Origin of the sequence: Aminobacter sp. J44 (assembly GCF_007829415.1) — a bacterium.
GTDB lineage: Bacteria > Pseudomonadota > Alphaproteobacteria > Rhizobiales > Rhizobiaceae > Aerobium.
In genome coordinates, this window is sequence record NZ_VLJG01000004.1 from 57,672 (window position 1) to 114,564 (window position 56,893).

At 63.8% G+C, this 56,893-nt stretch carries 53 protein-coding genes (2 of these 53 only partly in view); 35 read left to right on the top strand and 18 right to left on the bottom strand.

Going from position 1 to position 56,893, the window contains the following annotated elements; all coding sequences use genetic code 11:
- On the top strand, window positions 1-1,166 hold the 3' portion of the coding sequence (locus L610_RS02345) for a catalase (RefSeq protein WP_144702138.1). The gene continues 346 nt to the left of window position 1, outside the view; 1,166 of the gene's 1,512 nt are visible here — the last part of the coding sequence; its start codon lies beyond the left edge, outside the window; the stop codon is at window positions 1,164-1,166.
- A gap of 65 nt (window positions 1,167-1,231) precedes the next feature.
- Here L610_RS02345 and fghA read toward each other — a convergent pair whose 3' ends face one another.
- The 5 genes from fghA to iolG all read right to left on the bottom strand — a co-directional run bounded on the left by fghA (window position 1,232) and on the right by iolG (window position 6,044).
- Window positions 1,232-2,068, bottom strand: coding sequence for an S-formylglutathione hydrolase (fghA, locus tag L610_RS02350; RefSeq protein WP_144702141.1), 837 nt, complete (start codon window positions 2,066-2,068; stop codon window positions 1,232-1,234).
- 7 nt (window positions 2,069-2,075) lie between these two features.
- Window positions 2,076-2,543, bottom strand: a complete 468-nt coding sequence (locus L610_RS02355) for a YaiI/YqxD family protein (protein ID WP_144702144.1) — start codon at window positions 2,541-2,543, stop codon at window positions 2,076-2,078.
- Window positions 2,544-2,551: 8 nt separating this feature from the next.
- On the bottom strand, window positions 2,552-3,679 hold the full coding sequence (locus L610_RS02360; RefSeq protein WP_144702147.1) for an S-(hydroxymethyl)glutathione dehydrogenase/class III alcohol dehydrogenase: 1,128 nt from the start codon (window positions 3,677-3,679) through the stop codon (window positions 2,552-2,554).
- A gap of 245 nt (window positions 3,680-3,924) precedes the next feature.
- Window positions 3,925-5,037, bottom strand: coding sequence for a Gfo/Idh/MocA family protein (locus L610_RS02365; RefSeq protein WP_144702150.1), 1,113 nt, complete (start codon window positions 5,035-5,037; stop codon window positions 3,925-3,927).
- Between the two features lie 2 nt (window positions 5,038-5,039).
- Window positions 5,040-6,044, bottom strand: a complete 1,005-nt coding sequence (iolG, locus tag L610_RS02370; protein WP_144702153.1) for an inositol 2-dehydrogenase — start codon at window positions 6,042-6,044, stop codon at window positions 5,040-5,042.
- Window positions 6,045-6,163: 119 nt separating this feature from the next.
- Here iolG and L610_RS02375 point away from each other — a divergent pair, with 119 nt between their 5' ends.
- From L610_RS02375 to L610_RS02465, 19 genes are all read left to right on the top strand, one after another.
- On the top strand, window positions 6,164-6,988 hold the full coding sequence (locus L610_RS02375; RefSeq protein WP_144702156.1) for a MurR/RpiR family transcriptional regulator: 825 nt from the start codon (window positions 6,164-6,166) through the stop codon (window positions 6,986-6,988).
- A 125-nt stretch (window positions 6,989-7,113) separates the two neighbouring features.
- A complete protein-coding gene (locus tag L610_RS02380; protein ID WP_024848860.1) occupies window positions 7,114-8,055 on the top strand; it encodes a sugar ABC transporter substrate-binding protein in 942 nt (313 codons plus the stop codon).
- Between the two features lie 198 nt (window positions 8,056-8,253).
- Window positions 8,254-9,327 carry an ABC transporter permease gene (locus L610_RS02385; RefSeq protein ID WP_186441289.1) on the top strand — a complete coding sequence of 358 codons (1,074 nt, stop codon included), beginning with the start codon at window positions 8,254-8,256 and terminating at the stop codon, window positions 9,325-9,327.
- Window position 9,328: 1 nt separating this feature from the next.
- Complete coding sequence (locus L610_RS02390; protein WP_024848858.1) at window positions 9,329-10,108, top strand: ATP-binding cassette domain-containing protein; 780 nt, start codon at window positions 9,329-9,331, stop codon at window positions 10,106-10,108.
- Complete coding sequence (gene iolC / locus L610_RS02395; protein WP_024848857.1) at window positions 10,105-12,024, top strand: 5-dehydro-2-deoxygluconokinase; 1,920 nt, start codon at window positions 10,105-10,107, stop codon at window positions 12,022-12,024. The genes L610_RS02390 and iolC overlap by 4 nt, the downstream gene beginning before the upstream one ends.
- Entirely contained in the window at window positions 12,021-13,847 is a 1,827-nt protein-coding gene (gene iolD, locus L610_RS02400) for a 3D-(3,5/4)-trihydroxycyclohexane-1,2-dione acylhydrolase (decyclizing) (protein ID WP_144702161.1), read from the top strand. Before iolC ends, iolD begins: the two co-directional genes overlap by 4 nt.
- A gap of 19 nt (window positions 13,848-13,866) precedes the next feature.
- Window positions 13,867-14,766 carry a myo-inosose-2 dehydratase gene (gene iolE, locus L610_RS02405; RefSeq protein ID WP_144702164.1) on the top strand — a complete coding sequence of 300 codons (900 nt, stop codon included), beginning with the start codon at window positions 13,867-13,869 and terminating at the stop codon, window positions 14,764-14,766.
- 15 nt (window positions 14,767-14,781) lie between these two features.
- Window positions 14,782-14,991: a hypothetical protein gene (locus L610_RS02410; RefSeq protein ID WP_024848854.1), complete on the top strand. Its 210-nt coding sequence runs from the start codon at window positions 14,782-14,784 to the stop codon at window positions 14,989-14,991.
- Complete coding sequence (gene iolB / locus L610_RS02415; protein WP_024848853.1) at window positions 14,984-15,781, top strand: 5-deoxy-glucuronate isomerase; 798 nt, start codon at window positions 14,984-14,986, stop codon at window positions 15,779-15,781. The genes L610_RS02410 and iolB overlap by 8 nt, the downstream gene beginning before the upstream one ends.
- A gap of 285 nt (window positions 15,782-16,066) precedes the next feature.
- Complete coding sequence (locus tag L610_RS02420) at window positions 16,067-16,933, top strand: urease accessory protein UreD (RefSeq protein WP_144702167.1); 867 nt, start codon at window positions 16,067-16,069, stop codon at window positions 16,931-16,933.
- A 7-nt stretch (window positions 16,934-16,940) separates the two neighbouring features.
- Window positions 16,941-17,243, top strand: coding sequence for an urease subunit gamma (locus L610_RS02425; RefSeq protein WP_144702170.1), 303 nt, complete (start codon window positions 16,941-16,943; stop codon window positions 17,241-17,243).
- A gap of 27 nt (window positions 17,244-17,270) precedes the next feature.
- The gene (locus L610_RS02430) at window positions 17,271-17,858 is read left to right on the top strand and encodes a HupE/UreJ family protein (RefSeq protein WP_144702173.1); all 588 of its coding nucleotides are present in this window, start codon (window positions 17,271-17,273) and stop codon (window positions 17,856-17,858) included.
- Between the two features lie 2 nt (window positions 17,859-17,860).
- Entirely contained in the window at window positions 17,861-18,166 is a 306-nt protein-coding gene (locus L610_RS02435; protein WP_144702176.1) for an urease subunit beta, read from the top strand.
- Window positions 18,166-19,878: an urease subunit alpha gene (gene ureC, locus L610_RS02440; protein WP_144702179.1), complete on the top strand. Its 1,713-nt coding sequence runs from the start codon at window positions 18,166-18,168 to the stop codon at window positions 19,876-19,878. The genes L610_RS02435 and ureC overlap by 1 nt, the downstream gene beginning before the upstream one ends.
- Window positions 19,879-19,889: 11 nt before the next feature.
- The gene (locus L610_RS02445; RefSeq protein ID WP_144702182.1) at window positions 19,890-20,432 is read left to right on the top strand and encodes an urease accessory protein UreE; all 543 of its coding nucleotides are present in this window, start codon (window positions 19,890-19,892) and stop codon (window positions 20,430-20,432) included.
- A complete protein-coding gene (locus tag L610_RS02450; RefSeq protein WP_210245989.1) occupies window positions 20,425-21,087 on the top strand; it encodes an urease accessory protein UreF in 663 nt (220 codons plus the stop codon). Before L610_RS02445 ends, L610_RS02450 begins: the two co-directional genes overlap by 8 nt.
- Window positions 21,084-21,716 carry an urease accessory protein UreG gene (gene ureG, locus L610_RS02455; protein WP_144702185.1) on the top strand — a complete coding sequence of 211 codons (633 nt, stop codon included), beginning with the start codon at window positions 21,084-21,086 and terminating at the stop codon, window positions 21,714-21,716. The genes L610_RS02450 and ureG overlap by 4 nt, the downstream gene beginning before the upstream one ends.
- Window positions 21,717-21,847: 131 nt before the next feature.
- On the top strand, window positions 21,848-23,020 hold the full coding sequence (locus L610_RS02460) for a DJ-1/PfpI family protein (protein WP_144702188.1): 1,173 nt from the start codon (window positions 21,848-21,850) through the stop codon (window positions 23,018-23,020).
- Window positions 23,021-23,044: 24 nt separating this feature from the next.
- The gene (locus tag L610_RS02465; protein WP_144702191.1) at window positions 23,045-24,016 is read left to right on the top strand and encodes a GlxA family transcriptional regulator; all 972 of its coding nucleotides are present in this window, start codon (window positions 23,045-23,047) and stop codon (window positions 24,014-24,016) included.
- On the opposite strand, the gene L610_RS02470 is transcribed toward L610_RS02465, so the two are convergent.
- The 4 genes from L610_RS02470 to L610_RS02485 all read right to left on the bottom strand — a co-directional run bounded on the left by L610_RS02470 (window position 24,013) and on the right by L610_RS02485 (window position 29,398).
- Window positions 24,013-24,573 carry a dihydrofolate reductase family protein gene (locus L610_RS02470; RefSeq protein ID WP_144702194.1) on the bottom strand — a complete coding sequence of 187 codons (561 nt, stop codon included), beginning with the start codon at window positions 24,571-24,573 and terminating at the stop codon, window positions 24,013-24,015. The genes L610_RS02465 and L610_RS02470 overlap by 4 nt on opposite strands.
- Before the next feature lie 119 nt (window positions 24,574-24,692).
- Window positions 24,693-25,919: an ethanolamine utilization protein EutH gene (eutH, locus tag L610_RS02475; protein WP_144702197.1), complete on the bottom strand. Its 1,227-nt coding sequence runs from the start codon at window positions 25,917-25,919 to the stop codon at window positions 24,693-24,695.
- Between the two features lie 108 nt (window positions 25,920-26,027).
- Complete coding sequence (locus tag L610_RS02480; RefSeq protein WP_144702200.1) at window positions 26,028-28,487, bottom strand: FAD-dependent oxidoreductase; 2,460 nt, start codon at window positions 28,485-28,487, stop codon at window positions 26,028-26,030.
- Window positions 28,484-29,398 carry a choline/ethanolamine kinase family protein gene (locus L610_RS02485; RefSeq protein ID WP_144702203.1) on the bottom strand — a complete coding sequence of 305 codons (915 nt, stop codon included), beginning with the start codon at window positions 29,396-29,398 and terminating at the stop codon, window positions 28,484-28,486. The genes L610_RS02480 and L610_RS02485 overlap by 4 nt, the downstream gene beginning before the upstream one ends.
- 145 nt (window positions 29,399-29,543) lie before the next feature.
- On the opposite strand from L610_RS02485, the gene L610_RS02490 reads away from it, so the two are divergent.
- Window positions 29,544-30,314, top strand: a complete 771-nt coding sequence (locus L610_RS02490) for a DeoR/GlpR family DNA-binding transcription regulator (RefSeq protein ID WP_024849057.1) — start codon at window positions 29,544-29,546, stop codon at window positions 30,312-30,314.
- Window positions 30,315-30,338: 24 nt separating this feature from the next.
- On the opposite strand, the gene L610_RS02495 is transcribed toward L610_RS02490, so the two are convergent.
- Together L610_RS02495 and L610_RS02500 are read right to left on the bottom strand one after the other, a co-directional pair.
- Window positions 30,339-31,307 carry a UDP-glucuronic acid decarboxylase family protein gene (locus L610_RS02495; RefSeq protein WP_024849058.1) on the bottom strand — a complete coding sequence of 323 codons (969 nt, stop codon included), beginning with the start codon at window positions 31,305-31,307 and terminating at the stop codon, window positions 30,339-30,341.
- Window positions 31,304-32,701 carry an NAD(P)/FAD-dependent oxidoreductase gene (locus tag L610_RS02500; protein ID WP_024849059.1) on the bottom strand — a complete coding sequence of 466 codons (1,398 nt, stop codon included), beginning with the start codon at window positions 32,699-32,701 and terminating at the stop codon, window positions 31,304-31,306. The genes L610_RS02495 and L610_RS02500 overlap by 4 nt, the downstream gene beginning before the upstream one ends.
- 252 nt (window positions 32,702-32,953) lie before the next feature.
- Between L610_RS02500 and L610_RS02505 the strand changes: the two genes are divergently transcribed.
- The 4 genes from L610_RS02505 to L610_RS02520 all read left to right on the top strand — a co-directional run bounded on the left by L610_RS02505 (window position 32,954) and on the right by L610_RS02520 (window position 38,193).
- Window positions 32,954-33,982: an ABC transporter substrate-binding protein gene (locus tag L610_RS02505; RefSeq protein WP_144702206.1), complete on the top strand. Its 1,029-nt coding sequence runs from the start codon at window positions 32,954-32,956 to the stop codon at window positions 33,980-33,982.
- Between the two features lie 79 nt (window positions 33,983-34,061).
- Window positions 34,062-36,293 (top strand): iron ABC transporter permease, encoded by a 2,232-nt coding sequence (locus L610_RS02510; RefSeq protein WP_144702209.1) that lies wholly within the window; start codon window positions 34,062-34,064, stop codon window positions 36,291-36,293.
- On the top strand, window positions 36,290-37,348 hold the full coding sequence (locus L610_RS02515; RefSeq protein ID WP_144702212.1) for an ABC transporter ATP-binding protein: 1,059 nt from the start codon (window positions 36,290-36,292) through the stop codon (window positions 37,346-37,348). Before L610_RS02510 ends, L610_RS02515 begins: the two co-directional genes overlap by 4 nt.
- Before the next feature lie 44 nt (window positions 37,349-37,392).
- Window positions 37,393-38,193 carry an inositol monophosphatase family protein gene (locus L610_RS02520; RefSeq protein WP_144702215.1) on the top strand — a complete coding sequence of 267 codons (801 nt, stop codon included), beginning with the start codon at window positions 37,393-37,395 and terminating at the stop codon, window positions 38,191-38,193.
- A 124-nt stretch (window positions 38,194-38,317) separates the two neighbouring features.
- Here L610_RS02520 and L610_RS02525 read toward each other — a convergent pair whose 3' ends face one another.
- A complete protein-coding gene (locus L610_RS02525; protein WP_024849064.1) occupies window positions 38,318-39,349 on the bottom strand; it encodes a histone deacetylase family protein in 1,032 nt (343 codons plus the stop codon).
- A 262-nt stretch (window positions 39,350-39,611) separates the two neighbouring features.
- On the opposite strand from L610_RS02525, the gene L610_RS02530 reads away from it, so the two are divergent.
- The 5 genes from L610_RS02530 to L610_RS02550 all read left to right on the top strand — a co-directional run bounded on the left by L610_RS02530 (window position 39,612) and on the right by L610_RS02550 (window position 44,343).
- Window positions 39,612-40,712, top strand: a complete 1,101-nt coding sequence (locus tag L610_RS02530) for an ABC transporter ATP-binding protein (RefSeq protein ID WP_144702218.1) — start codon at window positions 39,612-39,614, stop codon at window positions 40,710-40,712.
- Between the two features lie 3 nt (window positions 40,713-40,715).
- Window positions 40,716-41,639 (top strand): ABC transporter permease, encoded by a 924-nt coding sequence (locus L610_RS02535; RefSeq protein ID WP_144702221.1) that lies wholly within the window; start codon window positions 40,716-40,718, stop codon window positions 41,637-41,639.
- On the top strand, window positions 41,632-42,441 hold the full coding sequence (locus L610_RS02540) for an ABC transporter permease (protein WP_144702224.1): 810 nt from the start codon (window positions 41,632-41,634) through the stop codon (window positions 42,439-42,441). The genes L610_RS02535 and L610_RS02540 overlap by 8 nt, the downstream gene beginning before the upstream one ends.
- Window positions 42,442-42,470: 29 nt before the next feature.
- Entirely contained in the window at window positions 42,471-43,505 is a 1,035-nt protein-coding gene (locus L610_RS02545) for an extracellular solute-binding protein (RefSeq protein ID WP_024849068.1), read from the top strand.
- Window positions 43,506-43,794: 289 nt separating this feature from the next.
- The gene (locus L610_RS02550; protein ID WP_051473290.1) at window positions 43,795-44,343 is read left to right on the top strand and encodes an HdeD family acid-resistance protein; all 549 of its coding nucleotides are present in this window, start codon (window positions 43,795-43,797) and stop codon (window positions 44,341-44,343) included.
- A 165-nt stretch (window positions 44,344-44,508) separates the two neighbouring features.
- On the opposite strand, the gene L610_RS02555 is transcribed toward L610_RS02550, so the two are convergent.
- Window positions 44,509-45,423, bottom strand: coding sequence for a peroxidase family protein (locus L610_RS02555; RefSeq protein WP_144702227.1), 915 nt, complete (start codon window positions 45,421-45,423; stop codon window positions 44,509-44,511).
- Between the two features lie 278 nt (window positions 45,424-45,701).
- Here L610_RS02555 and L610_RS02560 point away from each other — a divergent pair, with 278 nt between their 5' ends.
- The 3 genes from L610_RS02560 (at window position 45,702) to L610_RS02575 (ending at window position 49,066) form a co-directional block, all read left to right on the top strand.
- Window positions 45,702-47,108, top strand: coding sequence for a sensor histidine kinase (locus L610_RS02560; RefSeq protein ID WP_144702230.1), 1,407 nt, complete (start codon window positions 45,702-45,704; stop codon window positions 47,106-47,108).
- Window positions 47,105-47,797, top strand: coding sequence for a response regulator transcription factor (locus tag L610_RS02565; protein WP_024849088.1), 693 nt, complete (start codon window positions 47,105-47,107; stop codon window positions 47,795-47,797). The genes L610_RS02560 and L610_RS02565 overlap by 4 nt, the downstream gene beginning before the upstream one ends.
- Window positions 47,798-48,307: 510 nt before the next feature.
- The gene (locus L610_RS02575) at window positions 48,308-49,066 is read left to right on the top strand and encodes an SDR family NAD(P)-dependent oxidoreductase (protein ID WP_144702233.1); all 759 of its coding nucleotides are present in this window, start codon (window positions 48,308-48,310) and stop codon (window positions 49,064-49,066) included.
- A 182-nt stretch (window positions 49,067-49,248) separates the two neighbouring features.
- Here the strand turns inward: L610_RS02575 and dctP are convergent, their stop codons facing one another.
- The 4 genes from dctP to L610_RS02595 all read right to left on the bottom strand — a co-directional run bounded on the left by dctP (window position 49,249) and on the right by L610_RS02595 (window position 53,158).
- On the bottom strand, window positions 49,249-50,328 hold the full coding sequence (dctP, locus tag L610_RS02580) for a TRAP transporter substrate-binding protein DctP (RefSeq protein WP_144702236.1): 1,080 nt from the start codon (window positions 50,326-50,328) through the stop codon (window positions 49,249-49,251).
- A gap of 26 nt (window positions 50,329-50,354) precedes the next feature.
- Window positions 50,355-51,686 (bottom strand): TRAP transporter large permease subunit, encoded by a 1,332-nt coding sequence (locus L610_RS02585; protein WP_144702239.1) that lies wholly within the window; start codon window positions 51,684-51,686, stop codon window positions 50,355-50,357.
- Window positions 51,683-52,162: a TRAP transporter small permease subunit gene (locus L610_RS02590; protein WP_246658897.1), complete on the bottom strand. Its 480-nt coding sequence runs from the start codon at window positions 52,160-52,162 to the stop codon at window positions 51,683-51,685. The genes L610_RS02585 and L610_RS02590 overlap by 4 nt, the downstream gene beginning before the upstream one ends.
- A 72-nt stretch (window positions 52,163-52,234) precedes the next feature.
- A complete protein-coding gene (locus tag L610_RS02595) occupies window positions 52,235-53,158 on the bottom strand; it encodes a DeoR/GlpR family DNA-binding transcription regulator (protein ID WP_246658898.1) in 924 nt (307 codons plus the stop codon).
- 6 nt (window positions 53,159-53,164) lie between these two features.
- On the opposite strand from L610_RS02595, the gene L610_RS02600 reads away from it, so the two are divergent.
- Both L610_RS02600 and L610_RS02605 read left to right on the top strand, forming a co-directional pair.
- Window positions 53,165-54,559, top strand: coding sequence for an NAD(P)/FAD-dependent oxidoreductase (locus tag L610_RS02600; RefSeq protein WP_246658899.1), 1,395 nt, complete (start codon window positions 53,165-53,167; stop codon window positions 54,557-54,559).
- Window positions 54,556-55,764 carry an NAD(P)/FAD-dependent oxidoreductase gene (locus L610_RS02605; RefSeq protein WP_186441287.1) on the top strand — a complete coding sequence of 403 codons (1,209 nt, stop codon included), beginning with the start codon at window positions 54,556-54,558 and terminating at the stop codon, window positions 55,762-55,764. The genes L610_RS02600 and L610_RS02605 overlap by 4 nt, the downstream gene beginning before the upstream one ends.
- 114 nt (window positions 55,765-55,878) lie before the next feature.
- On the opposite strand, the gene L610_RS02610 is transcribed toward L610_RS02605, so the two are convergent.
- Window positions 55,879-56,893, bottom strand: the 3' portion of a protein-coding gene (locus L610_RS02610) for an acyltransferase (protein WP_144702242.1). 107 nt of this gene lie beyond the right edge of the window; 1,015 of the gene's 1,122 nt are visible here — the last part of the coding sequence; the start codon falls outside the window, past its right edge — the gene reads right to left on this strand; its stop codon occupies window positions 55,879-55,881.

The window sequence follows — 56,893 nt, forward strand, 5'->3', positions numbered from 1 at the left end:
TGAAGTTTTACACCAGCGAAGGCAACTACGACCTCGTCGGCAACAACACGCCGATCTTCTTCGTGCGCGACCCGATGAAGTTCCCGCACTTCATCCGTAGCCAGAAGCGGCTGCCGGACTCAGGGCTCCGCGACAACAACATGCAGTGGGATTTCTGGACCAACAATCCGGAGAGCGCGCACCAGGTGACCTACCTCATGGGCGTGCGTGGCCTGCCACGCACCTGGCGGCAGATGAACGGCTATGGCTCCCACACCTACATGTGGGTCAATGCTGGCGGTGAGCGCTTCTTCGTGAAGTATCACTTCCACACCGACCAGGGCATGGCGTTCTTCTCAAACGCGGAAGCCGCACAGATGGCCGGCGAAGACGCGGACTATCACCGCCGCGATCTATTCGAGGCGATCCAGCGCGGGGAGCATCCGAGCTGGACGCTCTCGGTGCAGGTGATGCCGTACGACGACGCGAAGACCTACCGCTTCAACCCGTTCGACCTCACTAAGGTCTGGCCGCACCGCGACTACCCGCTGATCCGGGTCGGCACCATGCGGCTCAACCGCAATCCCGAGAACTTCTTCGCTCAGATTGAGCAGGCTGCGTTTTCGCCGGGCAACACCGTTCCCGGCATCGGCCTGTCGCCGGACAAGATGCTGCTTGGCCGCGCCTTTGCCTACAACGATGCCCAGCGCAACCGCATCGGCACCAACTTCCATCAGCTGCCGGTGAACCAGCCGAAAGTGCCGGTGAACACCTACATGTTCGACGGCCAGATGGCCTATCACCACAGCGGCAGCGCGCCGGTCTACGCGACCAACAGCTATGGCCGCCCGTGGGCCGACCAGACCGGGCGGATGGAAGACGCCTGGGAGACCGACGGCGAGCTGGTGCGCAGCGCCTACACGCTGCGCGCGGACGATGACGACTTCAGCCAGCCGGGCGCGCTTGTGCGCGAGGTCATGGACGATGCGGAGCGGGCAGCGCTCGTTGACACCGTCGCGGGCAGCCTGCTCGGCGGGGTTCGTGAGCCGGTGCTGAGCCGGGCGTTCCAATACTGGAAGAGCATCGATCCGGACGTCGGCTCCCGCATCGAACAGAAGGTGCGGCATGGATCCGCGCCGAAGCCCGCGGAAGGCATGGGCGAGGCCGGCAAGTCGGCCGCCGAATAGCCTGAAACAGAACGGCCGGGCGCATCAGCTGCCCGGCCTTTTTTTTCATGGTCGGCAACCTGCCTTCAGCCCAGCCGCTCGGCGTGCCAGCGCAGATGATCGTCCATGAAGGTGGAGATAAAGTAGTAGGAGTGGTCATAGCCGTCCTGCATGCGCAGGGTGAGGCGAATGTCCGTTCCCTTCATCGCATCTTCGAGGAGCCACGGCCGCAGGCCTTCATTGAGGAAGCCGTCGGCGGTGCCCTGATCGACCAAAAATTCCGGGAAGCGCTTACCGTCCTTGATGAGCGCCACGGTGTCGTACTCGCGCCAGGCGGTCTGATCCCTGCCGAGATATTTTTCCAGCGCCGGCTTCGACCAGCCTGCGGTCGACGGTTCGACGATAGGCGCGAAGGCCGAGCAGGACTTGAAACGGTCCGGATGCTTCAGCGCGATAGTCAGCGCGCCATGGCCGCCCATCGAGTGGCCAAAGATCCCCTGGCGGCTCATGTCGGCCGGGAATTCCTCCGCGATCAGTGCCGGCAGTTCCTTCGTGACGTAAGAATACATCCGGTAGTGCCGGGAGTAGGGGGCCTGCGTGGCATCGACGTAGAAACCGGCGCCCTTGCCGAACTGCCAGTTGTCCGGCTCGTCAGCGACGTCATCGCCGCGCGGGCTGGTATCGGGGCAGACGATGATCAGACCGAGCTCGGCTGCCATGCGCCGGTATTCGCCCTTTTCCATGACGTTGGCGTGGGTGCAGGTGAGGCCCGACAGGTACCAAAGCACCGGAACCTTGTTGCCGTCCTTTGCCTGCGGCGGCACGAAGACCGCGAAGGTCATGTCGCAGGCGCAAACCTCGGAGGTATGCGTGTAGACGCCCTGGACGCCGCCGAAGGATTTCGCGGTGGAAACGGTTTTCATGGCTACCTCAACTATTGTCTGTCTGTGCCGAGCGCAGCGCCCGGCGCACGGCCTGGTCCAACGCGGACAAGAATGCCGAGCGGTCGCGGGCGGAAAAGCCCGGATTGAAGCCCTTGATCTCGCCGGTTTCGCGAAGATGCTGCTTCAGATCCCGCATGGCGACCGCCATGCCAATCGTCTCTGGCGTGAAGGCGCGGCCCGTCGGCCCCAGCACATGCACGCCCTTCTCGACAAGGCGCTTGGCGAGCGGAACGTCAGCGGTGACCGCAATGTCGTTCGCCACAGCGTGCTCAACGATCCAGTCGTCCGCAGCATCGGCGCCGGCGGGCACCACGACATGCCGCACCAGCGGATCGCGCGACGGCCTCAGGCCGCCATTCGACACGAAAGTGATCACCAGTTCATGACGGGCGGCGACCTTCGCCGCCTCGTCCTTCACCGGACACGCATCCGCATCGACATAGATCGCGGGCATTGATCCGGTCAGTAGACCACCACCGAGCGGATGCTCTCGCCCGAATGCATCAGCTCGAAGCCCTTGTTGATGTCCTCGAGCTTCAGCAAGTGCGTGATCATCGGGTCGATCTGGATCTTGCCCTCCATGTACCAGTCGACGATCTTCGGCACGTCGGTACGGCCGCGAGCGCCACCGAACGCCGTGCCCTTCCAGGTGCGGCCAGTGACCAGCTGGAACGGACGGGTCGAGATCTCCTGGCCGGCGCCGGCAACGCCGATGATGATCGACTGGCCCCAGCCGCGATGCGCGCATTCGAGCGCCTGACGCATGACCTTCACATTGCCGGTGCAGTCGAAGGTGTAGTCCGCGCCGCCGATCTGGTCCGCGCCGCGCTTCGTCATGTTGACGATGTGCTGGACGACGTCGCCGTCGATCTCGGTCGGGTTGACGAAATGGGTCATGCCGAAGCGCTCGCCCCATTCCTTCTTCGAGTTGTTGATGTCGACGCCGATGATCATGTCGGCACCGGCAAGCTTGAGGCCCTGGATCACGTTGAGGCCGATTCCACCGAGGCCGAACACGGCAGCCGTTGCGCCGATCTCGACCTTGGCCGTGTTGATGACGGCACCGATGCCGGTCGTCACGCCGCAGCCGATGTAGCAGATCTTGTCGAACGGCGCGTCCGGATTGACCTTCGCGACCGCGATCTCGGGCAGGACCGTGAAGTTCGAGAAGGTCGAGCAACCCATGTAGTGGAAGATCTTGTCCTTGCCGATCGAGAAGCGGCTGGTGCCGTCGGGCATCAGGCCCTGACCCTGCGTGGCGCGGATTGCGGTGCACAGGTTCGTCTTGCGGCTGAGGCAGGACGGGCACTGGCGGCATTCCGGCGTGTAGAGCGGAATGACGTGGTCGCCCTTCTTGACCGAGGTCACGCCCGGGCCGACGTCAACGACGATGCCTGCGCCCTCATGGCCGAGGATCGCCGGGAAGATGCCCTCAGGGTCGGCGCCCGACAGGGTGAAGTCGTCAGTATGGCAGATGCCCGTCGCCTTGATTTCGACCAGCACCTCGCCCTCGCGCGGACCTTCAAGGTCAACTTCCATGATCTCCAGCGGCTTGCCAGCGGCAACGGCAACAGCGGCGCGTGTCTTCATCTCTCGCTCCCTCGTACGAACGGGTCGAATCTACAAAAAATGCGGAGGCGTAGCCTACTCGCTTGGGGGCGGTGGGGCCATAGCTCAAAAGGATATTAGCAATTTCTGGTTGTCAGAACCGACGGGAGGGGGGAAGGAAGAGGCGACAGGGCGCGCCTCCCAGTCACTGAAGATCAGGCAAGTTTATCGGATAATCTGTATTATGGAACCGCTCTGCCAAAGCGGCAGGGGGCATCGCCAGCATCTCAGAGGACGATGCACTGGCCGTTCGAGTTCGCGATCGCGTGGATAACACGCTCGAACTCGAGCGCCTGCTGGAACGACGGATATGCCTCGGACCCGCCCGCAATTGCGCGCAAGAAGCTCGCCGCCTCGATCGTCTTGAGATCGTTGAAGCCGATCTGGTGGCCCGGTGCCGGGACAAAATTGCCATACGGCTCATGCACCGGCCCGGTCATGATGGTGCGATAACCCTGTACCGACTTGTCCCCGGCGTTCTGATAAAGCCGCAGCTCGTTCATCCGCTCCTGGTCGAAGCAGATCATGCCCTGCGTGCCATGCACCTCGACCGCCATGTAGTTCTTGCGGCCCCAGGCCGAACGCGAAGTCGAGAACAGCCCCTGCACGCCGCTTTCGAATTCGAGGATCGCTGAGGCAATGTCCTCGTTCTCCACAGGCTTGTGGGTGCCGTCATCCGCCGACGGGCGCGTCGCATGCACCGTGCGGATGTCTCCGATCACGCTGCGGATCGGGCCCATCAGCTCGACCGCCATGCTGATCATGTGGCAGCCGAGATCGCCGAGCGCGCCAAGGCCAGCTTCGGCCTTGGTCGCGCGCCACGTCCACGGCAGGTCGGGGTCCGCCTGATAGTCTTCATCGACGAAGCCGCGGAAGTGGATCACCCGGCCGATCGCGCCTTCCTCGATCAGCTTGCGCGCATGCTGGAAGGCGGGATTGCGAATGTAGTTGTAGCCGACGATCGTCTTGCCCTTCGCGATCACGGCTGCACGCGCCATTGCCTCGGCCTCAGCAAGCGTCAGCGCCATCGGCTTCTCGCAGTGGACGTGCTTGCCCGCCTCCAGCGCGGCAATCGCGATCTCGGCGTGCAGCTTGTTGGGCGTGGTGACGCAGACGATGTCGACCGCCGGATCATTGATCAGCTCGCGCCAGTCATCCGTCGAGCGGGCAAAGCCGAACTGGTTCGCCATGGTCTTCGCCTTGTCGGCCGGCATCTCGCACAGAAGTTCGAGACGCGGCGCCGGAACGTCGCCGAAGACGGCCTTCACCGCGCCATAGGCGAGCGCATGGCACTTGCCCATGAAGCCAGTGCCGATGAGACCGATGCGGACGCTGTCCACGGTCAGTTTCCGACTTCGGAGAGCCGCACGGCCCGCTTCTCGACGATGGACTTCAGCGCAGCTTCCGCTAGCAGCAGGGCAGCAAGTCCATCGGCACCCGACGGCGACGGCTTCTTCTTTTCCTTCACCGCCGCGATAAAGGCGGCAATTTCGGCCGCATAGGCAGCCGTGTATCGGGTCATGAAGAAGTCGTGCAGCGGCGGGCGCGTATAGCCATCGGCCGTAGCAAGCTCTATCGAAACGGGACGCTGGTTCTCTGCCGACACAGCTCCCTTCGACCCGTGCACCTCGATCCGCTGGTCATAGCCATAAACTGCGCGGCGCGAGTTAGAGATCGTGCAGTGCTTGCCCGAAGCGGTCGTCAGCGTCACGGACGCACTGTCGAAGTCGCCGAGGCGCCCGATCTCGGGATCGACCAGTACGGAGGCGGTTGCAAACACCGTATCCGGTTCCTCGCCGAGCAGGAAGCGCGCCATATCGAAGTCGTGGATCGTCATGTCACGGAAGATACCGCCCGACGAGGTGATGTAGTTGGCCGGCGGCGGGCCGGGATCGCGCGAGACGATCTGCACCATCTCCACATTGCCGATCCTGCCGTCATCGATAGCCTTGCGAACGGCGCGGAAATGCGGGTCAAATCGGCGGTTGAAGCCGATCATCAGCGTGGCGTCCGTCTCCTCGACAGTCTTCAGGCACTGACGCACGCGCGCGATCGACAGATCAACCGGCTTTTCACAGAAGATCGCCTTGCCGGCACGGGCAAAGCGTTCGATCAGGTCGGCGTGGGTGTCGGTTGGCGTACAAATGACGACCGCGTCGATGTCGTTCGCCTTCTCGATCTGGTCGATGGTGCGCAGTTCACCGCCGAAGCGCGCGATGACGGCATCCGCCGCGTCCTTGAACGGATCGGTAACCGCAGCGAGGACGGCGTCGGGATCCGCCGCGATGGCGGCTGCATGGACGCGCCCGATACGGCCGGCGCCGAGAAGTGCAAATCTGATGCTCACGCTGTCCTCCCTCAGTTCCGCCGTCTGTGCATGACAGGCAGCCGGCAATCACCGCCGCTTGCGAAAACGGAATGAATATTCCAAAATCAGGGAAAATAGATCATGTCAAGGGACCATCAATGCCTGCCGAGGAAATCGCCACCCCCAAGAGCCTGGCCGACTTTCAGGAACGGCTGCGCCGTGTCGGCGGCAGCCTGCCTAAGCGGCTCAAGCAATGCGCGGAGTACGTGGCGGGCAACCCGGACAAGATCGCATTTTCGACCGTAGCCGACATTGCCGCCGGAGCGCAGGTGCCGGCCTCGGCGATGATGCGCTTCTGCCAGGAAATGGGCTTCTCGGGCTACTCGCAAATGCAAAAGCTTTATCGCGAGGAGTATTCGCAGAAGTGGCCGGACTACTCGACCCGGCTTTCGAGCTTACGCAATGGCGGCGCCGAATCCCCTTCCGCCTTGCTCGCGGAATTTTCCGAGGCCGGCCGCGCCTCGATCGAAAACCTCGCCCGCTCGATCGACCAGGACAAGCTACGCAGAGCCGTTACGGTGCTGGCAGGCGCGCGCACGATCCACATCGTCGGCCTGCGCCGCACTTTCGCCGTGGCAAGCTACCTCGCCTATGCCTTTGAAAAAATGAGCATTCCTGCGATCCTGCATGCAGGCGTCGGCAATCTCACCCAGCACCACCTGCTGGGAGATGGCGATGCGCTGATCGCCATTACCTTCGCGCCCTATACGGCCGACACGATGGCGCTCGCCGAGGCTGCAGCCGCGCGCGGGCTGGACATCGTTGCCATCACAGACCTGCCGACCAGCCCCCTCGCCGCGCTCGACGCGATACACCTGCTCGTCTCCGAGATCGATGTCGGCAATTTCCGCGTGCTGGCGGCAACGATGACGCTGGCGATGACCCTTTCGGTGGCGGTTGGAGCGCGGCGGCGGCTGGTCTGATTTGGAACATCCCTGTTGCCTTTAGTGCAGAATGGAATATACATTCTGTTGAGGGCTTCTGCGAGAGGACATCGCCGATAGGACGATGCGCGGAACTACCTTCGGAGAACAAGAGGGAGGACCAAATGAAGAAGACCATTCTGACACTGGCGGCATCGCTCGCCATCTTCGCCGGCGTTGCCGCGCCGGCCGCTGCTGACGGCGAACGCTTCGTGCTCGTCAGCCATGCGCCGGACAGCGACAGCTGGTGGAACACCATCAAGAATGCGATCAACGTCGCGGGCCAGCAGATGGGCGTGACGGTGGAATACCGCAATCCGCCGACCGGCGATCTCGCCGACATGGCGCGCATTATCGAACAGGCCACGGCCTCGAGCCCCAACGGCATCATCTCAACCATCGCCGACTTCGACGTCCTGTCGGGCCCGCTGAGCAATGCGGTCGCGCAGGGCATTCCGGTCATCACCATCAACTCCGGGACCGAGGAGCAGTCGAAGCAAATCGGCGCGCTGATGCATGTCGGCCAGCCGGAAAAGGCTGCGGGCTTCGGCGCGGGCGAGAAGGCGAAGGCAGCCGGCGTCACCAAGTTCCTCTGCGTCAACCACTACATCACCAACCCGGCCTCGGTTGAGCGCTGCCAGGGGTATGCCGACGCGCTGGGCGTCGAGCTCGGCAACCAGATGATCGACGCGGGCCAGGACCCTGCGGAAATCAAGTCGAAGGTGATGGCCTATCTGCAGACCAATCCGGACACCAACGGCATCCTGACGCTTGGCCCGACCTCGGCCGAGCCGACGATCGCGGCGCTGAACGAGTCGGGCAAGGCGGGCACCATCCACTTCGGCACGTTCGATCTCTCGCCTGACATCGCCAACGCCATCAAGAGCGACGTCATCGCCTTCGCGATCGACCAGCAGCCCTTCCTCCAGGGCTACCTCCCGGTGGTCATCCTGACCAACCTCGCCCGCTACGGCGTGGTGCCGGGCAACTCGATCAACTCGGGCCCGGGCTTCGTGACCAAGGACAACATCGAGCTCGTCGAGAAATTCGCCGGCGAATACCGATAACCGAGCAGCAGGGGAGAGGTCGGCCGCGAGCCCTCCTCTCCCCTCGACAACCCGTAACCAGCTAGGCACGCGCACCCCGCGAGGATGAGCGCACGCCAGGATTTCTGGAGATCACGGATGACATACAGCCAGCCTCAGCCTCAGCAGAACGGCGCGGCGAGCGTCGTCGAGCTGGCCAAGGACGAGCGCATCAAGGAGATGCCGGCCTGGCGCAAGGCCCTGATCCGTCCGGAACTCGGCGCCATCTGCGGCACGATTATTGTCTTCGCCTTCTTCCTGGTCGTCGCCCGCGGCACCGGCATGTTCGCGCCCCAGGGCATCCTGAACTGGGGCGTGGTGTCGGCCCAGTTCGCCATCATCGCCGTCGGCGCGTGCCTGCTGATGATTGCCGGCGAATTCGACCTCTCCGTCGGCTCGATGATCGGCTTCGCGGGCATCGTGATCGCCCTGATGTCGGTGACGTGGGGGTATCCCGTCTGGCTTGCCATCATCGTCGCATTTGCCATCGCGCTCGCGGTCGGCGCGCTCAACGGCTACCTCGTCATAAAGACCGGCCTGCCGTCCTTCATCGTCACGCTCGCCTTCCTCTACGTGCTGCGAGGCCTGACGATTTACGGCGCCATCGCCACCACCCGCCAGACGATCATCGGCGGGGTCGCGGAGGTTGCCCAGGGCGATCCGCTTGCCTGGCTGTTCGGCGGCAAGATTCTCGGCTTCCTCTTCGTCTGGCTCGCCGACATCGGCCTCATCGGCAAGTTCGTCGCCGGTCCCAAGGCGGGGCAGCCGGTTATCGACGGCATCCCGATGCTGATCATCTGGGCGCTGGCACTGATCGCCTTTGCGCATGTCCTCCTCACCCGCACCCGCTTCGGCAACTGGATCTTCGCTTCCGGCGGCGACGCACAGGCGGCGCGCTATGTCGGCGTGCCCGTGAACAGGGTGAAGATCCTGATGTTCATGTTCTCCGCCTTCTGCGCCACCGTCTTCGCGACCTGCCAGGTGATGGAGTTCGGCTCGGCGGCGGCGGATCGTGGCCTGCTCAAGGAGTTCGAGGCGATCATCTCTGTCGTCATCGGCGGCGCGCTGCTGACCGGCGGCTACGGCTCGGTGATCGGGGCGGCGCTCGGCGCGCTGATCTTCGGCGTCGTGCAGCAGGGCCTGTTCTTCGCTGGGGTCGAAAGTTCGCTGTTCCGCGTCTTCCTCGGCGTCATTCTGCTGATGGCGGTCATTCTCAACACCTACATCCGGCGCATGATCACGGGAGAACGGTGACATGACCAAGCCTCTGATCGAACTTATCGACATCGAAAAGCACTTTGGGCCGGTTATCGCACTGGCGGGTGTCTCGGTCTCCGTTCTGCCCGGCGAATGCCACTGTCTGCTCGGCGACAACGGCGCCGGCAAGTCGACCTTCATCAAAACCATGTCGGGCGTGCACAAGCCGACACGCGGCAGGATCCTCATCGACGGGCAGGAAGTCGCCTTCTCAAGCCCGCGCGATGCGATGGCGGCGGGTGTCGCTACCGTTTACCAGGACCTAGCCATGATCCCGCTGATGTCGGTGGCGCGAAATTTCTGGATGGGCCGCGAGCCGATCAGAAAGTTCGGGCCAATCAAGCTGTTCGACTTCGAGCGCGCCAATGCCATCACCATGGAGGAGATGGCGAAGATGGGTATCCGCCTGCGCTCACCCGACCAGGCCGTCGGCACGCTGTCCGGCGGCGAGCGCCAGACAGTGGCGATCGCCCGCGCCGTCTATTTCGGCGCCAAGGTGCTGATCCTTGACGAGCCCACTTCGGCACTCGGCGTGCGCCAGACGGCCAACGTTCTCGCCACCATCGACAAGGTGCGCAAGAACGGCATCGGCATCGTCTTCATCACTCATAACGTCCGCCATGCGATGGCGGTCGGCGACCGCTTCACCGTGCTCAATCGTGGCCGTACGCTCGGCACCGCAAAGCGCGGGGAAATCAAGGCGGAGGAACTGCAGGACATGATGGCTGGCGGCCAGGAACTGGCAGCGCTCGAAGGATCGCTGGGCGGAACCGTCTGATGAAGAAGCTTGACGTAATCACCATCGGCCGCTCGTCGGTCGACCTCTACGGCGCACAGGTCGGCGGCCGACTGGAGGACATGCGTTCGTTCAACAAGTATGTCGGCGGCTCGCCGACCAACATGGCGGTTGGCACCGCGCGCCTCGGCCTGAAATCCGCGCTGATCACCCGGGTCGGTGACGAACACATGGGCCGGTTCATCCGCGAGCAGCTGGCATCCGAGGGCGTCGACACCCGCGGCATCATCACCGACCCGGAGCGGCTGACGGCGCTGGTGCTGCTCGGCATCCGCGACCGCAAGCAGTTCCCGCTGATCTTCTACCGCGAGAACTGCGCCGACATGGCCCTATGCGAGGACGACATCGACCCTGCCTTCATTGCCGAAGCGCGCGCGGTGGTCGCCACCGGCACCCACCTGTCGCATCCGCGCACGGAAGCGGCCGTCCTCAAGGCGCTGAAGCTGGCCCGCGAAAGCGGCGCGCGGACCGCGCTCGACATCGATTACCGGCCGAACCTCTGGGGCCTGTCGGGTCATGGCGACGGCGAGAACCGCTTCATCGCGTCGGAGAAGGTGACGGCAAAGCTACAGTCGACGCTGCATCTGTTTGACCTCATTGTCGGCACGGAGGAAGAATTCCACATCGCCGGCGGCACCACCGACACGATCGCTGCGCTGCGCGAGGTGCGGAAGGTTTGCAATGCCGTTCTCGTCTGCAAGCGCGGGCCGATGGGCGCCTCCGCCTTTACCGGTGACATTCCGGACACGCTGGACGAAGGCCTCTCCGGCCAGGGTTTCCCGATCGAAGTGTTCAACGTCTTGGGGGCAGGCGACGGCTTCATGTCCGGCCTGCTCAAGGGCTGGCTCGACGGCGAGGAATGGCCGACGACACTGAAATACGCTAATGCCTGCGGCGCCTTTGCCGTCTCCCGCCACGGCTGTGCTCCCGCCTACCCCAGCTGGGACGAGCTGCAGTTCTTCCTCAATCGCGGCATCAAGAATCCGGCGCTCCGCCTCGACCGCGAACTCGAACAGCGGCACTGGTCGACGACCCGCAAGGGCAGCTGGCCGGTGATGCGCGTCTTTGCCTTCGATCATCGCAAGCAGCTGGAGGACCTTGCCGACGCAGCCGGTGCTCCGCGTGAGCGGATCAGCGCCTTCAAGGAGCTCTGCCTCGATGCGGTACTCAAGGTGTCCGGTGGCCGTTCCGGCTACGGCCTGCTCTGCGACGGCCGTCTCGGTCCCGAGGCGCTTTACCGCGCGGCCGGCCAGGGCCTGTGGATCGGCCGGCCGGTCGAAGTGCCCGGCTCGCGGCCGCTGCAGCTGGAGATCGGTCCCGATCTCGGCTCGGACCTCGCCGAATGGCCGGCGGAACACGTCGTCAAGGTGCTGTGCTTCTACCATCCCGACGACGACGAGGCGCTGAAGCGCGAGCAGGAGGAAACGATGCTGCGTCTTGCCGATGCGGCACGGCGCAACAACCTCGAATTCCTGCTCGAGATCATCCCGTCGAAGGTCGGCCGCGTCGACGACGACACCACCGCCCGCGTGATCCAGCGCTTCTACGACATCGGCGTCTATCCCGACTGGTGGAAGCTCGAACCCATGACCTCGCAGCAGGCGTGGGCCAACGCCTGCGCGGCCATCGAACGCAACGACCCGCATACGCGCGGCATCGTCGTCCTCGGGCTGGAAGCGGAAGTCGACGCTCTCGAGGCATCGTTCCGGCAGGCGGCGCGGTTCCCGCTGGTGAAGGGCTTTGCGGTCGGGCGCTCGATCTTCGGCGCGGCGGCGCGGAAATGGCTCGCCGGCGAAATGGATGATGCCGCGGCGGTGGAAGAGATGGCTAGCATTTACGCTGATCTTTGCGCACGTTGGGATGCGGCATTGGCGGCGGCTGAAAGGGAGGCAGCATGACGACAATCAGGCTTACGGCAGCGCAGGCGATGGTTCGCTACCTCGCCGCGCAGAAGAACGAGGATGGCGATCCGCTGGTCCCCGGCTGCTGGGCGATCTTCGGCCACGGCAATGTCGCCGGCCTCGGCGAGGCGCTGCAGCAGGCCGGCGATGCCTTCCCAACCTGGCGCGCCCACAACGAGCAGGGCATGGCCCACGCGGCAATTGCTTTTGCCAAGGCAAAGAACCGCAGGCAGGCAATGGCCGTGACCACCTCGATCGGCCCCGGCGCACTGAACATGGTGACAGCGGCTGCCCTTGCCCACGTCAACCGCCTTCCGGTTCTGTTCATTCCGGGCGACGTCTTTGCCAACCGCGCGCCGGACCCGGTGTTGCAGCAGGTCGAGGATTTTGATGACGGCGTCGTCTCGGCCAATGACTGCTTCCGGCCAGTGAGCCGCTATTTCGACCGCATCACACGCCCCGAGCATCTGCTCACCGCCCTCCCCCGGGCAATGCTCACCCTTTCGGACCCCGCCCGCTGCGGCCCCGTCACCCTCTCCTTTTGCCAGGACGTGCAGGCGGAAGCCTACGATTGGCCGGAAACGTTCTTCAAGGAAAAGGTCTGGCGCCAGCGCCGCCCACGCGCCGATGCCGCCGAGCTCGCCCGCGCGGCCGAGCTGATCCGGAAAGCGAAGAAGCCAATCATTATCGCCGGTGGCGGTGTGCTCTATTCCGGGGCAACGGCGGAATTGAAGGCATTTGCTGAGAAGCACCAGATCCCCATTTCCGAGACCCAGGCGGGCAAGTCGTCCCTGCCCTGGAACCATCCCCTCAACTTCGGTTCTATCGGCGTGACCGGTTCCTCCGCGGCCAACGCCGTTGCTGCCGATGCCGATCTGGTGATCGGCATCGGCACGCGCTTCCAGGATTTTACCACTGGGTCGTGGGCGCTGTTCAAGAACCCGGACAAGAAGATCCTGGCCATCAACATCGAGCCTTATGATGCGCTCAAGCACGGCGCGATCAGCGTCGTTGGCGACGCGCGCACCGTGCTGGAAGAGCTTGAGCCGATGCTCGGCGATCATGCAGCGCCGGCGCCTGACGCATCGCTGCGCGACAAATGGCTGGACGCCGTCAATGCAGTGACCGCAGATCCTGGCAACAATGTTCTCCCTTCCGACGCGCATGTCATCGGCGCGGTACAGCGCTCGGTCGACGAAAACGCGATCGTTCTTTGCGCCTCGGGCGGCCTGCCGGGCGAGCTGCACAAGCTCTGGAGGCCCGTACGGCCCAACGGCTATCACCTCGAATACGGCTTCTCGACCATGGGATACGAGATCGCCGGCGGGATCGGCGCCAAGATGGCGCATCCCGACCGCGAGGTCGTGGTGATGGTCGGCGACGGCTCCTACATGATGATGAACTCGGAGCTCGCGACCTCCGTCATGCTCGGCCACAAGCTGATCGTGGTGCTGCTCGACAACCGCGGCTTCGGCTGCATCAACCGGCTGCAGATCTCGACCGGTGGCGAGAGCTTCAACAACCTCCTCGACACCGCGCGCCACGTCGTGCCGAGCGATATCGACTTCGTCGCGCACGCAGCCTCCATGGGTGCGATCGCCGAGAAGGCCGCGTCGATCTCAGAGCTGGAAGCAGCACTTGCCCGCGCGCGCACCTCGCCGCGCACCCACGTCATCGTCATCGACACCGACCCGATGAAGACAACAGAGGAAGGCGGCCACTGGTGGGACGTTGCGGTGCCGGAAGTCTCGGCCCGCGAGCAGGTCCGCGCTGCCCGCAAAAACTATGAAGCGGCGCTCGTCCGCCGCCTAGCAAACTAACCCGATCACGAAGGCAGTCATGATCCTCTACGGCACCAATCCCATCGCGTGGTCCAACGATGACGACCAGACGCTCGGCCAGCACATCTCCCTCGAAACCTGCCTGGCGCAGGCTGCCGAAATCGGCTTCGACGGTATCGAGAAGGGCCACAAGTTCCCGACCGAGCCGGCGGGGCTAAAGGCGGCGCTGGAGCCGCATGGCCTACGCTTCGTCTCGGGCTGGTATTCGCTCAACCTGCTGACGCGTTCGGTTGAGGAAGAGAAGCGCGCGATCCAGCCGCATCTCGACCTTCTCAAGGCGATGGGCTGCCCGGTCTGCATCGTCTGCGAATGCTCCAACGCCATCCACGGCAACGACGCGGTTCCGGTCAATGACCGGCCGAAGCTGACCGAGGAGCAGTGGCCGAAATTCGCGGCGGCTCTTGAGGAGATCGCACAGTACTGCGCCGACCAGGGCGTTACGCTCGTCTACCACCACCACATGGGCACGATTATCGAGGCCGAGGACGAGATCGACCGGCTGATGGAGCTGACCGGCCCGGCGACGCAGCTGCTGCTCGATACCGGCCATGCCTATTTCGGCGGCGGCGACCCGGAAGCCCTCGCAAAGCGTCACATGAGCCGCGTCTCGCACATCCATGCCAAGAACGTGCGCGCCGACGTGATGCGGCAGGTGCGCGAGGAACGTCTGAGCTTCCTTGAGGGTGTGCGTCGCGGCGTCTTCACCGTGCCCGGCGATCCGGCAGGCGCGGTGAACTTCGGGCCGGTTCTCAAGATCGCGGCCGAGCATGGCTATTCCGGCTGGCTGGTGATCGAGGCCGAGCAGGACCCGGACGTGCGCGATCCGGTCAAGTACCAGTCGATGGGCCTCAACGCGCTGAAGCAGATGGCGCGCGAGGCGGGCCTCGACCGCGGCTGACGGAACGGACGGCCCATGCGCATCCTCGAGACCGACCACCCGTTCTTCCGCCCCCTCTGGGTGCGGGTGGCAATCGTCGTCGTCGCCTTCGCCTGGGCCGCGTTCGAATTCTCGCATGGCGAGGGCGTATGGGCGCTCGTCTTCGGCGCGATCGGCTCCTACTGCGCCTGGGCGCTGCTCATCAGCTACAGAACACCTGAAGGGAAGGACGGACAGAATGGCTGATCTGCTGGTCAAGCCGCGCGGCACGCATGGCAAGGTTCACGACATCACGCCCGAGAGCGCGGGATGGAGCTATGTCGGCTTCGGGCTCTACCGGCTGCTGCCGGGCGAAACCGCAGCGGAAGCCGCGGGCCAGCGCGAAGTTATCCTCGTCCTCGTCGAGGGCAAGGCGCGGGTTTCTGCTGCTGGTCAGGATTTCGGCCTGCTTGGCGAGCGCATGAGCGTGTTCGAACGCCTCAAGCCGCATTGCGTCTACGTACCAAACGGCTCGCAGTGGCAGGCCGTTGCGGAGACCGAATGTACGCTCGCCGTCTGCTCCGCGCCCGGCAAGGGCGGTCATCCGGCCACCGTCATCACCGACATCGGCTTCGAGGAACGCGGCAAGGGCGCGAACACCCGCTACATCCATCCGATCGCGATGGAGGACACGGATGTCGCCGACAGCCTCCTCGTCACGGAAGTCTTCACCCCGGCCGGCAACTGGTCGTCCTACCCGCCGCACCGGCACGACGAGGACGATTTCCCAAACATGACCTATCTCGAGGAGACCTACTACCATCGCCTCAACCCGTCTCAGGGTTTTGGCTTCCAGCGGGTCTTCACGGAGGACGGCTCGCTCGACGAGACGATGGCGGTGTCGGACGGCGACGTGGTGCTGGTGCCGAAGGGCCACCATCCCTGCGGCGCGCCCTATGGCTACGACATGTACTACCTGAACGTCATGGCCGGCCCGCTGCGCAAGTGGCGCTTCAAGAACCATCCGGACCACGACTGGATCGTCCGCAGCGCCTAACCCTGCCCGTTTTCGCGCCAACCGCTAGCGGGGCCCGCGCCGGCGGCGGTTGCTGGCTCGCTTCTGACTAAGGATTGAGCAGGTCGCGCAATATTTGCTTAAGCATTAATCAGCAGCCTCCCGCGCTTTCGCCGCCGGATCTGGCACAATCCGTTCATTTGCGGGCGCTTCTCCCCCGAGTCCTCGGGTTGGCACGTTCATTGAATAGCATCCTCAGGCCGGCGCTGCAGTTGCGCGCCCGGCGATCGCAGTTTCAACGAATTCGCGCGGGGATTTCTGAGCCGAATGTACGCGGGTGCCTCATGCCTCGAGCCTGAAGGGGATTTTCCGTCATCCCCGGTTGCCGCCGCTCTGCCAAAAATGCAGAGGGCGCGCGGGCATTCGCGCATCTCCTTCAAGCGCCGCGACAAGATCTCGTGCCTCGACCGGCTGTTCCAGGAAGGCTGCGCCAAGATCCGCCTGCCGCGCATGCTGGATACCATTCCCGAGGCTGTACTGATCAACACGGCCGGCGGCCTAACCGGCGGCGACCACCTGACGACCGAAGTTTCGCTGCAGGCAGGCGCTCAAGCCGTCATGACCACGCAGGCCTGCGAGCGCATCTACCGATCGACAGGAAGCGACGCCGAGGTCCTGACGCGCGTCGAGCTGGCTAAGGGCGCACGGTTCGACTGGCTGCCGCAGGAGACGATCCTGTTCGACGGCGGGCGCCTGTCGCGCCGCTTCGAGGCCGATCTTGCCGAAGGCGCAGAACTTCTTGCCGTCGAAGCGCTCGTGCTCGGCCGCGAGGCCATGGGCGAGACAGTCACTTCCGGCCTGTTCCGCGACCGCTGGCGCATCCGCCAGAACGGGAAGCTCCTCTTCGCCGACGATCTGCGTCTTTCCGGTGACATTGCCGCACTGGCAGCAGAGCAGGCAGCGCTCGGCGGCAATCGCGCGATCGCCACGGTCCTGCTCGTCACCGAAGACGCCGACCAGCTTCTCGACCCACTGCGCGACGTGATCGGCGACGCAGGCGGTGCAAGCGCATGGGACGGCAAGCTCGTCGCCCGTCTTGCCGCGCCTGACAGCCTCACGTTGCGACGCTCCCTCATTCCCGCGCTCGCGGTTCTCCTGGGCGGAAGAGCCCTACCCAAAGTCTGGCAGATCTGAGTTTTCCATGAACCTGACCCCAAGAGAAAAAGACAAGCTCCTCATCGCAATGGCCGCCATCGTCGCGCGGCGCAGACTCGAGCGCGGCGTCAAGCTCAACCATCCGGAAGCAATCGCGCTCATCACCGACTTCGTCGTCGAGGGTGCGCGCGACGGCCGCTCCGTCGCCGATCTGATGGAGGAAGGCGCACACGTCATCACCCGCGACCAGGTGATGGAGGGCGTCGCCGAGATGATCCACGACGTCCAGGTCGAGGCCACCTTTCCCGATGGCGTCAAGCTGGTGACGGTCCATCAGCCTATTCGCTAACGCAGGTTGAAACCGGAAGAATAAGCCATGAAGCGCATCGCACTCACCCTCGGAGCAGTCGCCGCGACCTCCGCCCCTGCCCTCGCCCACTTCGACCCTGTCGAGCACGGCTCCTTCACTGCAGGCTTCTCGCATCCGTTCTTCGGCGCAGATCATGTGCTTGCCATGGTCGCCGTCGGCCTGTGGGCCTCGATGCTCGGGGGCCGCGCGATCCTGACGGTCCCGGTGGCCTTCGTCGCCTGCATGGCCGCCGGCTTTGCCGCCTCGCTGATGGCGCTGCCGCTTCCCCTCGTCGAGCCGGTGATCCTGGCTTCCGTGATCGGTTTTGGCCTGCTGGCCATGGTTTCGCTGCGTGTCCCGGCTGCAGCGGCAGCTGCCATGGTCGGCTTCTTCGCCTTCTTCCACGGTCATGCACATGGTTCCGAGCTCGGTGCCGCCGGTGCGCTGACCTTCGGTCTTGGCTTTGCTGCCTCGACAGTCCTGCTCCATGCAGCAGGCATCGGCCTCGGCATCGCGCTCGGCAAGGCTGGCCGCGCCTCGTCTGGCAACATCCTTGCCCGCCTGCTCGGCGCCGCGACCGCCCTTGGCGGCGCATGGCTCGCGGTTGGAGCATGAACATGATCCCCGGCGAAATCATTCCGGCAAAAGGCGAGATCGTCCTCAACGAGGGCAAGGAGGCGATCACGCTGCGCGTCGCCAATCGCGGCGACCGCCCGGTGCAGGTCGGCTCGCACTACCATTTCTATGAAACCAACGAAGCACTCGACTTCGACCGTGAAGCAGCGCGCGGCATGCGCCTCGACATCGCCGCAGGCACGGCGATCCGGTTCGAGCCGGGCCAGGCACGCGAGGTGCGGCTCGTGCCGATCGGCGGCGCACGCCGCATCTTTGGCTTCAACAGTCGAGTGACAGGACAGCTCTGATGCCAGCGACGATTTCCCGTTCGGCCTATGCCGACATGTACGGCCCGACGGTCGGCGACCGCGTCCGCCTTGCCGACACCGACCTCATCATAGAGGTCGAGAAGGACTTCACCACCTATGGCGAGGAAGTGAAGTTCGGCGGCGGCAAGGTCATCCGCGACGGCATGGGCCAGAGCCAGGTGTCTCGCGCCGAAGGCGCTGTCGACACCGTCATCACCAACGCGCTGATCGTTGACCACTGGGGCATCGTCAAGGCCGACGTCGGGCTCAAGGACGGCCGCATCGTCGCCATCGGCAAAGCCGGCAACCCGGACACCCAGTCAGGCGTCAACATCATCATCGGCCCGGGCACCGAGGCGATTGCCGGCGAAGGCCGCATCCTGACCGCAGGCGGCATGGACGCGCACATCCACTTCATCTGCCCACAGCAGATCGAAGAAGCGCTGATGTCGGGCGTCACGACGATGCTCGGCGGCGGCACCGGCCCGGCTCACGGCACGCTGGCAACAACCTGCACGCCGGGGCCGTGGCACATCGCCCGCATGATCCAGTCGTTCGACGCCTTCCCGATGAACATCGGCCTTTCCGGCAAGGGCAACGCCTCGCGTCCCGAAGCGCTGATCGAGATGATCAAGGGCGGCGCCTGTGCGCTAAAGCTGCACGAGGACTGGGGCACGACCCCGGCCGCGATCGACTGCTGCCTGTCGGTGGCGGACGACTACGACGTGCAGGTGATGATCCATACCGACACGCTCAACGAAAGCGGCTTCGTCGAAAACACCGTCGCCGCCTTCAAGGGCCGCACCATCCACGCCTTCCACACCGAGGGCGCGGGCGGCGGTCACGCGCCGGACATCATCAAGGTCTGCGGCCTGCCGAACGTCATCCCGTCCTCGACCAACCCAACGCGGCCCTACACGCACAACACCATCGCCGAGCACCTCGACATGCTGATGGTCTGCCATCACCTGTCGCCGTCGATCCCTGAGGACATCGCGTTCGCCGAAAGCCGCATCCGCAAGGAAACGATCGCGGCTGAGGACATCCTGCACGACATGGGTGCGTTCTCGATCATCTCCTCCGACAGCCAGGCCATGGGCCGCGTCGGCGAGGTGCTGATCCGCACCTGGCAGACCGCGCACAAGATGAAGGTCCAGCGCGGACGTCTGCCGGAGGAAACCGGCGACAACGACAACTTCCGCGTCCGCCGCTACATCGCCAAGTACACGATCAATCCGGCCATCGCCCACGGCATGTCAGCACATATCGGCTCGGTCGAAGTCGGCAAGCGCGCCGACCTCGTGCTGTGGAACCCGGCCTTCTTCGGGGTGAAGCCGGACATGGTGCTGGTTGGCGGCACGATTGCGGCAGCTCCGATGGGCGACCCGAACGCCTCGATCCCGACACCGCAGCCGGTGCACTACCGGCAGATGTTCGGCGGGTTCGGCCGCGCACCGGCGGCCTCGTCCGTCACCTTCACCAGCCAGGCGGCGATAGACCTTGGCCTGCGGGAGAAGCTTGGCGTCGCCAAGGAAATGTTGGCGGTCGAGAACACCCGTGGCGGCATCTCGAAGGCGTCGATGATCCTCAACAACGCAACACCGCACATCGAGGTCGATCCCGAGACCTATGAGGTGCGGGCCGACGGCGAGCTGCTGACCTGCGAGCCGGCGACTGTGCTGCCGATGGCGCAGCGCTACTTCCTGTTCTGAAGGCAAGAGAGATGCTTCGCGCCCTATCCTACATCCGCAACGGGGAGGACCAGCGGCCCTCCTCGGCCACCATACGCCTCGCGCAGGACAAGCGGCACCTGCGCCGAAAGCGCATCACGCTCCACAGCGGCGAAGATGTCCTCGTCGACCTGCCCGAGCCAGTGCTCTTCGCCAACGGGGATCGCCTCGTCCTGGAAGACGGCCGACAGGTCGAGATCATCGCCGAGGAGGAAGAACTCTTTGAGGTGGTGCCGCGTGACGTGCTGCACCTTGCCGAGCTTGCCTGGCACCTCGGCAACCGCCACTTCCAGGCGCAGATCGAGATCGAGCCCCTGCGCATCCTGATCCGCCGCGATCACGTGCTGCGCGCGATGCTGGAAGGCCTGGGCGCGACGGTGCGCGAGACAGTCGCTCCGTTCCAGCCGGTGCATGGCGCCTATCACGGGCATGGTCACGCGCATGATGGTCATCACCATCATCACGATCATGAACACGAACACGGCCACAGCCACGATCACGGGCACGGCCATCACCACCATCATCATCATGACTGAGGCGCCGACATCAGCGCTGTTGCGGTTGATGACCTGGCTCTCGCCGGCCTTTCCGGTTGGCGCCTTTGCCTACAGCCACGGGCTGGAGCGGGCGATCGAGGAGCGCAAGGTGCGCGACCGCGTGTCACTCATCGGCTGGCTTCAGGTCCTGCTTGAGCATGGTTCGGCCTGGAATGATGCGGTGCTGCTGGCTGAGGCCTGGCGCGAGGTATCGACTTCCGGCGATTGCTCTGAAGTCGCCGAACTTGCCGAGGCACTGGCGGGCGCGCGCGAGCGCCACATGGAGACGATGCTGCAGGGCGAAGCCTTTGCTACTGCCATCACCGCATGGTCGGGCGAAGATGACCAGAGCGAACGCATTGCCTATCCGGTGGCAGTCGGTCAGGCTGCCGCGCGGCATGGCATTGAGCTGGAAGATGCGCTTGCCGCCTACCTCCACGCCTTCGCCTCCAACCTCATCCAAGCGTCCGTGCGCCTTGTGCCGCTCGGCCAGCGCGACGGCGTGAAGGCGACGGCGGCGCTTGAACCTGTCATTCGCGCGACTGCGGCGCGGGCGGCCGTGTCGACGCTGGACGACCTTGGTTCCTCCGCATTCATGTCCGACATCATGTCGATGCGGCACGAAGTTCAATATTCGAGGGTATTTCGATCATGAGTTCACTGAACGGGCCGCTGCGGGTCGGTATCGGCGGGCCGGTGGGAGCCGGCAAGACAACGCTCACCGAGATGCTCTGCAAGGCGATGCGTGACCGCTACTCGGTCGGCGTCGTCACCAACGACATCTTCACCAAGGAAGACGCGCTGATCCTCAACCGGCTGCAGGCGCTGCCGGAGGACCGCATCATCGGCGTTGAGACCGGCGGCTGCCCGCACACGGCAATCCGCGAGGACGCGTCGATCAACCTCGCTGCGGTCGCCGAGATGCGCCGCCGCTTCCCCGACATCGACGTTGTCTTCATCGAGTCTGGCGGCGACAACCTCGCCGCGACTTTCTCGCCCGACCTTGCCGACATAACCATCTACGTCATCGACGTCGCCGGCGGCGAGAAGATTCCGCGCAAGGGCGGCCCCGGCATCACCCGCTCGGACCTGCTCATCATCAACAAGATGGACCTTGCACCGCATGTCGGCGCGAACCTCGACGTGATGCGGGCGGATGCCGAGAAGCAGCGCGGCAGCGCGCCGTTCCTGTTCACGGATCTTCGCCGCCGCATCGGCGTCGACGAAATCATTGCCTTCCTTGAGGAGAATGGTGGCCTCAGCCCACGCCTAGCCGCGGAGTGACGCTCTTCCGGTTGGCAGGAAAACGCCTTCTTTTGACGTTTCTGCCAGGCTTTTCTGGCCCTAGACTTTCCGGGACCTGACGCCGGCGCCCACCCTCACGGGGGCGCTGCCTTGTTCCGGAAGGTCATCCCATGCGCAAATCCTACTTGTTGTGGGGCATACTCGGGCTGGTCGCGCTTGCCCTGGCGGGCTTTGGCGGCTGGCTGCTCACCTTGCCCAATCCAGTTTCCACTGCCGCACCGGACGTACCCCCGTCGGAAACTGAGGCGATGCTCGCGTCGCTGAAGCCGCCGAAACGTGAGCGGCCGCTCGTCGCGATCATCGGCATCAACGACGCCACCGAGACGACCGACTACATGATGCCGGCCGGCATCCTGCGCCGCGCGGACGTTGCCGACGTGGTGATGCTGGCGACAGACGCCGGTCCGGTGAAGCTTTACCCCGCCCTGACGGTCGAACCCGATGCGACGATTGCAGAATTCGACGCCGCACATCCCGAGGGAGCCGACTACGTCATCGTCCCGGCGATGAGTCGCGACGATGACCCGGCCGCACTCGAATGGATCAGGAGCCAGGCGGACAAGGGTGCGAACATCGTCGCCGTCTGCGCCGGTGCCAAGGTGCTGGCGGCGGCCGGGCTGCTCGAGGGAAAACGCGCCACCTCGCACTGGTACTATCTCGAACGGGTTCTGGAGCTCAGCCCGACGGCGATCTATGTGCCCGACCGGAGGATCGTTACCGACGGCAAGGTGACCACCACCACCGGCATCAGCGCATCGATGCCGATGATGCTGACGCTGATCGAAGCGATTGCCGGTCGTTACAAGGCGGAGGAGATCGCGCGCGATCTGGGCGTCGAAGCCTGGGACACCCGTCACGCCAGCGGCGCCTTCCGCATCACCCGGCCGTTTGCCACGACGGTACTGACAAATCGGCTCGCCTTCTGGCGCAACGAAGAGCTCGGCATTCGCCTCCAGCCGGGTATCGATGAAGTCTCCCTCGCTCTGATCGCCGACGCATGGTCGCGAACCTACCGCTCCAGCGTTTCAACCATCGCCGGGTCGTCTGAGCCGATCGAAAGCCTCAGCGGGCTTCGTCTGATCCCGGACCAGGCGGGTGCGGTGGTCGCTGCCGACCACATCGTCCCGACATTCCCGAACCGTCCGCCTGCGGTCGCGCTCGATGAAACGCTTGCGGCCATTGCCGCGCGCTATGGCGAGCGCACCATGGACGTCGTTGCCATGCAGCTCGAATACCCCCAGGCACAGGAGAACATGGACGCGCGTGGTGCGGGCACTAACTGACGGGCGAACGACGAGGTTGTTGGCATGCACAGGATCGTCCTGGTCACCTATCCCGGCTTCGAGCTTCTCGACGTGTCCGGACCCGCTTCCGTCTTCAATGGCGCGAACCGGGCGCTCGCGCGGCGCAACAAGCCGGCCGTCTACGAGATCAGGCTTATCTCAGCGACCGGTGGGACGGTCACGAGCAGCAGCGGCGTTGCGGTCGAGACGATGGCGGTTAGTGATCTCCTCCCCGCCGACGTCGACACGCTGCTGATTGCCGGTGCCGAGCGTGAGCCGCTGCTCGAAGCCGTCAGGAACGAGGCACTGAGGCGCGCGCTGCCCCGGCTCGTTCCGCAGACGAAGCGCTATGGCTCGGTCTGCACCGGGGGCTTTGTCCTTGCTGCGCTTGGCTTCCTCGACGGCAAACGGGTTGCCACTCACTGGGACTCCAGCGAGCCGCTGACGGCAGCCTTTCCCAACGTCAGCGTCGACTCCGACGCGCTCTATGTCGTCGACGGCGAGGTATGGACCTCGGCAGGTGTCACCACCGGCATCGACATGGCGCTGGCAATGGTGGCACAGGACATCGACTCCACGATTGCCAGCGAGGTGGCGAAACGGCTGGTGCTCTATGCGCGGCGGCCGGGCTACCAGTCGCAGTTCAGCCCGGTCCTGCAGGCGCAGGTGAAGGGCGATAGTCCCTTCGCCGAGCTGATCGAGTGGATCCAGGAAAACCTCGGCGCGCAACTCGATGTCCCGATCCTCGCTGAACGCGCGGGCATGACGGAGCGCACCTTTCACCGCAAATTCGTCGCCTCGACCGGCGAGACCCCTGCCCGCTTCGTCGAGATCGCCCGGCTGGATGCCGCGCGCATGCTCTTGTCACGCGGCCTGTCGCTCAAGTCGGTCGCGGCGCAGGTCGGGCTCTACCCGCCGGCGCGACTCACCGAGGCGTTCGAGCGGCGCTTCGGCATCGCCCCGCGCCTGTTCCGCGACATGCATGCCGAACTCTAGGACGCGTTGTATCTCGGCTCGTAGAACAGGATGACGGCACCCGTCTTCAACGGCCGCGTTTCCTTGAGCCGCATGCGCAGCTGGCCCTCAAAGGGCTTGAACAGCGGGTTGCCCTTGCCGAGCACGACCGGCGCGAGGCAGAGGCGGTATTCATCGACCAGCTTGTGCCGCAGAAGCTGCGCCACCAGCTCGGCGCTGCCGAACGCGTAAATGTTCTTGCCGGGCTCTGCCTTCAGCTTCCTGATCGCTTCGGGCATGTCTGCGTCGAGGACGCGGCTGTTGTTCCAGTCCGCGTCCTTGAGGGTTCGCGAGACGACGATTTTCTCGATGGAGTTCATGAAGTCAGCGATCTCGCCTGTGGCCTTCGTCCAGTGCGCGGCCATCCCCTCATAGGTGACACGCCCGAACAGCAGCACGCCGGCGTCGTTCAGCTGTTCGAGGCTGAATGCTTCGAGATCTTCACCCCATGCCGTCTCGTGCATGGAGAGGTCCCACTTGTCGAAACCTTCGAAGGAACCGTCGAGGGACATCAGGTTCCAGACAATGAGTCTGCGCATGCACGTTCCTCCCGCGCTTGGCCAGGTTCAGGGGGTGATCCTATGGAGCGTAGGCGCGCGATGCAAACCGGCATGCGCCGGGAGCCCGCCACTGGCAGGCTCCCGGGCAAGATTGTCGCCTATTCCGCCGGCTGGGCGATTGCCGGGGCAGCCGGTTCCTTTTGTGCCAGCTCTTCGGCCTTCGGCACCGACAGCCACACGGCGAGCAGGAAGCCGGACGCGCCACCGAGCAGCTTGCCGAGCATCAGCGGCAGGATGATCGTCGGCTGGAAGTTGGCCGAGAAGGCAAGATGGTCGCCGAAGGTGAAGGCGGCGCAGACGGCAAAGGCGATTGCCAGCACCTTGTCCTTCGGGCGCATGCGGCCGACGAGACGGTACATGGCAAGGATGTTGGCGCTCGCCGCGAGCAGGCCCGCCGCACCTTCCGGCTCGACGCCGATGCGTGAGCCCAGGGCCTTCATCGGGCCATCGAGATACTTCGTCAGCAGGTAGACCATCGGGAACGCGCCCGCGAGCATGATACCGATGTAGCCGGCGATCTCCAGCGCGCGGAACTGGTCCGCCTCGTCCGCAATGATGGGATCGAAGCCCCACGAGCCGAAGACCGCCGAGAAGAAGCCGGTGAAGTACTCGACGATGGAAGCTACCAGCACCAGGGTGATGCCCGCATACATGATGCGGCCGAACCACAGGAAGCCCTTGATCATCGCGTCCGGCACGAAGCGAAGGCCAAGAGCGATGGCAACGCAGAAGACGATCAGCGGGAAGAGATTGCGCAGGATCTCGCCGATGCCCATCGTCACTGCATGGGTGGCTTCTGCCGTCGTTGACACTTCCGGACGGATCTCGAGGCCGGATAGCGAGATCAGCGCCGAGGCGATGAAGACGCCGATCGGCACACTGAGAATGCCGGACATGATGCCGAGCGCCATGTACTTGTGGTCCGCCTTGTCGAGCATGGCGAGACCGACCGGGATAGAAAAGATGATGGTCGCGCCCGACATGAACGACACGATCGCCGCGACGAGCCACGCGTCACGCGAGCCGGCCAGCGCATCGGCGAGCTGGTAGCCGCCCATGTCGCCGGCGATCAGCGTGGTCGCGGCGATCGCGGGGTCCGCGCCGACCAGGCCGAACAGCGGGCCAACCGCAATGCGGATGAACTCGGAAAGGTAGGGGATCGAGGCCATGATGCCTGCGACGGGGATGAAGATCGGACCGATCGAATGCAGTCCCTCGATGAATTCCTTGCCGAGCCCCTTTTCGGGGTCACGGATCGACGCGATTGCGCCTGCGACGGCGCATATCATGATGATGTAGATGATGTAGGTACCGATAGACGCCATTTTCCGGCCTCCCATTGGCGCGCTTCATGCGCGCGGCTTCCCCTCTCCGCCGTCCGGCAGGTTCCCCTCTGCCGTCAGCGGCACTTCATGCCGCCCCATCGATTGCCGTCAGGCTTTGACGCGTTCTCCCTTCGGATCATAGAGCGGCTCCAGATGGATCGTTGCGTCGACGACCTCGTTGGCGACGACCAGCTGGTATTTCCCGGCCTTCAGGAAGGCCTCATCGACACCTTCGGCGTTGCGCACGTAACCAAGCCCGATCGGCTTGCCGACCGTGTAGCCATAGCCGCCGCTGGTGAGGTAGCCGACCGGCTCGCCGTTGCGCAGAATCGTCTCGCGGCCGAGCAGCACGACGTCCGGATCGATCGTCGTGAAGGTGGCGAGCTGCTTCGGTAGCGGCTGTGACGATGCTGCCTCGACTGCCTCGCGGCCAACGAAGGGCGTGTTGCGCTTGAGCTTGACGGCCCAGCCAAGGCCTGCCTCGAACGGATTGTCGTTCGGCGTGATGTCAGAACCCCAGGCGCGATAGCCCTTTTCAAGGCGCAGCGACTCGATCGCGCGGTAACCGACCGGTCGGATGTCGTGCGGCTTGCCGGCCTGCATCAGCGCGTCGAATACGTCGCCGGTGCCTGCGAGCGGTACGTGCAGCTCCCAGCCGAGTTCGCCGACGTAGGTCACACGCAGCGCGCGCACCTTGTGCCCCGCGACTTCGATCTCGCGCACATGGCCGAACGGGAACGCCTCGTTCGATACATCCGCATCCGTCACGGCCGCGAGCACATCGCGCGACCTCGGCCCCATCAGCGACAGAGTGCCGAACTCTTCGGTGACGTCTTCGATCGTGGCATTCGCACCCTGCGGCAGATGGTCCCTGATCCAGGCAAAGTCATGCGTGCGCGAGCCGGTGCCCGTGACGATGTAGAACCTGTCTTCGGTAAGGCGCGCGACGGTCAAATCGCATTCGATCCCGCCGCGGCTGTTGAGGATCTGTGTGTAGGTGAGCCGCCCCACCGGCTTGGCGACGAAGTTGGAGCAGACATATTCCAGCGCGGTGGCCGCATCCGAGCCACTCACCTCATACTTCGCGAACGACGACTGGTCGAAGACGCCAACCTTTTCGCGGACGTGAACGTGCTCGATGCCGACGTGCTCGAACCAGTTCTGCCGCCCCATCGAATAGATGTCGCGCGGCTCCATACCTTCAGGCGCGAACCAGTTCGGCCTCTCCCAGCCCAGTTTGGAACCGAACACGGCGCGATACCCCTTGAGGCGCTCATAGAGCGGCGAGACGATGCGCGGGCGCCCGCTCTCGTACTCCTCGTGCGGGAAGGCGACGGTGTAGTGCTTGCCGTAGGCCTCAAGGGTACGCTCCTCGACCCATTTGCGGTCGCGGTGAAGGCCTGAGAAGCGGCGGATGTCGACGACCCAGAGGTCGAGCGGAGCCTCACCGCGCACCACCCACTCGGCCAGCACCCAGCCGGCGCCTCCGCCTGAGGCGATGCCGAAGGCGTTGAAGCCGGCACCAACGAACATGTTGGCGCATTCGGGCGCGAGGCCGAGGATGAAATTGCCGTCCGGCGTGAAGCTTTCGGGGCCGTTGATCATCTGCTTGACGCCAACGGTTTCGAGAGCCGGCACACGGGCGATCGCCTGCGTCAGATGCTGCTCGAAATGATCGTAGTCGTCATCGAACAGTTGGAACTCCCACTCGTCGGGCACGTCGCCATTTGGCAGACCCGTCGCCCAGGACTGAGGGTTCGGCTCGTAGCCGCCCATGACGAGGCCACCGACTTCTTCCTTGAAGTAGGTCCGCCGGTCGGGGTCGCGAATGGTCGGGGCGTCCGACGAGAGGCCCTCGATCTTCTCGGTGACGATGTACTGGTGCTTCACAGGGTGCAGCGGCACGCTGACACCGGCCATCGCGCCGATCTGCCGCGCCCACTGGCCGCCGCAGTTGACCACCTTCTCGCAGTTGATGCGCCCCTGATTGGTCTCGACGGCGGTGATGCGGTTGCCGTCCATGACGAAGCCGGTGACGCGCACCTTCTCGAACAGCTTCGCGCCGTGCATCCGCGCCCCCTTGGCGAGCGACTGAGTGATGTCGGAGGGGCTCGCCTGACCGTCAGTGGGCAGCCACGATGCGCCGATCAGGTCGGACGTCTCCATCAGCGGCCACATGCGCTTCACCTCCTCAGGACTGATGAGGTGCATCTCCATGCCGAAGGAGCGCGCGGTGGTGGCAAGGCGGCGAAACTCGGTCCAGCGGTCGGGTGTGGTCGCCAGCCGCAGGCAGCCGGTCATCTTCCAGCCGGTCTCGAGGCCGGTTTCCTCATGCAGGCGCTTGTAGAGGTCGACCGAATATTTCAGGACGCGGGTGATCGACGCCGACGAGCGCAGCTGGCCGACGAGACCCGCAGCATGCCAGGTCGAACCTGAGGTGATCTGTCCCTGCTCAAGCAGGACGACATCAGCCTTGTGGTCGCGTGCCAGATGGTAGGCGGTCGAGCAGCCAATGATGCCGCCCCCGATGACGACGATCTCTGCGTGGGAAGGAAGGGTCTGACTCATCGACGGGCACATCCATGTCTCGTGCGGTATTCATCCAGCGCCGCCTCAAGACGGTGCAGGTTCATCTCGGTGTAGGCGACGTAGTCGGTGCCGGGCGCGTTGAGGTAAAGCTCCGATACCATACTCCACATCGCCTCGCGCAGCAGCGACGCGCACTGCATTGCTGCCAGCGAGCGCCGCAGGCCCTCATCCGGCGGGCGGCCGAAATAGACTTCCAGCAGCTCCTCCGACTCCTCGGCGGAGAACCCGGCATTGGAAGACAGCCCGGCAAGATCGAACATCGCCGTCGAGAAGCCGGCATATTCGAAGTCGATCAGCCAGAGCCGGTCGCCGTCATCCAGAAAATTGGCAGGCAGAAGGTCGTTGTGACCGAAGACGATCGGCAGCGGCACCTGCGCGGCCTCGAGATCGTCGGCGAGTTCGAGATAGTCCGGCAGCTTCTCGATCATGCGGCTGCCGCCTTCGCGCAGCGTTCGCGCATAATCGCGGATCACATGGAACGGCCAGAACATGAAGCCGGGGCCGGAAACGTGATGCGGCATTTCATGATGGAACGCCCGCACCGTCTCGGCAATGCGGCTGATATTGGCGCGCACGTCCACATCCTTGTAGGTGCGCGCTTCGAGATAGCGGGACACCATGATGCCGGGTTCGGCGTATTCGACCGGCGGCGCAAATGACGCCCGTTCGGCGGCGCGCGCCGTCATCAGCTCGCGATCGCGCAGCACATGGTGGAACGGATAATCCTCGCCGAGACGGACAACATGGCCGCCGTTGCGGTCCTGCACCAGCCAGCTCTCGTTGCTGATGCCGCCCAGCAGCGGACTTATCTCGATCGGACCGTTCCAGATCGGCAATGCCTTGATCTGGGCCTCACGTTCCGTCCCGATTTCGCGGAGCTGATGCGCCATCCAACCTCCCGCAGTCTGACACTTCATCCACAAACAGGATTGATCCGGCTTTACGTAGAGTCAACTGGAATTGTGGATTTTTGACCGTTCTTGCGTGTAGACTCTTCCGAAACAGGCACAAACAGTCATTCTGCAGGCGCACCGAATGAGCTTCACCGACTACTCCCCCCGCCACGGCCGCATCCTCACTGTCCTGCGTGAGCAGGGCACGATCGCCGTCAACGATCTGGCTCAGATGCTGGACGTGTCGGCCGAGACGGTGCGGCGTGACATCAAGACGCTCGCCTCGCGCGGCGATATCGTGCGCATGCACGGCGCAATCGGCTTGCCGTCGGTGGTGAGCGAGGCGCCCTTCGAGCGCCGCATGCGCGAGAACCGTGAGGCGAAGGAAGCAATCGCAAGAGTCGCGGCCTCGACCATTAGAGACGGCGAGTCGATCATGCTCGACACTGGCACGACGACGAGCCTGCTGGCGCGTGCCCTGCTTGACCATCGTCGCCTCACCGTGGTGACGAACTCGTCGGACATCGCCCGCACGCTCGCCACGGTCAACGGAAACAAGGTCTACATGGCGGGCGGCGAGTTGCGCAGCGACAGCGGCGCGGCCCTTGGCTATTCGGCCATTGAGTTCATCAGCCGCTTTAGCGTCGACCACGCGATCATCTCCGCAGGTGCCGTCAATGCCGCGAACGGCGTGGCAGACTACGACCTTGAGGAGGCCCAGTTCGGACAGGCGGTGCTCACCCGCGGCCGACGGCGGCTGGTGGTGACCGACGCTTCGAAGTTCGGACAGAAGGGCCTGGTGCGCGTATGCGGCTTTGCTGATTTCGACGAGCTGATCTCGAACCGGATGCCGCCACAGGAGCTTGCGGATGCGCTGGCCGCGGCCGAAGTGCGCATTTCGATCAGCCAATGAGACCCGCGGATTGGAGTGAGCTGCTCAGGCGACCTTGCTCGCTTGACGAAACCATTCGATCGTTTGCGGCAAACCTTCTTCCAGCGGCACGCGCGGTTTCCAGCCGAGCAGGGTCCTCGCCTGGCTGATGTCCGGCCTGCGCATGCGCGGATCGTCCTGCGGCAGCGGCTTGTGTAAGACCGGGACGGAGCGGCCGGTGAGTTGTGTCACCAGTTCGGCAAGCTGATTGATGGTGAACTCGCCGGGATTGCCGAGATTGACGGGCGCGCGCGGGTTGGGCTCGACCCTGAGCAGCCGGATCATGCCGTCGATCAGGTCGGAAACGAAGCAGAACGAGCGGGTCTGCTCACCATCGCCATAAATCGTCAGCGGCTCCCCGTTCAGCGCCTGGTTGACGAGGTTCGAGACGATGCGTCCGTCGTCTGGCTGCATGCGCGGCCCGTAGGTGTTGAAGATGCGCACGACACGCACATCGGCGCGGCGAAGCCGGAGAAAGTCAAAGCACAGGGCCTCAGCAGCGCGCTTGCCCTCGTCATAGCAGGCGCGCGGGCCGGTGCAGTTGACGTTGCCGAGATAGTCTTCTGTCTGCGGATGAACGGCCGGATCACCATAGATCTCGCTGGTCGATGCCTGCAGGAAACGGGCCCGGTGTTTCTCAGCGAGTTTCAGCAGATTGTGCGTTCCGACAACGCTTGTCATCAGCGTGTGCACAGGATCGGCCTGATACCGGGGTGGTGAGGCGGCGCAGGCGAGATTGACCACCTCGTCGAGCGGCTCGTCGACCTCGAGTTCGTTACAGATATCGTGCCGGATCAGCCGGAAGCGAGGGTGGTTGGCGAAGCTGATTATGTTGTTGCGCGAGCCGGTGAGAAAACTGTCGACGCAGATGATGCGGTCTCCCTGCGCGAGCAGCGTCTCACAGAAATGCGAGCCCAGAAATCCGGCGCCGCCGGCAAGAAGCACCGTTCGTGGGCGCTGATCTGCAAAAGTCATGGATTTTCCCGGAGCTGGCGTTCGACATGATGTTCCTGCCGCCCAATCATGTCCTGCCCGGATTGTTCCCTTTCAACGCCGGGCGCTTTGATCTGCGGCTTCTCATGCTGCGTTCCGCCGGGTTCGGGATAGATCATCCGCGCGCCACGATCGTAGGTCAGGTACCGCCACAGCCAGCTCATCGAGACGGACAGGCGGTGCTGGAAGCCGACCAGCAGGTATACGTGGACGATAGCCCATAGCAGCCACGCGAACCAGCCGCGCAACTTGAGCTTGCCACGCTCGAAGACGGCGGCGTGACGACCGATGATCGCGGTGTTGCCGCGGCTGTTATAGCGGAATGGCGGAATCTGCTCGCCATCTGCAAGATACCCCGGCAGGTGCTTTCCCAGATGCGCGCCCTGCTGCTTGGCGACCTGCGCGAGTCCTGGAAGTGGCTGGCCGTTCTCGTCCTCGAGATGAGCGAGATCGCCCAGGACAAAGATCTCCGGATGCCCATCGATGGTGAGGTCCGGCCGCACGATGACGCGCCCGCCCCGGTCGAGCGGGACGTCGAGCAGCTTGCCTAGCGGTGAGGAGCCAACCCCCGCCGCCCACAGCGCGAGGCCGCAGGGCAGCACCTCGTCGCCCAGCACCACGTGATCGGCCGCGATATGCTGGACGCGCGTGTTGGTGCGCACATTGACTCCGAGCCGCAGCAGCCGCTCCAGCGCGTATTCCGACAGCGACGGATCGAAAGCAGCGAGCAGCCTCGGCCCGCCTTCCGCTAGCACAATCCGGGCCTCCTTCGGAGAGATCTTTCGGAAATCGTCGGCCAGCGTATAGCGCGACAGCTCCGCAATTGATCCCGCCATCTCCACGCCGGTCGGCCCGCCGCCAATGACGACGAAGGTCATCAGCCGGCGCCGTTCGTCTGGATCCGCCGTCTGCTCGGCGCGCTCAAACGACAAGAGCAGCCGGGAGCGGATCAGCCGGGCGTCCTCGATCGTCTTGAGGCCCGGCGCATGCTCAGCCCAGGCGTCATTGCCGAAGTAGAAGGGAATGCTGCCGCTCGCCAGGATAAGATGCGAATAGGAGACAGAGCGCCCGTCTGCGAGATGAACCCGGCGAGCGTCCTTGTCGATGCCCGTGACTTCGGCATAGACCACCTGGACTGAGGGGTAGTTGCGCAGGATCTTGCGCACCGGTTCAGCAACATCCGGCGCCGACAGCGCCGCGGTTGCGACCTGATAAAGCAGCGGCTGGAACAGGTGGTGGTTGTTGCGGTCTATCAGCACCACGCGCACGCCGGCGCGTCCCAGATGCTTCGCCGCCTCCAGCCCGCCAAAGCCCGCGCCCACGATAACGACGCAGGTCAGGTCGTTCGAAAGAATGCTGACTTTGCCTTCGTTCATCGCCCCTACCGCTTTCGTGGGAATACGATCCAGCCGCGCTTGCGCGTCGCCAGGCTACGCCTTGTGATGACGGAAGCGCCGAGGCCGCAGATGGTTCCCCGCGACGGACGTTGCGCCAGCTGAAGCGCATTCGCAGGGGCCTCACACTGTCAAGACGACGTTTGACAGTGGCATGAATATCCTGCAGCATTTCCGTACGCTTATAAAAGAAGCGGCAGACGTGGAGGCGTCTGACACCGGAGGAGAACGCTCATGACTCGAGTCAAAGTCGTCGCGGCTTACCTTGCCGCAGGCGCATCAATTTTCTCGTTCAGCGCCAGGGCTGAAGGCGACCTCAACCTGATCTGCTCTGCCGACGTGGTAATCTGCGAATTGCTGCAGGAAACCTTCCAGAAGGAGACCGGCATCTCGGTCAACATGGTGCGCCTGTCGTCGGGCGAAACCTATGCGAAGGTGCGCGCCGAGGCGCGCAACCCGAAGACCGACATCTGGTGGGGCGGCACCGGCGATCCACACCTGCAGGCGGCGTCCGAGGACCTGACCGTCGAGTACAAGTCGCCCATGCTCTCCGAGCTGCATGACTGGGCGGTGAAGCAGGCCGAGAGCGCTGGCTACAAGACCATCGGCGTCTATGCCGGTGCCCTTGGTTGGGGCTACAACACCGAGATCCTCGGCAAGAAGAACATCAAGGAACCGGCCTGCTGGGCCGATCTGCTCGCGCCCGAACTTAAGGGCGAGATCCAGATGGCGAACCCGAACTCGTCGGGCACCGCCTACACGGCGCTCGCCTCGCTCGTTCAGATCATGGGCGAGGACCCGGCCTTCGACTATCTGAAGAAGCTGAACGAGAACATCTCGCAGTACACCAAGTCGGGCTCGGCGCCCGTGAAGGCAGCCGGGCGCGGCGAGACCGCGCTCGGCATCGTCTTCCTGCATGACGCGGTTGCGCAGACGGTGGAAGGCTTCCCGGTCAAGTCAGTCGCGCCTTGTGAAGGCACCGGCTACGAGATCGGCTCGATGTCGATCATCAAGGGCGCGCGCAACATGGACAACGCCAAGAAGTGGTACGACTGGGCGTTGAAGCCGGAAACGCAGTCGCTGATGAGGGAGGCAAAGTCCTTCCAGCTGCCGTCCAACAAGAACGCCGAGGTTCCGAAGGAAGCCCCGCGCTTCGAGGACATCAAGCTGATCGACTACGACTTCGTCACCTACGGCGATCCGGAAAAGCGCAAGTCATTGCTCGAGCGCTGGGACCGTGAAATCGGCGCAAGCGCGAACTGACCGAACGGTCAGGGCAGAGGCAGCCGGAGCCTCCGGCTGCCTTTCTCCCCCATGACTTGAACCGTGCGACAGGGATCTGATGGGAAAGAGCAATCGCCGATTGGACTGGTGTTTTGCGGCCGGCATTATCGCGCTGCTGCTCCTGCCCTGGTACAGGATCGAGCGAGGCGGCTTCTTCGGCTTTTCGTGGCTCGGCAACTTCCCCCGCGGCTCGAACGAGGCGCCGGGCCTGCTGCAGGCCACCATGCACGGCCGCTGGTGGCTTTGGGTCGCGATTGCCCTGTTTGCCGTCGCCATCCTCATCCGCGTTGCGTCTCCTCAGTCAGAACGGCGCGGCTCCTGGCTTGCGCTGATCGGCGGGCTTGGACTAGGCTTCCTCGCGCTGCAGGGACTTGCCATTGGCTTTGCCGGCTGGACCTGGATGATCTCTGAAAACACCCTGGGCCCGCTTTCAACGGGCCAGCCCGCGATGGGCGCCGGCGCCATCACCCTGTCCATCATCTTCACGCTGATCTTCTCGTTCGGCATGGCCGAGCGCGGTGCGCTCAAGGGCGACACCTTCGTCGTCGGCGCCATCAGCCTGCTGGTGCTGCTGGTCTCGGTTTTCGTATTCTACCCGCTGATCAGCATGTTCATCGGCGCGTTCCAGGACTTCGACGGCTCGTTCAAGCCGGACGGCTTCCTGCGCAACATTGTCGACCCGTCGATCTGGAGCCTCAACTGCGTCATCGACGCCGGGCGTTGCGGCATTGCCTGGCGCACCTTCTTCCTCGCGATCATCACCGCGTTGGGCTCGACCATCCTCGGCCTCGCTTTTGCGCTGGTCGCGACCCGAACCGGCTTCCGCTTCAAGAAGGGGCTGCGGCTTCTCACGATCCTTCCGATCATCACCCCGCCTTTCGTCATAGGCCTTGCGCTGATCCTGCTGTTCGGCCGCGCCGGCGTCGTTACGCTCACCCTGTCGAACCTCTTCGGCATCGAGCCGGGCCGCTGGCTCTACGGGCTGACCGGCATCTGGATCGCGCAGGTGCTGTCCTTCACGCCCATTTCGTTCCTCGTGCTGATCGGCGTCGTCGAGGGCGTCAGCCCATCGATGGAAGAAGCCTCGCAGACGTTGCGCGCCAACCGCTGGCGTACCTTCTGGCACGTCTCACTCCCGCTGATGAAGCCCGGCCTCGCTAACGCCTTCCTGATCGGCTTCATCGAAAGCATGGCTGATTTCGGCAACCCGCTGGTGCTGGGCGGCAGCCACGGCGTGCTTTCGACCGAAATCTTCTTCGCCGTCGTCGGTTCGCAAAACGACCCTTCGCGCGCCGCGGTGCTGGCGATTGTGCTGCTCTGCTTCACGCTCTCGGCCTTTCTTGCCCAGCGCCTCTGGCTCGGGCGCAAGAACTTCGCCACCGTCACCGGCAAGGGCGACAGCGGCAACCATGCCGCCCTCCCCCGCTCGATCAACATCGGCGTGCATGCGCTGGTGATTCCCTGGGCGATCTTCACCCTCGTCGTCTACGGTATGATCGTCGCCGGCGGCTTCATGAAGACCTGGGGCCTCGACAACAGCTTTACCCTTGAGCACTACATCCGCGCCTTTTCCATCGCCTTCACCGACAACGGCATCGTCTGGACTGGCGTCGCCTGGAACTCGTTCTGGACGACGATGAAGATCGCGCTCGCCTCGGCACCGCTTACTGCCGCCGTCGGCCTGCTCACCGCCTATCTGATCGTGCGCCAGCGCTTTGCAGGGCGCGAACTGTTCGAGTTCGCACTGATGATGAGCTTCGCCATTCCCGGCACCGTCATCGGCATCAGCTACATCATGGCCTTCAACCTGCCGCCGCTGGAGATGACCGGCACGGCGGCGATCCTGATCGCCTGCTTCGTCTTCCGCAACATGCCGGTCGGCGTGCGCGGCGGCGTGGCGGCCATGAAGCAGCTCGACCAGAGCCTCGACGAGGCCTCGCTGACGCTGCGCGCCAACAGCTTCCGCACCATCCGCAAGGTGATCCTGCCGCTCCTGCGCCCAGCCATCACTGCCGCGCTGGTCTATTCCTTCGTCCGCGCCATTACCTCGATCAGCGCGGTGATCTTCCTCGTCAGCGCCGAATACAACATGGCGACCTCCTATATCGTCGGCCTCGTCGAGAACGGCGAATACGGTGTGGCCATCGCCTATTCCTCTGCGTTGATCGTGGTGATGATCCTCATCATCGCGTGCTTCCAGCTGCTGGTCGGCGAGCGACGCCTGCGCCGCCGTCCCGAACAGGCAGGCGCCGTGCTGCCCGTACCCGTTCCCGAGGAGAAAGCCGCATGAGTTCGACAGGATCGGTCGTCTTCCAGAATGTCCGCAAGGTCTTTGGCTCGTTCACGGCCATCCACGACCTGTCGCTGACGATTGAGCCGGGCACACTGGTTACGCTGCTAGGCCCCTCCGGATGCGGCAAGACGACGACGCTGCGCATGCTCGCGGGCCTCGAGCACCCAACCTCCGGCCGCATCCTGATCGGCGGCAAGGACGTTACGAAACTGCCCGCTAACGAGCGCGACGTGTCTATGGTGTTCCAGTCCTATGCGCTGTTTCCGCATATGACTGCGGCGCAGAACGTTGCCTACGGCCTCGCTTCATCTGGGCTCAAGCCGAAGGAAGCGGTCGAAAAGGCCGAGGAAGGGCTGCGGCTCGTGGGCCTCGCCGGCCTTGGCGATCGCCTGCCATCCGAACTCTCGGGCGGCCAGCAGCAGCGCGTCGCGGTCGCCCGCGCGCTCGTGCTCGAGCCGCAGGTGCTGCTCCTCGACGAGCCGCTCTCCAATCTCGACGCGCGCCTCCGCCGGCGGGTGCGCACCGAGATCCGCGACCTGCAACAGCGGCTCGGCTTCACCGCCGTCTACGTCACCCATGACCAGGACGAGGCGCTCGCCGTCTCCGACCGCATCATCGTCATGAAGGACGGGCGCATTGCGCAAGAGGGTGCGCCGCGCGAGCTCTATGAAGCGCCAGCATCCTCCTTCATCGCCGACTTCATGGGCGAGGCGAACGTCATGCCCTGCGATGTCGTCGGCTTCGAGGGCGACCAGGCGATGATCCGGCTGGGCGCGCTCACCCATCGCGTGCCGCGCCGCAACGTCTCGCAGCCGGGAGCGGCCAAGCTCGCCGTGCGGCCTAATGCGATCGTACTCGAGCCTGCCGACAAAGCGCCGTTCGGCGGCGTCGTCACCCACTCCGCCTATCTCGGCGACCATGTCGAATACGAGGTCGAAACCGACGCCGGCCGGCTGTTCGTCATCGATCCTGCCGTCGAGCGCATGCTGCCCGCGACGACTCCGGTAGCAATCGCCTTTCGCAATCGCGGAATTGCGATCATAACAAGCTGAGAATTCTTGCCCCCAACGAAGACCCGCCAGACCCGAGGATTTGCATGAGCACCGAAGACCTCGCCTCCTATGAGGACAGGCAGAGATTTGCCGAAGCCGTAGCGCGCGAAGCCGGACGGCTGGCCTTCGACTATTTCAACCGCCGCAGCACCCTCGTCATCGAGATGAAGCGCGACCCGCAGGACGTCGTCTCGATTGCCGACCGCAATGTCGAGACGCTGATCCGCGAGAAGATCGGCGAGCGCTTTCCGGGCGACGGCATCCTTGGCGAGGAATATGGCCTCGCCGATGCGACTTCCGGCTTTACCTGGGTGATCGACCCGATCGACGGCACCAGCCCGTTCGTCAACGGCATGCCGACCTGGTGCGTCTCGATCGCGCTTCTCCATCGCGGCGAGCCGGTGGTCGGCGTCATCTATGCGCCATGCCAGGACGAGCTCTTTTCGGCAGCGCTTGGCCGCGGCGCGTCGATGAACGGCACGCCGCTCTCGCTCGACGCCACCCGGACGATCCGCAACGCGGTCACGGGCATCGGCGCCAACCACTATGTTGCGCCGCAGGTCGTAGCAAAGGTAGTCGAGGACCTGCTTGGCGCGGGCGGCACCTTCATCCGCAACGGCTCCGGCGCGCTGATGCTCGCCTATGTCGCCGCAGGCCGTCTCGTCGGCTACTACGAGCCCTACATGCATGCCTGGGACTGCCTTGCCGGCTATTGCCTCGTGCGCGAAGCGGGCGGCTGGTTCCTCCCCTTCCCGGTCGAAGGCGAATCCCTCACCAAGGGTGCCCCGGTGCTGGCGGCAGCTCCCGGTGCGATCGATGACCTCCGGGCAATAGCCGGGCACTAGTTACCCCGGAAGATATGTCAGCCGGATCACCCCCTCGCCGATCTGCACGAAATCGGCGAGCCGCAGGCGGGGGCGTGCGCGCAAAAACCGGGACGGAGCGGCCCCTCAGCCTTGAGATTGATCGCTACTTGTCCTCAAAGCCGGTCAGCACGCCGACGGCGTTGATGCCGATCTCCTCGACCGCATAACCGCCTTCCATGACGAACAGCGTCGGCAGGCCAAGCTTTGCAATGCGGCGGCCGATCAGCGGATAGTCGCTGCTCTTCAGCTTGAACTGGCTGATCGGGTCCTTCTCGAAGGTGTCGACGCCCAGCGAGACAACCACGACGTCGGGCGCGAAGTCGGCAAGCTTGCGGCAGGCATTGTCGAGTGCGTCGCTCCAGACCTCGAAACTGGTACCAGCCGGCATCGGGTAGTTGAGGTTGAAGCCTTCGCCCTCACCCTCGCCCTTCTCGTCGGCATGGCCGAGGAAGAACGGATACTCGTTCATCGGGTCACCATGCAGGTTGAGCACCTGGACGTCGCCGCGGCTGTAGAACATCTGCTGGGTGCCGTTGCCGTGGTGGTAGTCGACGTCGAGGATCGAGACACGCGCCGCTCCCTGGTCGCGGAACCACTGCGCCACGACGGCGGCGTTATTGATGTAGCAGTAGCCACCCATGAAGGCGTCGCCCGCATGGTGCCCGGGCGGACGGCAAAGAGCGAATGCGGCCGGCTCGCCGTCCTTGACGAGGCGCGCGGCCGTCATCGCCACCTCATGGGAGGACTTGATCGCCTCCCACGTTCCCTTCACGAATGGCGCGCCGGCATCGAACGAATAATAGCCGAGCTTTGCCTCGATGGTTTCCGGCACCACGTCTCCGCGCAGGCCGCGGGTCGGCCAGGTGAAGGGCAGCGCAGATCCCGAGCGGCCGGACGCTTCCCAAGCCGGATAAACCGTCGGGAGGAAATCGATGTAGTCGGCGCGATGGATGCGCTTTGCAGCCGCAAGGTCATGCGCCTCGGGTCCGAGGATCGGGCCGAGCTTCACGTCCTCGACCCGCTGACGGATGTATTCCGCGCGGGACGGCTTCTCAAAGCCCGGCACCAGCGCGCCGGCCACCAGCTCCATCGTTCCGCCATGACCGGCGTGCAGCGGCGAATAGATTGTCTTCATGCAATTCCTCTCCCCAAGAGTCAGGCGAAGCTAAGCGCGCCTGCAGGCGTCTGGCAAGCGCTGTGCCAACCGGCCGACACCGTCTGGTCCGGCCAGTTGCGGGAGACCTGGCGAGGCAAGATTGCCCGCCAGATGTGCAGTGCAAAAAAATCCGCCTTTGTTTGCGTACATACGGTTGCCAAGCACTCTCGCCTGTGATGACATTCCGGTGGGGAACAAAACCCGTCACAAGAACGGGCTCCTGAAAATAATGGGGTAACGCGTGCCGGATCAGCCGGAGAGCAATGCCATCGACGTCCGCAGTGTGCGGAAGGTTTTCGGTGCTGGAGAATACGCCGTCACGGCGCTGGACACGGTTTCGGTGTCCATTAGAGAAAATGAATTCTTCACGTTGCTGGGGCCGTCCGGCTGCGGCAAGACCACACTACTTCGCCTGATTGCCGGGTTCGAATACCCGTCCGAAGGCGAGATCCTGCTGTACGGCAAGGACATTGCTGGCCTCCCGCCACACAAGCGGCCGGTCAACACGGTTTTCCAGTCCTACGCGCTGTTCCCGCACATGACGGTGGCGGAAAACATCGCCTTCGGCCTCGAAATGCTGGGCAGGCCAAAGGACGAGATCAAGGCGCGCGTCGCCGAAATGCTGGCGTTGGTGCGCATGGAGAACCTGGCCAACCGCCGCACCAGTCAGATCTCGGGCGGCCAGCAGCAGCGCGTGGCGCTGGCGCGCGCCCTTGCCCCGCAGCCGAAGGTGCTGCTGCTTGACGAGCCGCTCTCGGCGCTCGACTACAAGCTGCGCAAGGGCATGCAGATCGAGCTGAAACGCCTGCAGCACGAGACCGGCATCACCTTCATCTTCGTCACGCACGACCAGGAGGAAGCGCTGACGATGTCCGATCGCATCGCGGTCATGACGGCGGGCAAGATCCTGCAGGTTGGCTCGCCGCGTGACATCTATGACCGCCCGGCCGAGCGCTTCGTCGCCGACTTCATCGGCGAGAGCAATTTCCTCGAGGCAGAAGTGGTAATCGTCGAAAATTGCCGCGCAACGGTGCGCCTGTCCTCTGGCGCCGAGATTTCCGCTGCGGTGCCAGAGGGCCATTCGCCGTCAGGGCGCGCGACCATCGTTGTCCGCCCCGAGCATGCGCGCATCGTGCCGGAAGGCGACGGAGCCTCGCTCCATGGCACAGTCGAGAACGTCGTCTATCTCGGCACCGACACGCATTTCCACCTGCGGATCGACGACGGGACGCTGTTCGTCGTGCGGAGGCAGAACAGCCCCGACGCGGCGCAGGGGCTTGCGGCTGGCCAGCGCGCGGGCGTTGCGATCAGCGCGGATGCCGCGCAGCTTCTCAGGAGCTGACCGATGGCCACCGCAGCCGAGACCGCCCGCGCCGCCGAAGCCAGGGACCGGCGCGACCGCTGGCTGCTGTCAGCGCCAGCGCTCATCATCATCTTCGTCGCGGCGATCGGACCGTTGTTCGTCATGCTCGCCTACTCCTTCATGGAGAAGGCGGACTATGGCGACGTGAAGTTCGGCGTCTTTTCGCTGGAGGGCTGGGTCTCGGTCCTGTTCCAGCGCGACATCTTCGACGATACGCTGGGCCTTGCCGACGCGCACCTGTCCATCCTGTGGCGCTCGATCAGCCTGTCGCTCTACACGACGGTGCTCACGCTGCTGTTTGGCTTTCCCACCGCCTACTTCATCGCCACGCGCCCGGCGACAACCCGCGAGGTCTGGGTCTTCCTCGTCACCATTCCCTTCTGGACCAACCTTCTCATCCGCACCTTCGCGATGCAGCAGGTGATCCGCAACGAGGGTCTCATCAACACGGCGCTGATCTCGCTCGGCATCATCGAGCGGCCGTGGCAGATCATGAACACCGACCTCGCCATCCTGCTCGGCATGACCTACGTCTACCTGCCGCTGATGGTGCTGCCGCTCTATGCCAGTATCGAGAAACTCGACTTCCGGCTGATCGAGGCGGGCTACGACCTCTACGCCTCTCGCTGGCAGGTGCTGCGCCGGATCGTCATTCCGCTGGTCAAACCCGGCATCGTTGCCGGCTCAATTCTCGTCTTCATCCCTTCGCTCGGCGCCTACGTCATTCCGCGAGTGCTGGGCGGAGGCAAGAGCATGATGCTCGGCAACCTGATCGAGCTGCAGTTTGGTGCCGGTCGCAACTGGCCGCTGGGGGCGGCGATCTCGATCACACTGATGGCGCTGGTGATGGTCGCGCTCCTGTTCTACGTCCGAAACGTCTCGCGTTCGGGGGCAAGCCATGGCTAGACGTCAGCGCGCCTATGACATCCGCCGGCAGCCAGGCTTTGGCCTGATCGCGCTGTTTACCTTCTTTGCGCTCTACCTGCCGATCGCAGCCCTCGTTGCCTATTCCTTCAACGCGGCCGACTCGCTGTCGCGCTGGGACGGGCTGTCGCTGCGCTGGTTCATCTCGGCCTGGAACAACCAGGCAGTGCAGGATGCTTCGATCCGCTCGCTGCTCCTCGCAACCTGGGCAGCGACGCTGGCAACGATCGCCGCCACGATGGCGGCACTAGCGACGACGCGCACGCCGAACTATCCAGGGCTTACCTTCAAATACGTCTTCATCAACCAGCCGCTGATGGTGCCGGAGATCGTCACCGGCGTCGCGCTGCTGATCGTCTTCTCGCGCATCAAGGTTTGGACCGGCTACACCGGCATGGGCTACCTGATCCTTGCCCACACCGCCTTCTGCATCCCGTTTGCGTATCTGCCGATCCGCGCGCGCCTTGAGAGCATGGACCTCACTCTGGAACGCGCTGCGGCCGATCTTTACGCGACGCCCTGGCGCGCCTTCTGGCGCGTGACGCTGCCACTGCTGCGGCCCGCGATCATCGCCGGCTTCATGCTCGCCTTCGTCATCTCGCTCGACGACGTCGTCATCACCGAGTTCGTCAAGTCCGGCGGCCAGGACACGCTGCCGACCTACATGCTCGGCCAGCTGCGGCGCGAGACGAGCCCCGAAATCAATGCCATCGCCACGGTGTTCCTCGCGCTGTCTGTCGTGCTCGTCACCGTGTTCTATTTCGTCAATCGGCGGAGGCCATGACCAGCCTTGCCAACAATGGGAGAACGGCAATGAAGTGGAAGACAACGACCGCCGCTGCGGCGGTTACGGTGTTTGCCCTTGCGGGCACCGCATCGGCGGAAGGCGAGCTCAACATCTACAACTGGGGCGACTACACCAGCCCCGAACTGATCAAGAAGTTCGAGGAAACCTACAAGGTCAAGGTTACCATCACCGACTACGACTCGAACGACACCGCGCTCGCCAAGGTGCGCGCCGGCGGCCATGGCTTCGACATCGTCGTCCCGTCGGCCAACTACGTCCCGATCTTCGTTGCGGAAGGCCTGCTGCTTGAAGCGCGGCCCGACCAGATGGAAAACTTCAAGAACGTCGACGAACGCTGGGTCAACGTGCCGTGGGATGAGGGCCGCCATTACACGGTGCCGTGGCAGTGGGGCCTGTCTGGCACCGGCGTGAACACCAAGGTCTATGGCGGTGACATCAACACGTCGGCGATCTTCCTCGACCCGCCCGCGGAACTGGTCGGCAAGATCAACGTCGCGCCGGAAATGAACGACGTGCTGTTCTCGGCAATCAAGTACTTCGGCGGCGACTGGTGCACGGACGACAAGGAACTGCTGAAGAAGGTGCGCGACAAGCTCGTCGAGGCAAAGCCCAAGTGGCTGGCTATGGACTACAGCGTCACTGAGAAGCTGCCGGCCGGCGACTATGCCGCGGTGTTCTACTGGAACGGCGCCATCATGCGCTCGCGCATCAAGAACCCGGACATCAAGTTCGGCTACCCGAAGGAAGGCTTCCCCTACTTCATGGACAGCGTCGCGATCCTGAAGGACGCGAAGAACGTCGACAATGCCAAGCTGTTCATGAACTTCATCATGGAGCCGGAAAATGCGGCGATGATCTCGGCCTTTGCGAAGTACGCGAACGGCATCAAGGGATCGGAACAGTTCATGCCGGATGACATGAAGGACGCACCTGAGCTCGTCGTTCCGGCCGAATTTGAAGCTGCTGGCGAGTTCCTCCTCTCTTGCTCGCCAGAGGTACAGCAGCTCTACACCCGCATCTGGACGGACGTTCAGAAGTAAGCGTTTTTTGCCAGCGTTGGGAGCTGGCCGACCGCCCGTTACCGCATCCTATCCGGAGGCCGCCCCAAGCGGCCTCTTTCTTAATGAAGAGATACAGCGTTTTGCTGCAATGCCCCTGCCGCGCGCCAAATCCGGAGGCCTGAGGCGGCCACCATAGCCCACCAGTGTATTTCACCCGCAAGCGTGGTAGACTTGCCTCTCCGTTCAGAGGGAGTTCGCCATGACGAACCTTTCCGTAGGATCATCCAGCGCGAGGCTGGCTGGTCAGGGCCTGAGCGCGGGGTGGCTTATGGCCCTCGCAATTTTCTTCATCATTCTCGGCTGCATCGGCCTCATCGCCAGCTACTGGATGACGGCGGTTGCGGTGTTCTGGTTCGGCGTGCTGGCCGCTGCCGGCGGCATCGCCGAGATCATCGACGCCTTCCGCCAGCGTGAATGGAAGGGCGTTTTCTGGCACGCCCTGATGGGCATCATCTACCTCGGAACCGGCATCCTGCTCGTCACCATGCCGCTTGCGGCGGCCTTCTGGCTGACGCTGTTCCTCGCCATCTCGCTGGTGGCGACAGGAGTGCTGCGCATCATCCTCGCCTTCCAGCTACGCGGTGAAAGCGGTGTCTGGCTCGCAGTGCTCCTCTCCGGCATTATTTCGATCCTGCTCGGCGTCCTCGTCTACCGCGCGGTCATTCCGCCTGACCAAGCGGTGCTGGCGACACCCGAAGGCATGACGCAGTGGCTGCAGTCGTGGGGCTGGGTGATCGGCACCTTCGTCTCGATCGAGCTCCTGATGGAAGGCTTTTCCCTCTGGACGATCGCGCGGCTGGCGCGAAAGGCTGCCTGACGCTGCGGCGCCCGGCCCAACCGCAGAGCGCCAGGAATAGAACGGCCGCGCGGACCGCGCTGTCGCGCAGCCTTGCGCTCGTGCTGATTGCGGTGATCCTTACTGTCGCGGCGCTATGGTTCGCCGCCACCGTCTTTGCGCCGCTTGCCTGCGCGCTGCTGATCATCAACCGGTGTTGGCCGGCTTTCCATCCGGTCCTCCCACATACTCGCGCATGAAGACCTGCTTCGATGCGTGCGAACTGTAGGTCTGGTTCTGGTCGACCCAGGGCGTCGTGGTGTTGCGCGCATCTTCGCCCGTGCTGGCGCGCGTCATCACCATGAAGTTCGTCTGCGGACTGTTCGGGTTGTAGAGCGGGTCATCCGGCGAGAGCGGGATGTAGACCGTGCCATTGCCACCCCTGGCGACCAGGTCGAGGCCGTGGTCGAAGAACTGGCCGAACAGCGTAAACATCGAGTTGTAGGATGCCGAATCGCCGATATCCGGCGCAACGTTCGGCAACAGGATGGTAGGGCCATCCATCTCGATGCCGTACTTTTCCAACGCAGCATCAAGGAGCGCCTTCTGGCTGGCGTAGCTCTGCGAGTTCTCGTCGAGGTCCTTGATAACCTGCCAGAGCTGGCAGATCTCCTGCACTGCGGCCGTCTGTGCCGCGCCAGTTACACCCGCATGCTCCAGCGCCGCGATGAGGGCGGCCGGATTGTTGAGTGTCTGGTCAACGATCAGATTCGAGATCAGGCGCGGCTCTGCGTCAGCGACATCTCCCGAGACGCCGTAGTCGTTGTTCGAGGTATAGGTGAAGCTGCCTGAGCCCTGCCTGAACGACTGATCCGTCAGATACTTGAACTCGTAGTCGGCTGCGCCCCACTCGGTGCGTCCGGGCAGCAGGTTGTTGTAGCTGCCGTCGACCGTACGCAGACCGTAAGGCTGCAGGTGCGCCTGCGGAGACGCTGGCGAATTCGGGTCAGTGCCTCCAGCTTCCGCGACCAGCTTGTTCAGGTCCTCGCCCGCAGCATGCCGTTCTGCAATCTTGATTTGCTTCAGAATGAATTCGAGATCGTGCTTTACGATATTAACCATGACTGCCTCCCGTCTTTTCCAGACAAATGACGCAACCGGCGGCCGCCTTCTGCGATAAGCACGCAATTGCGCATCGGAGACATGATGATCGCGTTATATTGGGTCGGACTACTTCAGTTGGTCCGACGATTTACTTCCCCGGAAGGGCAACAGGCCCAGATCTGAAGCCCTGGCCGGACCCCGGACTTTAGTCTAGTCACATCATTGGACCATCGGACGTACCGCCACTTGCCCGGATCGATAGAGTTGGCTTGGGCAACAATGCGTTCGGGGCAATCATGGGCGTACTGGCATTCTCACAGCCGCGCAGGCGATGGGCAGACAGCTTCAGCCGGATGAGCCAACCCTCGCAGTTCGCACTTGCCGGAGGCATCGTGCTCCTCGCGGCAATGACCTTCGGCGGCTTCATCATTTCGGGCATCATCTCACGCGCGACTGTCGACAGCACCGCGGCCAGCTCCGCACTGTTCCTCGACAGCCTGATCTCACCCGCTGTCCAGGAGCTTGCCCGCTCGGACAGCCTCAGCCCCGGCAGCATCGAGCGACTCGATACCATGCTGAAGGACGGCCCCATCTATGGCCGCTTCGTCCACGTCGACCTGTGGCTGCCCGACGGATCACTGGCCTATTCCACCAGCAGCGAACTGATCGGCGGCAAGTTCGCAACGCCCGAGGGTGCTGCCCGCGCCTTCGAAGGCTATGTCGAGGCGCGGTACACCGACCTGCAGGCCGCCGAGCATACGGCCCGAGGCTGGAACACGCGGTTCCTAGAAATCTACGTGCCGCTGCGCGAACACCTTTCAGGCCTCATCATCGCCGTCGTCGAGGTGCATGAGCTGACCGCTCCGCTCGAGGAAAAGCTCTTGTGGCTGCGCACGCAGACCTGGCTGGTGCTGATCGCCGCAACGCTGCTGATCGCGGCTGCACTGGTGGTCATAGTCTGGAAGAGCGGCCGTCTACTCGCCGAGCACCAGTCGGCGTTGCGCAACCGGCTGAAGCAGATCGAGCGAGTGTCGGAGCAGAACCGCAAGCTGCGCCAAAAGGTGCAGTGCGCCTCGGCACGCCTGGCCGAGATGAATGAGGCGCACCTGCGCAATGTCGGCGCCGAACTCCATGACGGGCCGGCGCAGCTGGTTGGCCTTGCAGCGCTGAAGCTCGAACAGATCCGGCGTGCCGCCGACCGGCGCATGCGCGAGAATGTGCTCCAGTCGATCGAAGGCGTGCTGACCGAGGCGCTGCAGAACATGCGCATCATCGCCCGTGGTCTGATGCTGCCGGAGATCGAAGGCATGACGCTCGGCGAAACGGTCCGTGCTGCCGCCGATGCGCATGAGCGACGCACGGGCACTAAAGTTTCGGTTGCCCTGGACGACTATCATGGCGACCTGCCGCCGGCGTTGCGAATCTGCGCCTACCGTTTTGTGCAGGAGGGCCTGAACAACGCCTTCCGTCATGCCGGCGGCAAGGGCCAGACGGTGGAGTGCCGAGTCGAAGGCCGCCTGCTTACGGTGCGCGTCAGCGATGCGGGCCATGGCCCGCACACCGAAACACGCGGCTGCGGCCTTGGGCTCATGGGCCTGCGCGAACGCGTGGAAAGCCTCGGCGGCATCTTCACCATGAACCAGACCGCAAACGGAACCACCATCGAGATGACAGTTAACCTCGGACAAGGGGACGAAACATGAGTGAGCGGATCAGAGTCGTTGCCGTGGATGACCATCCGCTGTTCAGAGCGGGCGTCGTCCAGGCGATCCAGCTGGACGACGCAATCAACGTTGTTGCCGAAGGAAGTTCGGGAAGCGAGGCTGTCGAGCTCGTCAAGAAGCACAGGCCGGACCTCGTCCTCCTCGACATTTCGCTGCCCGGGGGCGACGGCATCGAGGCGGCCGCGGCGATCTCGGATTGCGCTCCTTCGACCCGGATCCTGATGCTGACGGTGTCAGGCGACTGCAGCGACGTTATGCGGGCGGTAGAAGCAGGCGCAGCCGGCTACGTGCTGAAGGGCGTGAACGCGACCGACCTGATTATGGCGGTGAAGAACGTTGCCTCGGGCGAAACCTTCATGTCGCCGAACCTCAGCTTCGGCCTGCTAACAGCGCTCGGCAAGGCCGCGAAGCCTGACCCCCTCGCCGCCCTCACTCCGCAGGAGCTTCGCATCCTGCAGATGGTCTCGACGGGCCTTGGCAACCGCGAGATTGGCGAGCGGCTCGGCGTCTGTGAGAAGACGGTGAAGTACCACGTCACGAACCTGTTCCGGAAACTCAACGTCCGCAACCGCGTCGAGGCAGCGCTCTTACTGAAGGAACGGGGACAGGAGAAGATATTCGGCTCGCTGGCAAGTCCCCGCGGCGCGCCAAGCCTCAGCGCTGCCTGAACCGCGTTCCCTGGTGTCCGGTCAGGGCTCCCCGAAACGCTGCGAGGGGCGGCTGCCGAAGGCAGCGCACCCCTCGCCGATCAGGAAAGGCCTGCCGGGGCCATTTCCGGCAGGCCCACAGTAGCAGGCGGGAGAAGGCTCCCGCCCTGATATCTCTTAGCGGTACGGGTAGCCGGCCTTTTCCTGGTCGGCCGCGTACTTCTTGAAGATCTCAACGACCTTGCGGGCACGCTCGGATTCGCCGGCAATCTCGTCCCAGAAGCCCTCGGCATCCTTGACGATCTGTGCCCACTCTTCCTTCGGAAGCTCGGTCTGCTCCAGCTTCTCGCCGTGGACNCCGCCGCCGCGGCGCTGAAACTGCCGCGCTCGACGATGCGGACGAAGAGATTGAGCGTTGCCAGCCTGTCCATGCGATTGTTCCACCCTGCCAAACAATGCTGACCGAAAACACGGTCTAATCATGGCGGCACGTCACGCCCAGATTGGGAACCTCACGAACAGGAGGTTTTCATGTCTCAATCCCGCATCGCTCTTGTCACCGGCGGCAGCCGCGGACTTGGCCGCTCGACCGTAGAAGCGCTGGCGCGTCGCGGCGTCTCGTTGATCCTTACCTACCACAGCAACCAGGCCGCAGCCGACGAAGTCGTCGCAAATATCCGAAAGAAGGGCGTCCGGGCCGCCACCTTGCCGCTCGACACCAGCGACACGAAAGCGTTCCCCGTCTTCGCGCAGGAAGTCAGGCGCGTCCTAGGCGGATGGGACGCGGATAGCTTCGACTATCTCGTCAACATGGCTGGCACGTCGCACAGCGGCCTGATCGATGAGGCGACGGAGGATGACTTCGACGCCGCCTACCGCGTGCACGTCAAGGGGCCGTTCTTCCTCACGCAGACGTTGCTGCCCCTGATCGCCGACGGCGGGCGGATCGTGAACATCTCGTCAGGGCTGACGCGCATCATCAACCCGGGCCGTATCGTCTACGCGTCGATGAAGGGAGCCGTCGAGGTGATGACGCGCTACATGGCGAAGGAGCTCGGGCCCCGCCGCATTGCGGTGAACGTCGTTGCACCCGGCGCTATCCAGACCGACTTTTCCGGCGGCATCGTTCGGGACAATCCGGATGTTGCCCGTCACATCGCCGAACTGACCGCCCTCGGCCGCCCCGGTGTTCCCGACGACATCGGCCCGATGATCGCTTCGCTGGTTTCGGAGGACAACCGTTGGGTCAACGCCCAGCGCATCGAAGTCTCCGGCGGCCAGGCCATCTGACTGAAAGTATTGCGGGGTTGTCGTCAGGGATCAGCGCGATCTGTGGCGACATCTGTCGAAACGACGCGAGGGGCGGCTGCGCAAGGCAGCGCACCCCTCGCCGATCTGGATAGGCCTGCCGAGGGCAATTTTCCGGCAGGCACACAGTAGCAGGGCGGGAGAAGGCTCCCGCCCTATATCTCTTAGCGGTACGGGTAGCCGGCCTTTTCCTGGTCGGCAGCGTACTTCTTGAAGATCTCTACGACCTTGCGCGCGCGCTCGGATTCGCCCGCGATCTCGTCCCAGAAGCTCTCGGCATCCTTGACGATCTGTGCCCACTCTTCCTTCGGAAGCTCGGTCTGCTCCAGCTTCTCGCCGTGGACSCGCAGCTGTGCCTCGCCGCCCCAGTACCAGACGTTGCGGTAGTAGTGCGACTGGTCAATCGTCGTGCGATAGAGCTGCTGCAGGTGCGGCGGCACCTTGTTCCAGCTCTCGGTGTTGACGAAGTAGGAGCCAAACCAGGCGCCGGTGACCGAGTTCGACAGCGCGTACTTGCACACGTCYGCCCAACCCACTTCATAGGTCTCGGTGAAGCCGCACCAGGCAACGCCGTCGAGGTCGCCCGTGCGCAGCGCGACTTCCACGTCGTCCCACGGAACCGTGACCGGGACCATGCCGTAGCGCGACAGGAAACGGCCGGCGGTCGGCACGCCGAAGACGCGCAGGCCGTTAAAGTCGGCGATGCTGCGGATCGGCTTGTTGGTGGTGAAGATGTGGAGTGGGTCCCAGGCGCCGGTCGACAGGTAGGTGACGTTCTCGACTTCGGCGTAAGCCTCCTCCCAGATCTTGTCGAGGCCGTAGTACATGAACATCGCCGCCACATCGAGGCTGTAGCGGGTCGCGAACGGGAAGTAGCCGCCGAAGACCGCGATGTCGACCGGCGAAGCCATCGTAGCCTCGTCCGACTGGATCGCGTCGAGCGTGCCATTCTGCAGGGCGCGGAACAGCTCGGCGGTCGGCACCAGCTGGTCGGCGTAGTAGAGCTCGATCTCCATCTCGCCGTTGGCGGCGGCGTTGAAGGCGTCGATCTGCGGCTTGATCACGTGCGCGCCGAGCGGGGCACCCGAATAGGTCTGCAGGCGCCACTTGATCGGAGCCTGCGCCTTGACGATGGCCGGCGCAGCGAGTGACGCCGGCGCAGCAAGGCCGGCGGCGGCCAGGAACTTGCGGCGGGTAGCGAGGATGCGCTCGGACGGCGATTCCTTCTTTATGTTGTCAGTCATTCCACTCTCCTTCGGTTTTTTGTTTTTCATCCACGCACGTAGCTTGGGAGCCAGGTTGCGATCTGCGGGAACAGCATGAGCAAAGCGATCGTCAGCATGATCATGATGACGAAGGGCCAGATCGAACGATAGATGTCGACCAGGGTGATCTCCTTCGGCGCCAGTCCGCGCATCAGGAACAGATTGTAGCCGAAGGGCGGGCTGATGTAAGCGATCTGGCAGGTCATCGTGTAGAGGATGCCGAACCAGACCATCTGGTTGTCGATGCCGAGGTCGAGGCGCGCAACCAGCGGGATGTAGAGCGGCGCGACGATCACCAGCATGGCAGTGTCGTCAAGGAACATGCCCATCAGGATGAAGCTGAGCTGCATCAGGATGATGACCGCCCAGGGCGACAGTTCCCAGTTGTGAATGAAGACGTTCTCGATCGCGCGTACGGCGCCGATGCCGTCAAAGACCGACGAAAATGCCAGCGCACCGAGGATCACCCACATGAACAGAGCGGTGATCGACATCGTCTCACGCGCGGTCTCGTTGATCAGCGCGAGCGACAGGCGACCCTTCCACGCAGCTGCAAGCGTCGCCGAGAGTGCGCCTACCGCAGCACTCTCCAGCAGGCTGGTGTAGCCGGTGAGGAACAGGCCGATCATCAGCACGAAGATGATCACTGGGATGATACCGGCACGCAGGAGAATGAGCTTCTCACTGAGCGGCATCGACAGTTCCTCGTCGCTCAACTTCGGCGTGAGGGACGGGTTCAGCTTGACGCGAATGAAGACGTAGATCGAAAAGATCACGGCCATCATCAGGCCAGGGAACACGCCGGCCAGCCAGAGGTCCGACACCGGCTGACGGGCAATCACGGCGAAGAGCACCATCACGACGGATGGCGGCAACAGGATGCCCAGGGTCGAGCCGCCCTGCACGACGCCAGTGATCAAAACCTTGTCATAGCCGCGGCGCAGCATTTCCGGCAGCGCGATCGCCGAACCGATCGCGAGGCCCGCGACGGAGAGGCCGTTGATCGCACTGATGATGACCATCAGCAGGATGGTGCCCAGCGCGAGGCCGCCCGGCAGCCGGCCGAACCAGACATGCATCATCTGGTAGAGTTCTTCGGCGATGCCGCTCTTGGAAAGCATGTGCCCCATGTAGACGAACAGCGGGAGCGTGAGCAGCGCGTGCCAGGAGAACAACTTGAACGCTGCATTGAACGGCAGCTCGGCAGAGGCATTTCCGTAAAGAGACAAGGCGCTCGCGGCAGCAACAGCGCCGATCATCGCGAAGACCCTCTGGCCCGTCAGCATGAGCACGACCATGCTGGCGAACATGAGGATGGCGATCAATTCGTAGCTCATGCCAGCACCTTGCCCCGCACCTTGGCGACGTCCTTGAAGAAGATTGAAATGCATTGAAGGATCATCAGCACGATGCACACCACCATGAGCACCTTGATCGGCACGACCGAAGGCGCCCAAAGGGACGGGAGCCGCTGGTTGGTCGCCCACGAATATTTCAGCGACGAGATCGCCCCCCACAGCATGACCGACAGATAGAAGATCACGATCCAGACCGTGAATGCGTCGATCAACGCCTTGGCCCGTTCGGACAAGTGCGCGTAGATCAGGTCGAGGCGCACATGGGTGTCGTCCTTCAGGGTCTTGGGGCCAGCCAGGAAGTACATGGCCGCCAGCGTGAACTGCGCCGTCTCAACCGTCCAGTTCTGGACCTTATCGAACGCCTTGTCCGAGATGACGTCGAACAGCAGGACGAAGATCATCACGTAGATGAGATACTTCGCGAACGCACCAATGAATTCTGCGAGCCCGTCCATGAACCGCACGTAGGATCTAATGGCCGAGGACATGCTCTGCCTTTCGGTCGGGATTGTTCGTCTTGTTTGGTGTCACGCCAGAGTTACCCCCGTAGATCTTATTAGCGCGGCCTCATCTGCCCCGATCAGGACGTCACAGACTAGAACATCGATTTCGTGTAGACGACAGATCCGATGTGCTGCCTGGCGGCCGAATTTGTCGTAATGCGCGACCACGATAATCTTCTGAGCATTGGCACACATTGCGCGCGCAATTGAAGCCTCGTTGAAATCGGCATCGAATACGCCTGCCGAGATATCCACAGCTGCGGCGCCAATGATCGCGTAGTCAAGGCGAAATCGGCTGATCTGCTCAATCGCGTCGGGACCGACAGACTCCCCGTTGTCGGGATCGAACTGCCCGCCGACCAGGTGAACCCTTGGCTTTCCGCTACCGCGGGCAAGCGCCTGCGCGTTGCGCACGGAATTGGTGACGGCTGTCATATCCTGGATTTCGGCCAGCTGGTGCGCGCAAGCGAGCGTGGTAGAGCCAGTGTCGATGAAGAAACTGTCACCCGGCCGGATCACCTTGGCGAGCTTGCGGGCGATTTCTGCCTTGCCGGCTGCCGCCTCAGCCATACGCTCGTCAAACGAACCCTCGGCTGTGATGCGGATGCGCCGCGCACCGCCATGCACCTTCAGCAGCAACCCGTTCTCGGCAAGTGTTGCCAGATCGCGGCGGATAGTTTCGGGCGAGACCCTGAATTCCGCCGCGAGGCCATCCACGGTGACCTCGCCATCGCGCTCAACGAGCGCAACTATGCTGGCCTGGCGGCTTTTCGGCTTCACACACCGTTCCCCATTTTTGCTGGCTCTTGCCGACCAGCTCGCCACAATTTTGGCCACATCTATGACCGTGTCAACACGATCAATGTGGTATTTGGACAAAGTCGGGCAATTCGTATGGGTCGGGTTGACTGAATGTGCAATTGTGCTCAGACTTGAGCCAATCAGCAATTCAGAATGTCCATGCCGAACGACGATCTCCCTGCTTCCGGACGCTTTGACGTCGCCATCATTGGCGCGGGCGTCGTAGGCTGCGCACTCGCGCGCCGCTTTGCTTTGGCTGGTGCAAAAGTCGCCGTGATCGAAAAGGCGGTCGACATTCTCGACGGCGCTTCGAAGGGCAATTCTGCGATCCTCCATACGGGCTTCGACGCGCCGGTCGGCTCGCTTGAGCAGGCTTGCGTCGCAGCGGGCTATCAGGAGTATCTTGAGATTCACGGCCGCCTTGGGCTGCCGCTGATCAAGTCCGGAGCGCTGGTCATTGCCTGGAGCGAGGAGGAGGAAGCGCTGCTTCCCTCGCTGATGGAACAGGCACACCAAAATGGCGTCACCGACGTCGAACCGCTCGGCGAAAGGGCGATGCGGCAGCTGGAGCCCGGCCTTGGCAATGGTGCTCGAGCCGCATTCCGTGTGCCACGCGAATATCTGATCGACCCATGGTCGGCGCCGTTCGCCTATCTGCTTCAGGCGGTCGAAAACGGTGCCAGAATCATCCGCGGCGCGGAAGTGACTGGCGGAGAGCGCGACAGCGATGGGTGGACGCTACAGACGACGCGCGGCAAGGTCGCGGCGCGGCTGGTGGTTAATGCCGCGGGCCTCTGGGGCGACCTCCTCGATGAGAAGCTGATCGGCGGCCGCGACTTCCACATGAAACCACGCAAGGGCCAGTTCGTCGTCTACGACAAGCCGGCCTCGAAGCTCGCCTCGCACATCCTGCTGCCGGTGCCAAACAAGATCACGAAGGGTGTCGTCGTCTGCCGCACCGCCTTCGGCAACCTGCTGGTCGGCCCCACCGCCGAGGATCAGGACGATCGCGAGCACGCGCTGCTGGTCCCCGAAACACTCGAGGCGCTGAAGAAGCGCGGCGAGGAAATCCTTCCCGCTCTGAAAGACCACCAGGTGACTGCAATCTATGCCGGCCTGCGCCCGGCAACGGAGTTCAAGGACTACTGCATCAAGGCACATGACCGCAGCTACATCACCGTCGGCGGCATCCGCTCGACGGGCCTGTCGGCCGCGCTCGGCATCGCCCAGCATGTGCTGAAGCTCGCGGAACTGCAGTTCAACCCGCCGGTCGATCCGGTCTGGCCGACGGTCTCCAACATCAGCGAATATTTTCCGCGCGACTGGCAGAGGGAGGGCCACGGGGGCATCGTGTGCCACTGCGAGATGGCAACGAAGCGCGAGATCCTCGCTGCGCTCGACGGCCCGCTGCCCGCACGCAGCCTGGCCGGTCTTAAAAGGCGGACGCGCGTCACCATGGGCCGCTGCCAGGGCTTCTTCTGCTCGGCCGAACTGGCCCAGCTGACCGACGGGCATTTCGACCGGCCGATGGCGGAGAAGGCACAATGACGCTGCCGCAGGAAACCGACATTCTGGTTATCGGGGCCGGCCCTGCAGGTCTTGCCGCAGCGACAATCCTGGCAAAGACCGCACGCGTGCTGGTCGTTGATCGCGAGGCAACTGCCGGCGGCATTCCGCGCCACTGCGGCCACTACCCGTTCGGCATGCGCGAATTCCACCGGCTGATGAAGGGACCGGACTATGCCCGCGCGCTCGTTGAGCGGGCGGTGCAGGCAGGCGTCACCATCGCCACCCGCGTCAATGTCGTGCAGCTTGAGCCCGGCCCGCTCGTGACGGTTACCTCCGACGCCGGCCTCTCCGAGATCCGCGCGAAAATCGTGCTGATCGCAACGGGCGTACGGGAAAGCTCGCGTGCCCAACGCCTGATCGGCGGTGAAAAGCCCGGTGGCATCATCCCAACAGGTGCGCTGCAGGGCCTCGTTTATCTCGAAGGAAGGCGTCCGTTCCGCCGCCCTGTCATCCTCGGTACCGAGCTCGTGTCGTTCTCGGCGATCATGACATGCCTGCACGCGGGCATCCGTCCGGTGGCGATGATCGAGCCGAATGCGGAAGCAACTGCCCGCTGGCCGGCCGCACTCTACCCGCGCCTCAAGGGGATTCCGCTGCATCTGTCGACGTCGATCCGTGCCATCGAGGGCCGCGAGCGCGTGGAACGCGTCATCGTTGACGGTCCTACGGGGATGCAGGCGATCGAGACCGACGGCGTCATCGTTACCGGCAAGTTCCGTCCGGAAGCCACCCTGTTCGACGGCAGCCATCTGGAGAAGGATCCCAAAACCGGTGGCCCGGTCGTTGACAATTTCGGCCGCTGCTCCGACCCGGCCTACTTCGCCGCCGGCAACCTGCTGCGTCCGGTTGAGACCGCCGGCTGGAGCTGGTCGGAAGGTGTTGCCGTCGCGCGGTCCATCGAGGCTGGACTTACCGGCAAGCTGCCCGCCCCGGCAACTCAACCGGTCACTCTGAAGGGCGACGCTCTTTCCTGGGTCGTCCCGCAGCGGATCAGCGTACCGTCAGACGGCGCTCACCAGCGCTTTCAGCTGCGCGTGAACCGGAAGGTTAAGGGCCGCATCTCTGCCCGCGTTGGCGGCGTCGAGTATGCCTCACTCAGCATCGACACCCGCCCCGAACGCCGCATCTCCCTGCCGCTTCCACCGACGGCCCAACCGGTGGAGATCGTGCTGGAGGCGAAATAGAGGCTTCAAGAGCGCCTCCGGGCTTACCACTGTCAATGCCCCCGGCGCGGCGTCTCGCGCACGGCAAATTCGATCTGGGTGTCGCTCTTAAAAGCCGGTCACGCGATCCTTGCGCTACGTTCGCGTTCGCGGACCTGTGAGCAGAGGCAGGACCTGCGCTTTCTGGGCAAGCTCCTGAATCACAACCGCCACAATGATGACCAACGGAAACTGCCCTATCCAGATCAATGGAAAATAGGGAGCGTCCGGTGAGAAGCCTATTACCCCCGCGGCCGCGGCAACCACGGTAACCGTCAGCATGTGGCTGCAGAAGACCATGAAGATGTAGGGCTCCACCCGGCGTAAACCGGCGGAAAGCGCGCCTCCCCAGCCTTCGATGTCAACGGCGATCCGCCACATCAGCACGGATATGCAAATCCGGTTCAGCCAATCCACCAGTTCGCCCTCCATCCACCCGTGAGCGGCCACGTCGAGGATGAGCAGGTTCACCACGAGGGAGATTGGGGGCACCAGGTGCGTCTTTCCAGAAAGCCCGATCACACCCCCTACCGCGAAGAATGCAAGGATCTGCGGTCTGAGCGTCAGAACGCCACCACTGAGCGCCTCGACGAGCACCATGATGAGAAGCAGTGCGCCACCAGCAACCCTGTTCCTGCGGTAGAGAAGGATGCTCGCAACGCCGATGATCGCGCACATGAACACGTCTCGAAGAAATGCGAGAGGCTCGTTGACCGGCGCGGAAGTGACCGACAACAAACCGTTGATCCACTCGGCGGGGCTATGCGGCACCCTGGTCTCGTCCCCTGTGGCAATCGCATGCCCCTCATAGACGCCCAATAGCAGTGCTGACCACACCGCCATCGGATAAAGCAGGGAAAATGCCTTATTCAGGAGGAGCTTGAGGGGCGGTCGCCGAGCAATCGTCGTGGTGAGCAGGACGCCGGAAATGAGGGACAGAAGCGGGACAGACCCGCGCCCCAGGTACTCGGCGACGAAAATGTAAACCCAGTGAAACCAGGTATCTGCCGCCTCGATCTTCGTGGCGCCAGGCCAGATATGCACGGAGATCATCGAGAGGATGCAGAGGACACGGGCAATGCGGATCGCGTCCGAAGTCGCGTGGTTGAGG

Bases quoted from the DNA above. Each gene is read 5' to 3' on its own strand.
- L610_RS02565 (WP_024849088.1), top strand. From the start codon at position 47,105: ATGAGTGAGCGGATCAGAGTCGTTGCCGTGGATGACCATCCGCTGTTC.
- L610_RS02485 (WP_144702203.1), bottom strand. From the start codon at position 29,398: ATGGCGCATCAGCTCCGCGAAATCGGGACGGAACGTGAGGCCCAGATC.
- L610_RS02445 (WP_144702182.1), top strand. From the start codon at position 19,890: ATGCTTCGCGCCCTATCCTACATCCGCAACGGGGAGGACCAGCGGCCC.
- L610_RS02380 (WP_024848860.1), top strand. From the start codon at position 7,114: ATGAAGAAGACCATTCTGACACTGGCGGCATCGCTCGCCATCTTCGCC.
- L610_RS02360 (WP_144702147.1), bottom strand. From the start codon at position 3,679: ATGAAGACACGCGCCGCTGTTGCCGTTGCCGCTGGCAAGCCGCTGGAG.
- L610_RS02560 (WP_144702230.1), top strand. From the start codon at position 45,702: ATGGGCGTACTGGCATTCTCACAGCCGCGCAGGCGATGGGCAGACAGC.
- L610_RS02430 (WP_144702173.1), top strand. From the start codon at position 17,271: ATGAAGCGCATCGCACTCACCCTCGGAGCAGTCGCCGCGACCTCCGCC.
- L610_RS02500 (WP_024849059.1), bottom strand. From the start codon at position 32,701: ATGAACGAAGGCAAAGTCAGCATTCTTTCGAACGACCTGACCTGCGTC.
- L610_RS02555 (WP_144702227.1), bottom strand. From the start codon at position 45,423: ATGGTTAATATCGTAAAGCACGATCTCGAATTCATTCTGAAGCAAATC.
- L610_RS02495 (WP_024849058.1), bottom strand. From the start codon at position 31,307: ATGACTTTTGCAGATCAGCGCCCACGAACGGTGCTTCTTGCCGGCGGC.
- L610_RS02525 (WP_024849064.1), bottom strand. From the start codon at position 39,349: ATGAAGACAATCTATTCGCCGCTGCACGCCGGTCATGGCGGAACGATG.
- L610_RS02470 (WP_144702194.1), bottom strand. From the start codon at position 24,573: ATGCGCAGACTCATTGTCTGGAACCTGATGTCCCTCGACGGTTCCTTC.
- L610_RS02600 (WP_246658899.1), top strand. From the start codon at position 53,165: ATGTCCATGCCGAACGACGATCTCCCTGCTTCCGGACGCTTTGACGTC.
- L610_RS02460 (WP_144702188.1), top strand. From the start codon at position 21,848: ATGCGCAAATCCTACTTGTTGTGGGGCATACTCGGGCTGGTCGCGCTT.
- L610_RS02385 (WP_186441289.1), top strand. From the start codon at position 8,254: ATGCCGGCCTGGCGCAAGGCCCTGATCCGTCCGGAACTCGGCGCCATC.
- ureC (WP_144702179.1), top strand. From the start codon at position 18,166: ATGCCAGCGACGATTTCCCGTTCGGCCTATGCCGACATGTACGGCCCG.
- iolB (WP_024848853.1), top strand. From the start codon at position 14,984: ATGGCTGATCTGCTGGTCAAGCCGCGCGGCACGCATGGCAAGGTTCAC.
- L610_RS02425 (WP_144702170.1), top strand. From the start codon at position 16,941: ATGAACCTGACCCCAAGAGAAAAAGACAAGCTCCTCATCGCAATGGCC.
- eutH (WP_144702197.1), bottom strand. From the start codon at position 25,919: ATGGCGTCTATCGGTACCTACATCATCTACATCATCATGATATGCGCC.
- L610_RS02410 (WP_024848854.1), top strand. From the start codon at position 14,782: ATGCGCATCCTCGAGACCGACCACCCGTTCTTCCGCCCCCTCTGGGTG.
- L610_RS02540 (WP_144702224.1), top strand. From the start codon at position 41,632: ATGGCTAGACGTCAGCGCGCCTATGACATCCGCCGGCAGCCAGGCTTT.
- L610_RS02550 (WP_051473290.1), top strand. From the start codon at position 43,795: ATGGCCCTCGCAATTTTCTTCATCATTCTCGGCTGCATCGGCCTCATC.
- L610_RS02450 (WP_210245989.1), top strand. From the start codon at position 20,425: ATGACTGAGGCGCCGACATCAGCGCTGTTGCGGTTGATGACCTGGCTC.
- L610_RS02420 (WP_144702167.1), top strand. From the start codon at position 16,067: ATGTACGCGGGTGCCTCATGCCTCGAGCCTGAAGGGGATTTTCCGTCA.
- L610_RS02575 (WP_144702233.1), top strand. From the start codon at position 48,308: ATGTCTCAATCCCGCATCGCTCTTGTCACCGGCGGCAGCCGCGGACTT.
- L610_RS02515 (WP_144702212.1), top strand. From the start codon at position 36,290: ATGAGTTCGACAGGATCGGTCGTCTTCCAGAATGTCCGCAAGGTCTTT.
- iolE (WP_144702164.1), top strand. From the start codon at position 13,867: ATGATCCTCTACGGCACCAATCCCATCGCGTGGTCCAACGATGACGAC.
- L610_RS02585 (WP_144702239.1), bottom strand. From the start codon at position 51,686: ATGAGCTACGAATTGATCGCCATCCTCATGTTCGCCAGCATGGTCGTG.
- L610_RS02510 (WP_144702209.1), top strand. From the start codon at position 34,062: ATGGGAAAGAGCAATCGCCGATTGGACTGGTGTTTTGCGGCCGGCATT.
- L610_RS02435 (WP_144702176.1), top strand. From the start codon at position 17,861: ATGATCCCCGGCGAAATCATTCCGGCAAAAGGCGAGATCGTCCTCAAC.
- L610_RS02375 (WP_144702156.1), top strand. From the start codon at position 6,164: ATGCCTGCCGAGGAAATCGCCACCCCCAAGAGCCTGGCCGACTTTCAG.
- L610_RS02590 (WP_246658897.1), bottom strand. From the start codon at position 52,162: ATGGACGGGCTCGCAGAATTCATTGGTGCGTTCGCGAAGTATCTCATC.
- L610_RS02605 (WP_186441287.1), top strand. From the start codon at position 54,556: ATGACGCTGCCGCAGGAAACCGACATTCTGGTTATCGGGGCCGGCCCT.
- iolD (WP_144702161.1), top strand. From the start codon at position 12,021: ATGACGACAATCAGGCTTACGGCAGCGCAGGCGATGGTTCGCTACCTC.
- L610_RS02520 (WP_144702215.1), top strand. From the start codon at position 37,393: ATGAGCACCGAAGACCTCGCCTCCTATGAGGACAGGCAGAGATTTGCC.
- L610_RS02480 (WP_144702200.1), bottom strand. From the start codon at position 28,487: ATGAGTCAGACCCTTCCTTCCCACGCAGAGATCGTCGTCATCGGGGGC.
- L610_RS02545 (WP_024849068.1), top strand. From the start codon at position 42,471: ATGAAGTGGAAGACAACGACCGCCGCTGCGGCGGTTACGGTGTTTGCC.
- L610_RS02465 (WP_144702191.1), top strand. From the start codon at position 23,045: ATGCACAGGATCGTCCTGGTCACCTATCCCGGCTTCGAGCTTCTCGAC.
- L610_RS02490 (WP_024849057.1), top strand. From the start codon at position 29,544: ATGAGCTTCACCGACTACTCCCCCCGCCACGGCCGCATCCTCACTGTC.
- L610_RS02535 (WP_144702221.1), top strand. From the start codon at position 40,716: ATGGCCACCGCAGCCGAGACCGCCCGCGCCGCCGAAGCCAGGGACCGG.
- ureG (WP_144702185.1), top strand. From the start codon at position 21,084: ATGAGTTCACTGAACGGGCCGCTGCGGGTCGGTATCGGCGGGCCGGTG.
- fghA (WP_144702141.1), bottom strand. From the start codon at position 2,068: ATGAAAACCGTTTCCACCGCGAAATCCTTCGGCGGCGTCCAGGGCGTC.
- L610_RS02355 (WP_144702144.1), bottom strand. From the start codon at position 2,543: ATGCCCGCGATCTATGTCGATGCGGATGCGTGTCCGGTGAAGGACGAG.
- L610_RS02390 (WP_024848858.1), top strand. From the start codon at position 9,329: ATGACCAAGCCTCTGATCGAACTTATCGACATCGAAAAGCACTTTGGG.
- L610_RS02505 (WP_144702206.1), top strand. From the start codon at position 32,954: ATGACTCGAGTCAAAGTCGTCGCGGCTTACCTTGCCGCAGGCGCATCA.